This window comes from Promicromonospora sp. Marseille-Q5078 (assembly GCF_050315395.1).
Taxonomy (GTDB): domain Bacteria; phylum Actinomycetota; class Actinomycetes; order Actinomycetales; family Cellulomonadaceae; genus Isoptericola.
This window is the reverse complement of record NZ_JBNPQG010000001.1, coordinates 396176-451956: the sequence shown is the minus strand read 5'-3', so window position 1 is coordinate 451956 and position 55781 is coordinate 396176. Positions and strand designations below refer to the sequence as shown.

The 55781-nt window shown below is 75.2% G+C and carries 55 protein-coding genes (2 of these 55 running past the window's edge); 17 read left to right on the top strand and 38 right to left on the bottom strand.

From position 1 onward, the window contains the following. The 4 genes from ACQFYA_RS02095 to ACQFYA_RS02080 form a co-directional block, all read right to left on the bottom strand. On the bottom strand, positions 1–49 hold the start of the coding sequence (locus tag ACQFYA_RS02095; protein WP_499121123.1) for an MFS transporter. 1259 nt of this gene lie to the left of the window's left edge; only the first 49 of its 1308 coding nucleotides appear in the window; its start codon is at positions 47–49; its stop codon lies off the left edge, out of view. Between the two features lie 262 nt (positions 50–311). Continuing rightward, positions 312–2795 (bottom strand): hypothetical protein, encoded by a 2484-nt coding sequence (locus ACQFYA_RS02090; protein ID WP_499121121.1) that lies wholly within the window; start codon positions 2793–2795, stop codon positions 312–314. 83 nt (positions 2796–2878) lie between these two features. Continuing rightward, complete coding sequence (locus ACQFYA_RS02085) at positions 2879–4510, bottom strand: hypothetical protein (RefSeq protein ID WP_499121119.1); 1632 nt, start codon at positions 4508–4510, stop codon at positions 2879–2881. Between the two features lie 129 nt (positions 4511–4639). Then, positions 4640–5803, bottom strand: a complete 1164-nt coding sequence (locus ACQFYA_RS02080; RefSeq protein ID WP_499121116.1) for a VIT1/CCC1 transporter family protein — start codon at positions 5801–5803, stop codon at positions 4640–4642. A 184-nt stretch (positions 5804–5987) separates the two neighbouring features. On the opposite strand from ACQFYA_RS02080, the gene ACQFYA_RS02075 reads away from it, so the two are divergent. Both ACQFYA_RS02075 and ACQFYA_RS02070 read left to right on the top strand, forming a co-directional pair. Next, a complete protein-coding gene (locus tag ACQFYA_RS02075) occupies positions 5988–6602 on the top strand; it encodes a ribonuclease H family protein (RefSeq protein WP_499121113.1) in 615 nt (204 codons plus the stop codon). Then, a complete protein-coding gene (locus ACQFYA_RS02070) occupies positions 6595–7560 on the top strand; it encodes a DNA-3-methyladenine glycosylase family protein (RefSeq protein ID WP_499121110.1) in 966 nt (321 codons plus the stop codon). The genes ACQFYA_RS02075 and ACQFYA_RS02070 overlap by 8 nt, the downstream gene beginning before the upstream one ends. On the opposite strand, the gene ACQFYA_RS02065 is transcribed toward ACQFYA_RS02070, so the two are convergent. From ACQFYA_RS02065 to ACQFYA_RS02050, 4 genes are all read right to left on the bottom strand, one after another. Then, on the bottom strand, positions 7561–7743 hold the full coding sequence (locus ACQFYA_RS02065) for a hypothetical protein (RefSeq protein WP_499121108.1): 183 nt from the start codon (positions 7741–7743) through the stop codon (positions 7561–7563). A gap of 153 nt (positions 7744–7896) precedes the next feature. Then, entirely contained in the window at positions 7897–8556 is a 660-nt protein-coding gene (locus ACQFYA_RS02060; protein WP_499121106.1) for a DsbA family oxidoreductase, read from the bottom strand. Positions 8557–8623: 67 nt separating this feature from the next. Then, entirely contained in the window at positions 8624–10093 is a 1470-nt protein-coding gene (locus ACQFYA_RS02055) for a flotillin family protein (protein ID WP_499121103.1), read from the bottom strand. A 40-nt stretch (positions 10094–10133) separates the two neighbouring features. Then, positions 10134–10607, bottom strand: a complete 474-nt coding sequence (locus ACQFYA_RS02050) for an NfeD C-terminal domain-containing protein (protein ID WP_499121101.1) — start codon at positions 10605–10607, stop codon at positions 10134–10136. A gap of 191 nt (positions 10608–10798) precedes the next feature. Between ACQFYA_RS02050 and ACQFYA_RS02045 the strand changes: the two genes are divergently transcribed. Together ACQFYA_RS02045 and ACQFYA_RS02040 are read left to right on the top strand one after the other, a co-directional pair. After that, complete coding sequence (locus ACQFYA_RS02045) at positions 10799–11437, top strand: histidine phosphatase family protein (RefSeq protein ID WP_499121098.1); 639 nt, start codon at positions 10799–10801, stop codon at positions 11435–11437. Between the two features lie 58 nt (positions 11438–11495). Continuing rightward, positions 11496–12029, top strand: coding sequence for a PH domain-containing protein (locus tag ACQFYA_RS02040; protein WP_499121095.1), 534 nt, complete (start codon positions 11496–11498; stop codon positions 12027–12029). Positions 12030–12044: 15 nt separating this feature from the next. Here the strand turns inward: ACQFYA_RS02040 and ACQFYA_RS02035 are convergent, their stop codons facing one another. The 16 genes from ACQFYA_RS02035 to ACQFYA_RS01960 all read right to left on the bottom strand — a co-directional run bounded on the left by ACQFYA_RS02035 (position 12045) and on the right by ACQFYA_RS01960 (position 27763). Further along, positions 12045–13310: a metallophosphoesterase family protein gene (locus ACQFYA_RS02035; protein WP_499121093.1), complete on the bottom strand. Its 1266-nt coding sequence runs from the start codon at positions 13308–13310 to the stop codon at positions 12045–12047. Positions 13311–13435: 125 nt separating this feature from the next. After that, positions 13436–15124, bottom strand: coding sequence for an HNH endonuclease signature motif containing protein (locus ACQFYA_RS02030; RefSeq protein ID WP_499121090.1), 1689 nt, complete (start codon positions 15122–15124; stop codon positions 13436–13438). A 215-nt stretch (positions 15125–15339) separates the two neighbouring features. After that, on the bottom strand, positions 15340–15795 hold the full coding sequence (pcaC, locus tag ACQFYA_RS02025; protein WP_499121088.1) for a 4-carboxymuconolactone decarboxylase: 456 nt from the start codon (positions 15793–15795) through the stop codon (positions 15340–15342). Further along, positions 15792–16634, bottom strand: a complete 843-nt coding sequence (locus ACQFYA_RS02020; RefSeq protein WP_499121086.1) for an alpha/beta fold hydrolase — start codon at positions 16632–16634, stop codon at positions 15792–15794. Before ACQFYA_RS02020 ends, pcaC begins: the two co-directional genes overlap by 4 nt. Then, a complete protein-coding gene (locus tag ACQFYA_RS02015; RefSeq protein WP_499121083.1) occupies positions 16631–18133 on the bottom strand; it encodes a lyase family protein in 1503 nt (500 codons plus the stop codon). Before ACQFYA_RS02015 ends, ACQFYA_RS02020 begins: the two co-directional genes overlap by 4 nt. Beyond that, positions 18126–18878, bottom strand: a complete 753-nt coding sequence (pcaG, locus tag ACQFYA_RS02010) for a protocatechuate 3,4-dioxygenase subunit alpha (protein ID WP_499121080.1) — start codon at positions 18876–18878, stop codon at positions 18126–18128. Before pcaG ends, ACQFYA_RS02015 begins: the two co-directional genes overlap by 8 nt. Next, the gene (gene pcaH, locus ACQFYA_RS02005) at positions 18871–19641 is read right to left on the bottom strand and encodes a protocatechuate 3,4-dioxygenase subunit beta (protein WP_499121077.1); all 771 of its coding nucleotides are present in this window, start codon (positions 19639–19641) and stop codon (positions 18871–18873) included. The genes pcaG and pcaH overlap by 8 nt, the downstream gene beginning before the upstream one ends. Then, positions 19638–20870: a 4-hydroxybenzoate 3-monooxygenase gene (locus ACQFYA_RS02000; RefSeq protein ID WP_499121075.1), complete on the bottom strand. Its 1233-nt coding sequence runs from the start codon at positions 20868–20870 to the stop codon at positions 19638–19640. Before ACQFYA_RS02000 ends, pcaH begins: the two co-directional genes overlap by 4 nt. Then, the gene (locus ACQFYA_RS01995) at positions 20867–21574 is read right to left on the bottom strand and encodes a 3-oxoacid CoA-transferase subunit B (RefSeq protein WP_499121073.1); all 708 of its coding nucleotides are present in this window, start codon (positions 21572–21574) and stop codon (positions 20867–20869) included. Before ACQFYA_RS01995 ends, ACQFYA_RS02000 begins: the two co-directional genes overlap by 4 nt. Continuing rightward, complete coding sequence (locus ACQFYA_RS01990) at positions 21571–22260, bottom strand: 3-oxoacid CoA-transferase subunit A (RefSeq protein WP_499121071.1); 690 nt, start codon at positions 22258–22260, stop codon at positions 21571–21573. Before ACQFYA_RS01990 ends, ACQFYA_RS01995 begins: the two co-directional genes overlap by 4 nt. After that, positions 22257–23498 carry a thiolase family protein gene (locus ACQFYA_RS01985; RefSeq protein ID WP_499121070.1) on the bottom strand — a complete coding sequence of 414 codons (1242 nt, stop codon included), beginning with the start codon at positions 23496–23498 and terminating at the stop codon, positions 22257–22259. Before ACQFYA_RS01985 ends, ACQFYA_RS01990 begins: the two co-directional genes overlap by 4 nt. 20 nt (positions 23499–23518) lie before the next feature. Then, positions 23519–24316, bottom strand: coding sequence for an IclR family transcriptional regulator domain-containing protein (locus ACQFYA_RS01980; RefSeq protein WP_499121069.1), 798 nt, complete (start codon positions 24314–24316; stop codon positions 23519–23521). 4 nt (positions 24317–24320) lie between these two features. Further along, the gene (locus ACQFYA_RS01975; protein ID WP_499121067.1) at positions 24321–25127 is read right to left on the bottom strand and encodes an ABC transporter ATP-binding protein; all 807 of its coding nucleotides are present in this window, start codon (positions 25125–25127) and stop codon (positions 24321–24323) included. 10 nt (positions 25128–25137) lie between these two features. Next, positions 25138–25959, bottom strand: coding sequence for an ABC transporter permease (locus ACQFYA_RS01970; protein WP_499121065.1), 822 nt, complete (start codon positions 25957–25959; stop codon positions 25138–25140). Continuing rightward, complete coding sequence (locus tag ACQFYA_RS01965; protein ID WP_499121063.1) at positions 25956–26762, bottom strand: ABC transporter permease; 807 nt, start codon at positions 26760–26762, stop codon at positions 25956–25958. Before ACQFYA_RS01965 ends, ACQFYA_RS01970 begins: the two co-directional genes overlap by 4 nt. Then, a complete protein-coding gene (locus ACQFYA_RS01960) occupies positions 26759–27763 on the bottom strand; it encodes an ABC transporter substrate-binding protein (protein WP_499121061.1) in 1005 nt (334 codons plus the stop codon). Before ACQFYA_RS01960 ends, ACQFYA_RS01965 begins: the two co-directional genes overlap by 4 nt. A gap of 237 nt (positions 27764–28000) precedes the next feature. On the opposite strand from ACQFYA_RS01960, the gene ACQFYA_RS01955 reads away from it, so the two are divergent. Continuing rightward, a complete protein-coding gene (locus tag ACQFYA_RS01955) occupies positions 28001–29182 on the top strand; it encodes a hypothetical protein (RefSeq protein WP_499121059.1) in 1182 nt (393 codons plus the stop codon). On the opposite strand, the gene ACQFYA_RS01950 is transcribed toward ACQFYA_RS01955, so the two are convergent. Beyond that, on the bottom strand, positions 29136–29798 hold the full coding sequence (locus ACQFYA_RS01950) for an MOSC domain-containing protein (protein WP_499121056.1): 663 nt from the start codon (positions 29796–29798) through the stop codon (positions 29136–29138). The two genes, ACQFYA_RS01955 and ACQFYA_RS01950, sit on opposite strands and share 47 nt — an antisense overlap. A gap of 35 nt (positions 29799–29833) precedes the next feature. Between ACQFYA_RS01950 and ACQFYA_RS01945 the strand changes: the two genes are divergently transcribed. After that, complete coding sequence (locus ACQFYA_RS01945) at positions 29834–31117, top strand: NAD(P)/FAD-dependent oxidoreductase (RefSeq protein ID WP_499121054.1); 1284 nt, start codon at positions 29834–29836, stop codon at positions 31115–31117. Between the two features lie 78 nt (positions 31118–31195). Here ACQFYA_RS01945 and ACQFYA_RS01940 read toward each other — a convergent pair whose 3' ends face one another. From ACQFYA_RS01940 to ACQFYA_RS01925, 4 genes are all read right to left on the bottom strand, one after another. Beyond that, positions 31196–32617 carry an amino acid permease gene (locus tag ACQFYA_RS01940; protein ID WP_499121051.1) on the bottom strand — a complete coding sequence of 474 codons (1422 nt, stop codon included), beginning with the start codon at positions 32615–32617 and terminating at the stop codon, positions 31196–31198. Between the two features lie 148 nt (positions 32618–32765). After that, entirely contained in the window at positions 32766–34424 is a 1659-nt protein-coding gene (locus tag ACQFYA_RS01935; RefSeq protein WP_499121049.1) for an ABC transporter permease, read from the bottom strand. Next, the gene (locus ACQFYA_RS01930) at positions 34421–35374 is read right to left on the bottom strand and encodes an ABC transporter ATP-binding protein (RefSeq protein ID WP_499121047.1); all 954 of its coding nucleotides are present in this window, start codon (positions 35372–35374) and stop codon (positions 34421–34423) included. Before ACQFYA_RS01930 ends, ACQFYA_RS01935 begins: the two co-directional genes overlap by 4 nt. Positions 35375–35419: 45 nt before the next feature. Beyond that, positions 35420–36130 carry a TetR/AcrR family transcriptional regulator gene (locus ACQFYA_RS01925; RefSeq protein WP_499121044.1) on the bottom strand — a complete coding sequence of 237 codons (711 nt, stop codon included), beginning with the start codon at positions 36128–36130 and terminating at the stop codon, positions 35420–35422. 73 nt (positions 36131–36203) lie between these two features. Between ACQFYA_RS01925 and ACQFYA_RS01920 the strand changes: the two genes are divergently transcribed. Continuing rightward, entirely contained in the window at positions 36204–37463 is a 1260-nt protein-coding gene (locus ACQFYA_RS01920) for an APC family permease (RefSeq protein WP_499121041.1), read from the top strand. Here ACQFYA_RS01920 and ACQFYA_RS01915 read toward each other — a convergent pair. Both ACQFYA_RS01915 and ACQFYA_RS01910 read right to left on the bottom strand, forming a co-directional pair. Beyond that, complete coding sequence (locus ACQFYA_RS01915) at positions 37457–37789, bottom strand: hypothetical protein (RefSeq protein ID WP_499121039.1); 333 nt, start codon at positions 37787–37789, stop codon at positions 37457–37459. The genes ACQFYA_RS01920 and ACQFYA_RS01915 overlap by 7 nt on opposite strands. 52 nt (positions 37790–37841) lie before the next feature. Further along, positions 37842–39260, bottom strand: a complete 1419-nt coding sequence (locus tag ACQFYA_RS01910) for a class-II fumarase/aspartase family protein (RefSeq protein WP_499121037.1) — start codon at positions 39258–39260, stop codon at positions 37842–37844. 151 nt (positions 39261–39411) lie between these two features. Here ACQFYA_RS01910 and ACQFYA_RS01905 point away from each other — a divergent pair, with 151 nt between their 5' ends. From ACQFYA_RS01905 to ACQFYA_RS01890, 4 genes are all read left to right on the top strand, one after another. Then, positions 39412–39912, top strand: coding sequence for a VOC family protein (locus ACQFYA_RS01905; RefSeq protein WP_499121035.1), 501 nt, complete (start codon positions 39412–39414; stop codon positions 39910–39912). Further along, on the top strand, positions 39909–40670 hold the full coding sequence (locus ACQFYA_RS01900) for a VOC family protein (protein WP_499121032.1): 762 nt from the start codon (positions 39909–39911) through the stop codon (positions 40668–40670). Before ACQFYA_RS01905 ends, ACQFYA_RS01900 begins: the two co-directional genes overlap by 4 nt. A 134-nt stretch (positions 40671–40804) precedes the next feature. After that, the gene (locus ACQFYA_RS01895; protein ID WP_499121030.1) at positions 40805–42370 is read left to right on the top strand and encodes a DUF8769 domain-containing protein; all 1566 of its coding nucleotides are present in this window, start codon (positions 40805–40807) and stop codon (positions 42368–42370) included. Beyond that, positions 42367–44289, top strand: a complete 1923-nt coding sequence (locus ACQFYA_RS01890) for a heparinase II/III domain-containing protein (RefSeq protein ID WP_499121027.1) — start codon at positions 42367–42369, stop codon at positions 44287–44289. The genes ACQFYA_RS01895 and ACQFYA_RS01890 overlap by 4 nt, the downstream gene beginning before the upstream one ends. A gap of 20 nt (positions 44290–44309) precedes the next feature. Here ACQFYA_RS01890 and ACQFYA_RS01885 read toward each other — a convergent pair whose 3' ends face one another. Together ACQFYA_RS01885 and ACQFYA_RS01880 are read right to left on the bottom strand one after the other, a co-directional pair. Next, positions 44310–44975, bottom strand: a complete 666-nt coding sequence (locus ACQFYA_RS01885) for a nucleoside/nucleotide kinase family protein (protein ID WP_499121025.1) — start codon at positions 44973–44975, stop codon at positions 44310–44312. 101 nt (positions 44976–45076) lie between these two features. After that, positions 45077–45436 (bottom strand): TraR/DksA family transcriptional regulator, encoded by a 360-nt coding sequence (locus tag ACQFYA_RS01880; RefSeq protein ID WP_499121023.1) that lies wholly within the window; start codon positions 45434–45436, stop codon positions 45077–45079. 141 nt (positions 45437–45577) lie between these two features. Between ACQFYA_RS01880 and ACQFYA_RS01875 the strand changes: the two genes are divergently transcribed. Next, positions 45578–47239, top strand: a complete 1662-nt coding sequence (locus ACQFYA_RS01875) for a glycerophosphodiester phosphodiesterase (protein WP_499121020.1) — start codon at positions 45578–45580, stop codon at positions 47237–47239. 232 nt (positions 47240–47471) lie between these two features. Here ACQFYA_RS01875 and ACQFYA_RS01870 read toward each other — a convergent pair whose 3' ends face one another. After that, positions 47472–49007, bottom strand: a complete 1536-nt coding sequence (locus ACQFYA_RS01870; protein ID WP_499121018.1) for an amidohydrolase — start codon at positions 49005–49007, stop codon at positions 47472–47474. A 41-nt stretch (positions 49008–49048) separates the two neighbouring features. After that, positions 49049–49534: a heme-degrading domain-containing protein gene (locus ACQFYA_RS01865; protein WP_499121016.1), complete on the bottom strand. Its 486-nt coding sequence runs from the start codon at positions 49532–49534 to the stop codon at positions 49049–49051. A gap of 50 nt (positions 49535–49584) precedes the next feature. Here ACQFYA_RS01865 and ACQFYA_RS01860 point away from each other — a divergent pair, with 50 nt between their 5' ends. Then, positions 49585–50610: a hypothetical protein gene (locus tag ACQFYA_RS01860; protein WP_499121014.1), complete on the top strand. Its 1026-nt coding sequence runs from the start codon at positions 49585–49587 to the stop codon at positions 50608–50610. A gap of 39 nt (positions 50611–50649) precedes the next feature. Here the strand turns inward: ACQFYA_RS01860 and ACQFYA_RS01855 are convergent, their stop codons facing one another. Both ACQFYA_RS01855 and ACQFYA_RS01850 read right to left on the bottom strand, forming a co-directional pair. Next, positions 50650–51075, bottom strand: a complete 426-nt coding sequence (locus ACQFYA_RS01855; protein WP_499121012.1) for a hypothetical protein — start codon at positions 51073–51075, stop codon at positions 50650–50652. A gap of 28 nt (positions 51076–51103) precedes the next feature. Beyond that, the gene (locus ACQFYA_RS01850) at positions 51104–51862 is read right to left on the bottom strand and encodes a MerR family transcriptional regulator (protein WP_499121009.1); all 759 of its coding nucleotides are present in this window, start codon (positions 51860–51862) and stop codon (positions 51104–51106) included. Positions 51863–51974: 112 nt separating this feature from the next. On the opposite strand from ACQFYA_RS01850, the gene ACQFYA_RS01845 reads away from it, so the two are divergent. Continuing rightward, a complete protein-coding gene (locus tag ACQFYA_RS01845) occupies positions 51975–53357 on the top strand; it encodes a pyridine nucleotide-disulfide oxidoreductase (RefSeq protein ID WP_499121007.1) in 1383 nt (460 codons plus the stop codon). A gap of 25 nt (positions 53358–53382) precedes the next feature. On the opposite strand, the gene ACQFYA_RS01840 is transcribed toward ACQFYA_RS01845, so the two are convergent. Next, complete coding sequence (locus ACQFYA_RS01840) at positions 53383–54261, bottom strand: alpha/beta fold hydrolase (RefSeq protein ID WP_499121004.1); 879 nt, start codon at positions 54259–54261, stop codon at positions 53383–53385. A 252-nt stretch (positions 54262–54513) separates the two neighbouring features. Here ACQFYA_RS01840 and ACQFYA_RS01835 point away from each other — a divergent pair, with 252 nt between their 5' ends. From ACQFYA_RS01835 to ACQFYA_RS01825, 3 genes are all read left to right on the top strand, one after another. Then, on the top strand, positions 54514–55170 hold the full coding sequence (locus ACQFYA_RS01835; RefSeq protein ID WP_499121001.1) for a hypothetical protein: 657 nt from the start codon (positions 54514–54516) through the stop codon (positions 55168–55170). Positions 55171–55299: 129 nt separating this feature from the next. After that, positions 55300–55623, top strand: coding sequence for a DUF6317 family protein (locus ACQFYA_RS01830; protein ID WP_499120998.1), 324 nt, complete (start codon positions 55300–55302; stop codon positions 55621–55623). Beyond that, positions 55620–55781 carry the start of a hypothetical protein gene (locus ACQFYA_RS01825; protein WP_499120997.1) on the top strand. 2103 nt of this gene lie beyond the right edge of the window, so only the first 162 of its 2265 coding nucleotides appear in the window; the start codon lies at positions 55620–55622; its stop codon lies off the right edge, out of view. The genes ACQFYA_RS01830 and ACQFYA_RS01825 overlap by 4 nt, the downstream gene beginning before the upstream one ends.

The window sequence follows — 55781 nt, the reverse complement described above, 5'->3', positions numbered from 1 at the left end:
ACGCCGGGGAGACGCGCAACGGGGTGAGGTCGGCGATCAGGCGGGGCACGGTGACCCAGGGTAGGCGTGTTCCGCGGGCAACCTGTTCCGCGGGCGGCCCCGGGCGGGTCTGCCGACCGGGGCCGGTGATCGTCCGCCCGGGGCCGCCTCGCGTGCCCCCTCGTCGCCGACGTGTCGTGGGCGCGGCCCGGCCCCCTGCGCCGTGCCGCGCCCACGCGACCCCGGCCGGGGCGGCGCGGCCACGGGACACTCCCCAGTGATCCCCCGTGACCACGCCGCCCCGTCCGGAGCCGACGCCGGCTCCGGAGGGGTCAGCGGTGGTCGACCGCGCCGGCCGCCGTCCGACGGCGTGCCACCAGCACGGCGCCCGTCAGCATCAGCAGCAGCGCCAGACCCAGCAGCCGCACGTCCGCGCCGGTCGTCGCCAGCGCCGTCATGTCGGCAGAGCCCGTGCCCGACGCGGCGGACGCGCCGACCGACGAACCCGGCAGCGGTGCCATGCCGTCCGTGCCCGGAGCCGACTCGACCGGAGCCGACCCGATCAGGCCGCCCACCGGGGCGGTCGCGCCGTCGTCGGTGCCGTCACCGGAACCGTCGTCGCCCGTGCCGTCGTCACCGCCGTTGTCCCCGTCACCGGGGTCGGTCGGGTCCGTGGGATCCGTGGGATCCGTGGGGTCCGTGGGGTCCGTGGGGTCCGTCGGGTCCGTCGGGTCCGTCGGGTCGACCGCGGTGGCACCGTCCTCGAGGACGTCGTCCACCAGCCCGTCCTCCGCGAGGACGTCGTCGGTCACCGCGCCGAGGTCGCCCTCGAGCAGGTCGTTGGCCGTGTCGTTGACGTCCTCGACCACGTGCTCCACGAGCTCGTCGGTGACACCGTCCTGCGGCTCGTCGGCGCCGACGACGTCGTCCACCACGCCGTCCTCACCGACGATGCCGTCGACCGTGTCCTCGATCGTCGAGCCCGTACCCAGCGCGTCGTCCAGAGCACCCGTCGAGTCCACGACGTCGTTCAGCACGGGGTCCAGACCCTGGTCCTCCAGCACGTCGTCGATCAGACCCTCCTCAGCGGTCAGGTCGTCGACCACGCCCGGCAGATCACCGGCCGTCACCGAGTCCACCGTCGAGTCGACGTCGTCCACGACCGCCTCGACCAGACCGTCCGTCACACCGCTCTGCGGCTCGTCAGGTCCGACGACGTCGTCCACCACGCCGTCCTCACCGACGATGCCGTCGATCGCGTCCTCGATCGTCGAGCCCGTACCCAGCGCGTCGTCCAGAGCACCCGTCGAGTCCACGACGTCGTTCAGCACGGGGTCCAGACCCTGGTCCTCCAGCACGTCGTCGATCAGACCCTCCTCAGCGGTCAGGTCGTCGACCACGCCCGGCAGATCACCGGCCGTCACCGAGTCCACCGTCGAGTCGACGTCGTCCACGACCGCCTCGACCAGACCGTCCGTCACACCGCTCTGCGGCTCGTCAGGTCCGACGACGTCGTCCACCACGCCGTCCTCACCGACCAGACCGGCCACCGTGGACTGGAGCAGCGAGCGCGTGCCCAGCGCGTCGTCGACGCTGCCGGCCGTGTCGGTGAGCGCGCCGGTCAGCTCGTCCACCGTGCCGTCCAGATCCGGCAGCGCCCCGGCTTCGCCGGGCAGCATGACGGCTCCGTCGCCCTCGAACGCGTCGTCGACGAGCCCGTCCTCGGCGGCGAGGTCGTCCACCACGGCGTCGAGATCACCGGCGGTCACGCCGTCGAGCGTGGCGTCCACGTCGTCGAGCGCGTGCTCGACGACCTCGTCCGTGACACCGGCCTCCGGCTCGTCGGCGCCGAGGACGCCGTCGACGACACCGTCCTCACCGGCGAGGTCGCCGTCCGCGACGTCGACGACGCCGCCCACGGTGTCCTGCACGGTGGTGCCGCTGCCGAGCGCGTCGTCCACCGCGCGGGTGGCCGAGTCGACGGTCTCGTCGACCTGGTCGAGCGCCGCGTCGATGCCCTGGTCCTCCAGCACGTCGTCGACGGTCCCGTCCTCGCCGGTGACGTCGTCCACCACGCCGTCGACGTCCCCGTCGGCGAGGTGCCCCGCCGCCTTCTCGACGTCGTCGACCGCATGCTCGACGACCTGGTCCGTGACGCCGGACTCCGGCTCGTCGGCGCCGAGGACGTCGTCCACGACACCGTCCTCGCCCGTGACGCCGTCCACGGTGTCCTTGACGGCGGCACCGGTCCCGAGCGCCTCGTCGACGTCTCCTGCGGCGTCCGACACGGTGTCGGAGGCGCGGTCCACAGCCTCGTCGACCGCGCCGCCGGCGCCCCGGTCGTCGCCGCCGGACCCGCCGCCGCCCTGCGGGGCGGGCTCGTCCTCGATCGCGTCGTCGACGACGCCGTCGTCACCCGCGACGTCCTCGACGACCGCCTCGACGTCCCCGGACTGCAGGTCCTCGGCGGTCTGGCGGGCATCCTCGGCGACGGCGTCGACGAGGTCGTCGGTGGTGGTCGCGGACTCGTCGTCCGGGCCGGCGACGTCGTCCACGGTGCCGCCGTCCCCGACGACGGTGTCGACCACGTCCTCGATCCCCTCGGTGTCGACCTCGGGGAGGTCGACCGGGGTGTCGACGGACGCGTCGTTCGTCTCCTCGGAGACCTCGCTCAGATGGAGGTCGACCGAGGTGTCCTCACCGACGGTGACGTCGACGACGTCCCCGTCCGCGGCGTGGGCCATCCCGGCCCCGGCGACCACGAGGCCGCCCGCGACGAGCGCTGTGCGCAGCGCGCGTCGGGCATACGTATGCATGATCCGCTCCTGACTGACGTGGTGCGCGGGTGGCGGACGCCGCCCGCGGTCGCGGTCGCGCGAGATCGCGCGACGCGGCCACGTCAGGCAGGAGAGACGGGGATGTCGGAGGCGACCGCCGGGAGACGGTCGAGCTGCTCGGCCGTGCGGGCGATCCACGCCAGCGCGGTCACGTGTGCACGGCCCGCGAGGTCGGCGGCGGTGTCGCCCCCGGACGGCCCGCGGGAGGTCGAGGCAGAACCCGCACCCGCGGCGGACACCGACGGTGCCGTCGGCGCCGCGGGAGCAGGCTCCCGATCGTCCGGCGCGGCGGTCGCGGCGGTCGCGTCGTCAACGGCCGCGGCGACCGCGACGACGGTCGGAGCGGGAGTCCGGTCGGTCGCCGGAGCGGGCCGCTCGGTCGCCTCGTGTGCGGCGGCGGGCTCGACGGCGGCGACCTTCGCCGGGTTCTCGGGGACGGCGGCGGAGCCGTCCGCGGTCGCGGGCAGGTCCAGCGCGGGCGCCAGCGCGTCGACGGCGGGTGCCGTGACGTCGGCGACCGGCGCGGTGATCGGCGCGATCACGCCCCCGACGGGCTCGACGACGGGGGTCAGCGCGTCGATCACCGGCGCGGCGGTGCCGAGCACCGGCTCGACGACGGGCTCGAGGGCACCCGTCACGGGCGTCACCAGTCCGACGACGGGGTCCAGGACGGGGTCGAGCGTCGTCACGACCGGCGCGACGACGTCGCCCACGACGTCCGTGACGGGGGCCAGCGGCTCGGTGACCTCGTGGACCACGCCGCCGACGGGCTCGAGCACCGGGGACAGGGCCTTCGTCACGGGCGCCAGCGTCTCCGCCGTCGCACCCGTCACGGGCTCGAGCGCCTTGCCGGCCGGGGTCGTGACCCGCTCGACCGCGTGCGACACCGGGTCGACGACGGGCGCGAGCGGCCGGACGACCTCCTCGACGACCTTCCCCACCGGCTTCGTCACCGCACCCAGCGGGCGGGTGACGGCCTCGACCGTGGCCGCCACCGGCTCGAGCGCCGCCCCGACGGGCTCCGTCAGCGCCTCGAGGCCCGGCGCGTCGGCCCGCGCGCTCTCTTCGGACGGTGCGGCGGCCGGCTCGTCGGACGACTCGTCGGCGGCCCGCTTCTCGGAACCGACCGGCGGCTCCTCGGTGACACGTGCGCGCTCCGCGGGGCCGGCGCCCGCGCCGTCCCCCTCCTCGGCGTCCTCTGCCGGCTGCTGGTCCCGCTCGTCGTCGGCCGGCGCCGTGCGCCCCTCGTGCTCGGGCTCCGCCTGGTCCTCGTGCTTCGGCTCGGAGCGTTCGGCGGCCGCCTGGCCCGACAGCTCACGAGCCACCCGGTCGGCGGCCTCCTCGGCGGGCGCCACGACCTCGTCGTGCACCTTCTTCCGCAGCGGCTCGATTTTCTCCCGCACCGGCGCGACGGCCTTCTCGACGGCGTCGCGCACCGGATGGGACTCGCTCTCCGGGGACTGCGCGGGCTCCTCGGCGTCGTCCCGGCTGTGGTCCGTGTCGTGGTCCTGCGCGCCGACCGACCGGACCACGGACCCGCCGTCCCGGTCACCGCCGTCGTCGGCGGACGCGGAGCCCGCGATCGCGACGCTCAGCGCAGCGGCCCCGACCAGCCCGACGGCGGCACCGGTCACGCGCGCGAGCCAGTGCCGACGGCGTCCTGCCGCCCGCGCCCGGTCCACGCTGCGTGTCACTCGGCCCCCTTCGATGCCACGCGGAGCCACGGCCGATCATCCCGTGACCCACTTCACACTGTGACGCCAGAGCAACAGTTGCGCAACCACAACGGTCGTGGCGCCCGGCCCTCCGGGTGACGCGGGGAGTCAGGCCACCGAGGTCCCGAACAGCAGGCCGAGCGCGTAGGTCACGGCCGCCGCGCCGAAGCCGATGGCGAGCTGGCGCAGGGCACGCGTCCACGGCGACGTGCCCGAGAGCAGCCCGGTGATGGCACCCGTGACCAGCAGCGACAGCCCCACGAGCACGCCCGCCACGAGGATCGCCTGGCCGCCGGTGAGGCCGAGCAGGTAGGGCAGCACGGGGATCAACGCACCGGAGGCGAAGAAGCAGAAGCTCGAGATCGCGGCGCCCCACGCGGTGCCGAACACCTCGAGGTCGTCGCCCTGCTCGACCTGCTCGACGTCGGCGGGGCCGTCCGTCACGTCGTCCCCCGGTCGCTCCTCCCCCAGCCCCTCCGGCGCCAGCGTGCCCGTGGCGGCCAGCCCGGCGAGCACGCGGTCCGCGCGCCCCTGCGCCTCGTCGGCCGTCATCCCGCGCGCCCGGTAGACGAGGGCGAGCTCGTTGGCGTCGACGTCGAGGTGCGGCAACGCGGTCGCGCTCCTGGGGTCCGGGGTGGACGCCTCGAGCAGCTCCCGCTGCGAGCGCACCGAGATGAACTCCCCCGCGCCCATGGACAGCGCGCCCGCGAGGAGGCCGGCCAGGCCGGTGACGAGCACGGTCTGCGAGGAGACCCCCGAGGCGCCGATCCCCAGCACGAGGGCGAGGTTGGACACCAGGCCGTCGTTGGCGCCGAAGACGGCGGCGCGGAACGTGCCGGACATCCGGTTGCGCCCCCGGCTCGCGAGCGCCCGCACGACCTCCTCGTGGATCTGCTCGTCGGCCGCCATGGTGGCGGTCGCGTGCTCCTCGCGGTCGTACGTCGACCGGGCCTCGGCGCGCTGCGCGAGGGCGAGCACGAAGACGCCGCCGAACCGGCGGGCGAGGACGCCGAGCATGCGGGTGCGCAGGTCGCCGCGCAGCGGGTGCCCGACGTCCTCGCCGAGGAGGTCGAGCCAGTGCTGCTCGTGCCGCCTCTCGGCGTCGGCGAGCGCGAGGAGGATGGCGCGCTCCTCGCCGGTGCGCCGGCGGGCGAGGTCGCGGTAGGTCGCGGCCTCGGCACGCTCGTCGGCGAGATAGCGGCGCCACTTCCGGACGTCGGACGGGCGGCGGGGCGTTCGGCCGGGCGCGGGCATGGCTGTGCCGTCGTTCATGACGTCATGATCGCCGCTGGTACCCCGCCATGGGTTCCGGGTGGAGCCGCGCCCGCTTCCGGGGCCGGGAGCCGGAGTTTTCGGACGTCCGCACCCCGGCGGTGTGGACACGCACCCGAGTGTCACCGGGTCGGGGCACAATAGGTGGCGGTAACCAGGGGCTCGGACACTGGGAGACTCCGGCGTGATCATTGTCAGCACTGACGGCTCGTGCCTCCGCAACCCCGGGGGCGCGATCGGCTGGGCGTGGATCGCCCACGAGGGCGGACGCTTCGACTCCGGCGGCGCCGCGTCCGGCACCAACCAGGTCGCGGAGCTCACGGCGCTGCACCGTGCGATCGAGGCACACCCCGGGGCCGAGCCGCTCCTCATCGAGTCCGACTCCCAGTACGCGATCCGCTGCGCGTCCGAGTGGATCCACGGATGGAAGCGCAAGGGCTGGCGCACCGCCTCCGGAGAGCCGGTGAAGAACCTCGACCTGATCCAGGCCATCGACGCCGCGATCACCGGCCGGGAGGGCCCGGTCCGGTTCCGCTGGGTGCGGGGCCACGTGGGCAACCCGTTCAACGAGCGCGCCGACCAGCTCGCCGGGCTCGCGGCGCAGGACTGGGCCGCGGGGCGCGGGGGCGTCGACGAGCTGCTCCTCAGGGCCGACGAGGGCCAGGGCGTGACGACGAAGGGCGACGGCCCGTCCTCCGAGACGGCCGAGCGCGCCTCCCGGGACACCACCGGGTCCGTGAAGGAGACGGTCGGCGCCCGGGGCGACACCGGGTGGGAGCTCGGAACCCTCTTTGACTAGCCTCGACCTGACCCACCTCGGCGCCCCGGATGACGCCGTCGCCGCGCGCACCGACGTCACCGTCGAGCACTCCTCGGACCGACCCCTCGACCTCGGGCTCACCCTCGGCCCGCTGCGGCACGGCGCGTACGACCCGACGGTCCGCCGCACCCCCGACGGCGCCCTCTGGCGCACGACGCTGCGATCCTCCGGCCCGGTGACCCAGCGCCTCGTCGCCGCCGACGAGCGCACCGTGGTCGTGCAGCACTGGGGCCCGGGCTCCCGGGAGGCGGCCGACGACGTGCCCGCGCTTCTCGGCGAGGCCGACGACACGTCCACGTTCACGCCGCCGCCCCAGGCGCGTGACGCCGCGCGACGCGCCCCCGGGCTGCGGATGTGCCGCAGCGGGCGCGTGATGGAGGCGCTGGTGCCGGCGGTCCTCGAGCAGAAGGTGCAGGTCGTCACCGCGCACCGCGCGTGGCGGTGGCTCGTCACCCGGCACGGTTCCGCGGCGCCGGGCCCGGCGCCCGACGGGCTGCGGGTGGTGCCGTCCGCGCGAGAGTGGGCCGCCGTCCCGACGTGGGACTGGCACCGCGCCGGCGTCGACCCGCGTCGTGCGGCCACGGTGGTGCGCGTCGCCCGGGTCGCGGCGCGGCTGGAGCAGGCGAGCACCCTGCCCGGGGACGAGGCCCGCGCCCGGCTCGAGAAGGTGGCCGGCGTCGGGCGGTGGACGTCGGCCGAGGTGGCGCAGCGCGCGTTCGGCGACGCCGACGCCGTGTCCGTCGGCGACTTCCACCTCGCGGGCGCCGTCGGCTGGGCGCTCACGGGCGAGCGCACCGACGACGAGGGGATGCTGCGCCTCCTCGCGCCCCACGCCCCCCACCGGCACCGGGTGGTGCGGCTGCTGTTCCTCGACCGCAGGCCGCAGGCCCCGCGACGGGGCCCGCGGCTGTCGATCGCGGACTACCGCGCGTTCTGACTACTCCGGCAGGCTGCAGACGCCGTCGATGCAGACGGCGCCGTCGTCGCCCAGCAGCTGCAGGGGACGTTCGTCGCCGGCGCCGTGGTGGGGCGCCGCGGCCTCCGCCGCGCTGAGCGACACCAGCGTGGTGCGGCGCGGGTTGGCGATCGAACGGGACGAGTTCGCGGTGGCGTCGTTCATGATCCTCCTCCAGGGGGTCTCACAGCCGCGGTTCGGAGCCTGTTCGACTCCCCGTGGCGGGCCCGCGACGGTGCGGGGCGAGGCCTCGATTCTCGGTGATACTGCGTCTCACAGCCAGGGGTGGCGGTGTGAGATGCGCCTCGGTCGTCCGCCTCAGCTCTCGGCGAGCACCTGGTCGAGCACCTGGACGAAGACGTCCGGGTCCTGGGCGCCCGACACGCCGTAGCGGCCGCCGAGCACGAAGAACGGGACGCCGTTGATGCCGTACGCGCGGGCGCGCGCCATGTCGTCCGCGACCGCCTCGGCGAAGGTGCCGGCGTTCAGCGCGACGAGGACGGCGTCGCGCTCCAGGCCGACCTCGGCGGCGAGGTCCGCGAGGTCCTCGACACGACCCACGTGCTCGCCCTCGGTGAAGTACGCCCGGAGCAGGCGCTCCTTCATCTCCGACTGCTTGCCGAAGGCCTTGGCGATGTGCAGCAGCTCGTGCGCCTTGAGGGTCTTGGTGTGCCGCACCTGGTCCATCCGGTACGTGAGGCCCTCCGCCGCGGCGAGCGCGGTCACCTGGTCCTGCATCTGCTGGGCGGTCTCCAGCGGGATGCCCTTGTGGTCGGCCAGGAACTCCGTCGCCGTGCCCTCGAAATCGACGGGCGTGTCGGGCGAGAGCTCGAACGAGTGGTACTCGATGTCCACCTCGGGGGCGGCGCCGTCGCGCTCCGCGATCCGCTGCAGCGCGGACTCGAAGCGGCGCTTGCCGATGTAGCACCAGGGGCACGCGACGTCCGACCAGACGTCGATCTTGAGAGCAGTAGTCACGTACGCACGAACGCCCCGCCGCGGGAGGCGATTCCCGCGGCGGGGCGTGGCGTGCGTCGCACGCCGCTCAGTTGAGGGGCGCCGCCTCGTCCGCCTTGGTCGACAGCTGCCCGCCCGCGATGCCGGCGATGAGCTGGTGGATGTCCACCCCGGTGAGCTGCTTGACGACGCCCTGCCCCTCGCCGAGCACGGACGCGACCGTCTTCGTCACGGCCGACGCGCCGTCGGTGGAGACCACCGTCATGCCCTGGATCGAGCCGATCGGCTCGGCCGCGGCGCGCACGATCTCCGGGAGGCGCTCGATGAGCTCCTGCACCAGCGCCGCCTCGCCGTACTTCTTCAGCGCCTCGGCCTTGGCGTCCGTGGCGACGGCCTCCGCGCGCCCCTCGGCCTCGATCGCCGACGCGCGGGCGTCGCCCTCGGCCTTGACGCCCTCGGCCAGCGCGACCTGGCGGTCACGCTCCGCCTCGCCGGCGCGCCGCACCGCCGTTGCCGACGCCTCGGCGTCCTGGATGGCGGCCGTCTTGTTCGCCTCGGCGATGGTGGTGCGCTTGAACGCCTCGGCCTCGGTGGCCGCGTTCGCGGCGTCGCGGCGCGCGGTGGCCTCCTGGACCTCGGCGTACGCCTGGGCCTCGGCGGGCTTGCGGATCTCGATGTCGAGGCGCTCCTGCGTCACGCGGGCCTGCTCGGCCAGCGCCTCGCGCTCCTGCTGCGCCACGAGCCGGTCCTGCTCCGCCCGGGCGAGCTGGCCGGCGGCGTCCGCCTCGGCGTTCGCGCGGTCCGTGTCGGCCTTGATGACCGCCTTCTTGAGGTCGAGCGCCTTCTGCCGTTCGGCGATCTGCTCGGCCGCCTCGATGACGGCGAACTCGGACACCCGGCGCGCCTCGGCCTCGGAGACCTCCGCGACCTGCAGGGCGCGGGCGCCCTCGGCGCGACCGAGGTTGGACAGGTAGTCCGACCCGGGCGTGGAGATGTCGGAGATGTTGAGCAGGTCGACCTGCAGGCCCTGCTCGGCGAGGTCGGTCTTGGTGGACTCGACGACGCGGTCGGACAGGCCCTTGCGGTCGGAGATGATCTGCTCGATCGTCATGTCGCCGACGATGGAGCGCAGCGAGCCCTCGAGGGACTCCTTGATGATCTCGGTCAGCATCTCCTGCTGCGACAGGAAGCGCTGCGCCGCGCGGCGCACGCCCTCGTCGTCGCCGCGGACCTTGAAGTTGATCGACGCCTTGATCGCGATCTTGATGCGGTTCTTGTCGACACCCTCGACGGTGATGCCGATCTGGCGCTGCTCGAGCGAGATCGCGAAGCCCTGCTGCAGGATCGGCCAGACGAACGTGCGGCCGCCGATGACGACCCGCTGGCTCTGGGCGGCGGACTCCTTCTTGCCGGCGCCGCGGCCGACGATGACGAGGGCCTGGTTCGGCGGCACCCGGCGGATGCGCTGGGCGACGAAGATGCCCACCGCAAGGAACGCCACCACGAGGGCGAGCACCGCGATCGTGGTGATGAAGCTGCTATCGGTCGAGTCGAACATGGTGCGCGCCGGAGCGCGTCTCCTTCCGGTCGTGGGGAGGTCAGCGGGCGTGCTGGCCGGGAACCCCGACCCGCACGGTGGAGCCGGAGTGCTCGAGCACCACGACGCGGGACCCCGCGGCGATCGGCTCGTCGGAGCGGGCCAGGCGGCGCTCGAGCTCGCTCGGGACGTCGAGGGAGACCTCGCCCGACATCGGCGTCAGGTCCGTCATGGCGGTGCCGTGGGCCCCGACCAGAGAGATGGCGACGCCGTCGTCGCTCGACGCCAGCCGGCGCACGAGCATCTGCGCGAGAAGGATGGCCAGCACCCCCACCACCGCGGACGCCACGTAGGCGATCCAGGCGTCGAGGCCGTTGGCGACGACGATCGTGCCGACCGCGCCGAAGACCACGGCGCCGACGCCGAGCGACGTCCCGGACAGCGAACCGTCCCCGAGGTCGACCAGCTCGCCGACGAGGAGCGAGACCAGCAGCAGGACCATCCCTGCCGCGCCGATGAGGACGAAGACGAGCACGCGGTCTCCTGAGGTGAGGGCGACGAGTCGGGAGTCGAACCTGGTGATGAAGATGTGATGGTCGTGTGACGGCGGCGCCACTCTAGCGAACTCTGGGAGCCACCTGAACCGTCGTCCACAGGGTTATCCCGCGTGCCTGCCGATCCCTCTTCCGCGTGCTCGCCGCGCGTCCCTGCGCGATGCTCGGAGGCATGCCCCTCGTGCCGAGCAAGGACCCCCAGCTCGTGCTCCTGCGCCACGGCGAGACGCAGTGGAGCGCCAGCGGGCAGCACACCGGCCGCACCGACCTCCCCCTCACGCTGGCGGGCGAGGAGCAGGCCCGCACCGCCGGCCGCGCGCTGGGCGGCATCCCCTTCGCCACGGTGTTCGCCTCGCCGCTCGAGCGCGCCCGCCGCACGGCCGCGCTCGTCGGGTACCCCGACGCCGTCGTCGACCCCGACCTCGCGGAGTGGGACTACGGCCCCGTGGACGGGCGCACCAGCGCCGACGTGTCCGCCCTCGTGGGCCACGACTTCCAGATCTTCGACGACGGCGTGCGCGTGCTGCCGCCCGACACCGAGCACGGCGGCGGCCGCCCCGGGGAGCTGCTGGAGGACGTGGCCGCGCGCGCACGGCGCTTCGTCGAGCGCGCCGACGCCACCCTGCAGGCCGGCGGCAACGTGCTGGCCGTGGCGCACGGGCACCTGCTGCGCGTGCTCGCGACGGCATGGCTGGGGATCGACCCGCGGTTCGGGTCGCGTCTGGAGCTCGGCACCGCCGCGATCTGCCAGCTCGGCTACGGCCACGACCTGCGGACCATCGAGGGCTGGAACCTGCCGCCGCACGTCTGACCCGTGCCGCGGCACCGGGCCGGTCCCGCGCGGCGGCGCGTCTGGCACGATGTGCCGCATGACGCTGAACGACGACGACCTCATCGGCGGCGAGCACGTCGTCCTCGAGCTGCACGAGCACGCGAAGGCGGTCATCTGGCCGTTCCTGCTCCTCCTGGTCCTGCTCGTCGCCGCGGCGTTCTCGTTCGTCGTCCCGATGGACGACGTGGTCCGCTGGATCGTGCTCGGCCTGCTGCTCGTCGTCGCCGTGGTGTGGGTGCTCGTGCCGTGGCTGAGGTGGCGCACCACCTCGTGGACCGTCACCACCAAGCGCATCGCCATGCGCTCCGGGATCGTCACCCGCGTGGGCCGCGACATCCCGCTCTACCGGATCAACGACATCGCCCTCGAGAAGGACCTGCTGGACCGGATGCTCGGCTGCGGCACCCTGCAGGTCTCCGACGCCACCGAGAAGGCGGGGATGATGCTGCGCGACGTGCCGCGCGTCGACCGCGTGCAGGTGCAGCTGCAGGAGCTGCTGCACTCCGCCGACGACGGCTCGGACGACGGCGAGTGGCCCCCGTCCGAGCCGACGCGCGGGCGGCGTCGCTGACCCGGTGCCGCTGAGCTAGCTCTTCCCGCGAGGCAGCGGCAGCGGCTCCATCCACTGGTCGTCGGCCGTGAGGTCGATGCCGAACTCGGACGCGAACCGCATCGTCGTGTCGACCAGCACGCCGTCCACCGACTCGTCGAGCCGGTACACGCGCGCGCCCCGCAGCCGGTTCCGCTCCGCGCCGCTCAGCCCGTACGTGCCGAACCCGGTGTTGCCGGAGTAGCCCAGCCGCACCCCGTAGTAGTCGCCCGAGTACGTGTTCACGTGGTCGTGGCCGCAGAAGATGCCCTGGACGTCGCCCCGATGCTGGACGGCGGAGAACAGCCCCGAGTTGAACGGGCCGGGGCACTCCTCCTCGTTGCGCTCCCCCACGATGCCGTGACGCGCGACGCCACGCTCGTGGTCCGCCGCCGTACGGCCGTCCACCGAGCCGAACCACATGAAGCGGTACTCCCACAGCGGGATGTGGATGAACATGAGGGACGGGATCGCGCGGCGGTAGCGCTTCTCCAGCTCGACGGACGTGCGGAAGTACCAGTCCACCTGGTCCATCCGCACCCAGTCCCACGTCGGGTAGCCCGTGAGGTTCTGCCCCGCGATCGTGCTGGGGGCGTACCGGCCCGAGTCGAGCAGCCACACGTTGAAGGCGGGCCGGCCGTTCGTGCCGTCGATCAACAGGTGCGAGTTGCCCTGGCCGGTCACCCCCGTGGCCGTCGGGCCGTTCACGTTGTGGCGGTACGAGCGGTAGAACGCGAGCATCTGCTCCTCGTCCACGCCGCTGGTGGGCGTCGAGTCCTCGTCGTGGTTGCCGAACGTGATCGCCCAGGGGACCTGCCGCTCCTCCATCGGCTGGACCACGTTGTTCATGGCCTGCCGCATCTCGAGCGGAGTGTCGCAGCCGCCGGTGATGTTGTCCCCGTTGAGGATCACCAGGTCCGGGCGCTCGTCGTCCAGCACCGCGCGCATGAGCTCCAGCGTGCGGCGGTCGATCTTCTCGTCGTCCTGGGTGTCGTTGAACTGCACGATCGTGTACGTGCCGTCCTTGCGGAATCTCAGCTGGGGGGTGCGTCCGCCCGCGGCGGACGTCGCACCGCCGGCCGACGCCGCCGCCGACGGGGCCGCCGCGACGGCGGTGCCCGCCGCGCCCAGGCCGGTGAGGGTCATGAAGGTGCGGCGGCCGAGGCCGGACCGCTCGTCCGCGGTGGTCTGCTCGGTCGTCTGGTCGGTAGCCTGCTCGGTGCCGGTGGACACGTCGACGTGCTCGTTCCGTTGCTCGCTCATGCCCCGGAACGTAGGCGGCACGAGGGTCGCCCGACGGGCCGGGCGATGAACCCCCCATGGACAGATCCCGAACAGGGCGGGACGCGCGCTGCGCGCTTTCCGGAGGCGCGCTCAGGAGGGCGCGCTCAGAAGGGCGGTGGCCCGTCCCGGTGCCGGTCGCGGCTTGGGTCTCGGTCGCGATCTCGGGCGCGGTCTCGGTGCGGAGGCAGCGACGTGCGCGGGTCGTGCGACACCGGGTCGCGGGCGAACCGGTGGCCGGTCGGGGCGGTCCAGGTGGTGCGGCCCGTGGCCGGGTCCCGCGCGACCTGCCAGCCGCCGACCGTCTTGGCGCGGTGGTGGGTGCGGCACAGCGCGTGCAGGTTGGCACCGTGCGTCTGCGGGGCGTCGGCGGTCGGGTCGAACGGTGCGACGTGGTCGAGGTCCGAGGACGCGGCGGGCACCCGGCAGCCGGGGAACGCGCACGTGACGTCACGCGCGACGACCGCGGCCCGCAGCGCCGCGCCCGGCCGGTAGGTGCGGGACGACACGTCCGTCAGCACCCCGCTCGCCGGGTCGGTGAACAGCCGCTGCCAGACGGCGTCCGGGTCGGACGCGAGCGCCCGCGCCATCGCGGCCGGGATCGGGCCGTGGCCCGCGAGGATCGCCGGCAGGTCGTCCGAGCCCAGCAGGGTCGACGCCGCCACCGACACCCGGACACCTCCCCCGGCCCTGCGGCGGGGCGCAGCGCCGCCGGCCGCGGCAGCCTTCCCTGCGGTGTCGATCTGTCCGGTGACAAGGGCGATGAACGCGTCGGCGCGGCACTCGTCCAGCCGCCGCGCCTCCCCGGGAGCGCGGCGCAGCGCGAGGCCGACGTCGTCGATCGCGGCGAACGCGCGGGCGGCGTCGTCCGCGGGCAGGTAGGCGGTGAGGTAGGCCATCGCGTCGTCCACGGGCTCGAGCCGCACGAACCGTTCGGCCCGGGCCGCGCGGTACCGCTCGTCCGCCCCGTCCGGGTCCACCGCGATCTCCGCACGACGCATCCGCGCCCGGATCTGCGGTGCCGTGAGGCGCTCCGCGTCGGGCAGCACCTCGGCGACCGCCTCGCGGCGGAGGCGGTCGGGAAGGCGCCCGGCGTCGATCAGTGCCTCCGCCTTGCGCCGGTCGACGACACCGGAAGCCAGCGCGTCCGCCACCTCGGGCAGCCGCGACGTCCCGTGCGCGACCGTGACGAGCTGCGCCCCACCGTGCCGTGTCAGGCCGAGCCGTGCCGCGACCGCGTCGGCCACGAACTCGTGCCGCGACGACCCCCGCGTGCGCTCCAGCATCTCCGCGAGCACCCGCGCGGACCCTGCCTGCGCCCAGGCCGCGACCCGCTCCCACGCGGCCAGCACCTCCAGGATCGTGAAGTCGTCCAGCTTCGCCTCGTCCAGCGACGCCAGCGTGCTCGCCAGCTTCGGGCCCGGGCTCATGGCATCCAGCAGCGCCAGCAGGGGCCGGTCGTCGGGGCAGCCCGCATCTGCGTCGACCGGCTCGGCCGCAGCCCGGCCCCGGACACCGCCGGACACCCGGGCACGGCTGTCGGCACGACTGTCGCTGTCGACCACCGCGCCGCCGGGCGCCCAGTGCAGGTCGACAGCGCCGTCGTCGGAGTCGTCCGGACGACCCACGAGCGTGCCGGTGCCCGCCCGGACGCCAGCAGGTTCGTCGACCACCTCGACGGCCAGGTCGCCGGCGGCCAGCTGTCCGGCCCGGGCTCCGGGCCGGACCTTGACCGTGTCGATCTGGTCGCTGCCGAGAAGCCCGGCGATCGCGCGTTCGAGAACCGTCGCGCGCACCGTCGTGACGAACGGTGCGCGCGACGTGTACGGCTCCGGCGCGACCGGGGCACAGGCCGCGCCGGAGCCGGTTGCCCGAGAACGGCGGCGGCCGGGCAAGTGGGGGACCGCCCTCTCCCCGTCGTCTTCGAACATGTGTTCGAGAGTAGCGGGCGCGCGCACACCTCACAAGGGCAGATCAGGAGTCCGTGGACGGCGGCGACCGCGCCGTCCGCTCAGGCCAGACCGTCCTCGTGGAGCACCCGCTGCGCGACGGCGAACGCGCGGTTGGCGCTCGGGACGGAGCAGTAGATCGCGGTCTGGAGCAGGACCTCGCGGATCTCGTCCACGGTGAGCCCGTTGCGGACGGCCGCGCGCACGTGCATGGCGAGCTCCTCCCAGTGCCCGCCGGCGACCAGCGCGGTGAGCGTGATCATCGACCGGCTGCGGAGGTCGAGGCCCGGGCGCGTCCAGACCTCGCCCCACGCGTACCGCGCGACAAGGTCCTGGAAGTCGGCGGTGAACGCCGTCGTCCCCGCCTGCGCCCGGTCCACGTGATCGTCACCGAGCACCGCGCGGCGCACGGCCGTCCCGGACTCGCGCCGGCGTTCGTCGCCCGTGCGCCCGTCGCTCACACGCCCGTTGCCCACACGGCCGTCGCCGTGCCCGTCGTCGTGCCGTGCCGTCGTCATCTCCCTGCCTCCTCGGTCACCCGGTCCGTCGCCAGGTCGGTCACCAGGTCACGGACCAGCGCCGCGGTGCGACCCGGCCGCTCGGCGGGCGCGAGGTGCGCCGCGCCGTCGATCACGACGAGCCTCCCGCGCCGCACGCCGCGCGCCACCTCCGCGACGTCGTCCGGGGTGGTGGCCGGGTCGTCGGCACCGGCGACGGCGATCACCGGCGCGTCGACCCCGGCGAGCCGGTCACGCACGTCGAACCGCGACAGCGCCCCGCACACGGCGGCGTAGCCGAACCGGTCTGCGGTCTGCAGCGCGGTGAGCAGGCGCGTGCCCACGTCGGGGGCGCGCTCCAGGAACCCCGGCGCGAACCAGCGGCCCGCCGCGGCCGCGACCTGCGTGGGCGTGCCCGCCGCGGCGACCAGCGCGCCCCGCTCGCGCCACGGCCCGGGCTCGCCGAACCGCGCCGCCGTGCAGCACAGGAGCGCGCCGCGCACCCGCCCGGGCGCGTCGAGAAGCAGCTGCTGGCCGACGGCCGCGCCCACGGACACGCCCGCGTACCAGAACGGCGCGCCGGCGTCGCCGCGCTCCGCCTGCGCCCGGTCGACGAGCGCCAGCACCGCGGCCGCCAGGTCCGCCATGGTCAGGTCGTCCAGCGTGCCCGGCTCCACCGCGGGCGACGACCCGTGCCCGGGCAGGTCCCAGCCGACGACGTCGAGCTCGCCGTCCAGCAGCGGCACGACGTCGTGCCACACCGCCTCGACCGACGTGCCCAGCGACGGCCCCAGCACGAGCAGCGGCCGGGTCGCGTCACGCACCGCGAACGCGACCGCGCCGAGGTCGGGCGTCGTCATCGGTCGCCTCCCTCGGGGACGGCGGCGGGTGCCCGGTGCGCCGGGCCCGGACCCGTGCCCGCGTACCGCGCCAGCACCCGGTCGACGACGACCGCCGCCGCGCCGGTGTCCACCACGTCGTCCGCGCCGGCTCGCGCGCCGCCGGCCTCCTCGTCGTCCCCCGGGTCGCGCGCGCCCGGACCCGCGCCGAGGTGCTCACGAAGGTTCCGCGCGACGGCCGCCTCGTCGACCTCCAGGCCCTCGAGCAGCTCCGCGCCCGCGTGCGACGCCGCGACGGCGTGCCGCGCGAGCTGCTGCAGCGCGGGCCACTCGGCGTGCCACGCGCCGTCGGGCCGCTCGTCGACGGCCTGGCCCGCGGACGCGAGCACCTGCGCCGCCAGCGCGGGGGCCGCGAGCGCCGACCGGCGCACGAGCACGGACAGCACGGGGTTGCGCTTGTGCGCCATCGCCGACGACGCCCCGCGGCCGGGGGCGGCGGGCTCGCGCAGCTCCCCCACCTCGGCGCGCACGCCGACCAGGACGTCCACGGCGACCGTCCCCAGCGCGGCGCACGCCTCCGCGAGGGCGGCGGCCGCGCGGACCACCGGGAACCGGGTGACGTGCCAGGGCCCGGCCGTCACGGGCAGGCCCAGCTCGGCCGCCCAGGCGTCGACGGGGCGCAGCGCTGCCTCCGAGGTCGACGTGGTCTCGACAGGCTCGACCGACGGGGTCGCGCCGACGGGGCGCAGCGCTGCCTCCGAGGTCGACGTGGTCTCGACAGGCTCGACCGACGGGGCCGCGTCGACGGGGCGCAGCACTGCCTCCGAGGTCGACGTGGTCTCGACAGGCCCGACCGACGGGGGCGCGAGCGTCCCGGCCGCGCCGCCGAACGCGAGCGGCAGCGCGCGGGTCGCGTCGTCGAGCCGCGCCCGCGCCTCCGCGAGGGACTGCAGCCACCCGGCGCAGCGGGCGCCGAGCGTGATGGGCACCGCGGGCTGGGTGAGCGTGCGCCCGAGCGCGGGCAGGTCGCGGTACCGGCGCGCGAGGCCGGCCGCCGCGGCGGTGGCGCGCGCAAGGCCCGCGTCGGCCGCGCGACCGGCGTCGCGCAGCACGAGCACGAGCGCGGTGTCGAGCACGTCCTGCGACGTGAGCCCGGCGTGCACCGCGCCGACGACGTCGGCCACCGGCGTCCCGGCGGCCACGGCCGTCCCGCAGCCGGCCTCGACGGCGGTCCGCAGCCGGGCGAGCAGCGGGATCACGGGGTTGCCGCCCGCGGCCGCGTCGCGCGCCACCTCGGTCGCCAGCGCGAGCGCCGCCCCGTCGTCCCCCGCGAGCGCTACCACGGCCCGGTCCACGACGGACCCGACCGCCGCGGGCACGACGCCGCAGCGCACCTGGGCGCGCACCCACGCGGCCTCGGCGGCGAGCATCGCCCGCAGCACCGCGACGTCGTCGGTGACGGCGGCGGGCGACCCGCGGCCGAGGTCCGCGCCCGGGGTGAGGAGGCCGACGTCAGGCACGGCGGGCCCCCGGTCCTGCAGGCTCGCGGGTGTCGACAGGCTCAACCAGCGGGTCGGACGGCGGGCCGGCCGCCACGCCGCGGACGACGCCGTGCACGTGGTCGGACAGCTGCGGCGGCGGTGCGTGACCGGGCGTGCCCTGCCCGAGGTCGAGGAACACCGTCTCTCCCTCCCCGTGCAGCCGGACGTCGTGGCGCAGCGAGCCGTCGGGCTCGCGCGTCGCGACGAGCGTCGCACGACGCTCCGGCTCCAGCCCGGCGAGGAGCGGGTCGGCGGCGAGCGCCGCCGCCCTGTCCGGGTCGCCGTCGTCCGGCAGGTAGGAGCGCGTGAACAGCCGGTCGGTGAGGCCGCGGGCGAACACCGCGACGGCGATCACGGCGGCCTTCCCGGGCGCGGTCGGGCCGGGTTCGAGCGTGCGGAACCAGTACCTGCCCTCGCGGTCGGTCTCGGCGCGGCCCCAGCCGGTGAACGTGCCGTCGCGCTGGATCGAGCCCGGGCGCTGCAGGACGGCGCCCGAGGGGTCGGCGTGCCAGATCTCCAGCAGGGCGTCGGGCACGGGCCGGCCCGCGCCGTCGGACACCGTGCCGTGCAGGCGCACCGCGCCCGGGGTGCCGGGCTCGACCAGCTCGTTCCCCCGGTCGTACGGCAGCCCGAACGCGAAGAACGGGCCCACCGTCTGCCCGGGGGTGGGTCGCAGAGCGGGGGTGGCGGCGCCCGGCGCCGCGGGGCGCGTCGTGTCACTCATCGTCGTCCTCCGGCTCCGTCCAGGTGCGGCCCGATCCCGACAGCACGATGTCCCACCGGTAGCCCGTGGACCACTCGGGGGAGGTGAGCGCGTGGTCGTAGACGGCGACGAGCCGGTCGCGGGCCTGCGGGTCGCGGATCGACTGGTAGATGGGGTCGAGGGCGAACAGCGGGTCGCCGGGGAAGTACATCTGCGTCACGGTGCGCTGCGTGAAGTCCGTGCCGAAGAGGGAGAAGTGGATGTGCGCGGGGCGCCAGGCGTTCACGTGGTTCTTCCACGGGTACGGGCCGGGTTTGATGGTGGTGAACCGGTACCAGCCGTCGTCGTCGGTGAGGGCGCGGCCGACCCCGGTGAAGTTCGGGTCGATCGGGGCCGGGTGCTGGTCGCGCTTGTGGATGTACCGGCCTCCCGCGTTCGCCTGCCACACCTCGACGAGCTGGCCCCGCACGGGGCGCCCGGCGCCGTCGAGCACACGGCCCGCCACCACGATGCGCTCGCCGATCGGCTCGCCGCCGTGCTGGACGGTGAGGTCCGCCTCGAGCGGGCCGATGTCGCGCTCGCCGAAGACGGGCGAGAGCAGCTCGATCGTCTCCGGGTCGGCGTGCCGCAGGTCCTTGGTGGGGTGGCGCAGCAGGGAGCTGCGGTACGGCGCGAAGTCGCGCACCGGGCCGGTCTCCTCCGGCGCGCCCTCGGACAGCGCGTCGCGGTATGCCTGGTGGCTGGCCCGGATCTCGGTGGACAGGTCCGTCTGGCTCTCGGTCACTTCGCTCCTTCCGTGATGATCGGCCCCCAGCCGGTGTAGCCCTCGGCGAGGAACCTGCGCCCGCTCTCCGACGCGACGAGCATGCGCAGCTCGGCGACCCGGCGGCGGGCCTCGAAGCCCGACTCGGCCGGGTGCGAGTGCAGCATCCGGCTCATCCAGGCCGAGAAGTGCTGCGCCCGCCACACGCGCTCCGACACGCGCCGGCCGTACTCGTCGAGCAGGTCGTCGGCGGCGCTTCCCGGTCCGCCCCGAGCGAACCAGGTGGTCAGCACGTCGTGCAGCACGACGACGTCCCCGAGCGCCAGGTTGAGCCCCTTGGCGCCCGTGGGGGGAACGGTGTGCGCGGCGTCGCCGGCGAGCAGCATGCGGCCGTGCCGCACGGGCTCGAGGACCGACGACCGGAAGCGCAGCACCGACCGCTCGGTGACCGGCCCCTCGACGAGGCGGAATCCGTCCGCCCCGGCGACGCGCCGCTGGAGCTCGTGCCAGATGCGCGCGTCGTCCCAGCCGGCGGGGTCCTCGTCGGGGTCGCACTGGAAGTACATCCGCTGGTGGGTCTCGGTGCGCTGGCTGATGAGCGCGAACCCGTGCTCCGAGGCCGTGTACACGAGCTCGGCGGCGCTGCGCGGCGCCTCGACGATGACGCCGAACCAGGCGTACGGGTACTCGTGCACGTAGTGCCGCCGCAGGTCCTCGGGCAGCGTGTGCCGGCAGGTCGAGCGCGAGCCGTCGGCGCCGACGAGCACGTCGCAGCGCAGCTCGTGCTCCCCGCCGTCGGCGTCGGTCCAGCGCACGCCCGGGGTGTCGGTGCGGAGGTCGAGCACCTCGGTGACGGCGGCCTGCCAGCGCACGTCCGCGCCGTTCTCCGCGGCGCGGTCCGCGAGGTCGGTGAACACCTCCGTCTGCGGGTACAGCCACACCGCGCTGCCGGTGAGGCCGTGCAGGTCGACGCGGTGGCTCTCGCCGTCGAACCGCAGCGTGATGCCGTCGTGCCGGTCGCCCTCGCGCAGCACGCGGTCCATGCCGGCGTCCACGAGCGTGGACACCGAGCCGGCCTCGAGGATGCCCGCGCGGGTGGTGCGGTAGATCTCGTCGCGGGTGCGGGACTCCAGGACGACGTGCTCGACGCCCGCGTCGTGCAGCAGGTGCGACAGCAGCAGCCCCGCCGGGCCGCCGCCCACGATGGCGACCTGCGTGCGCTCGACCCTCGTCGTCGCCGGGCCCGTCACTCGGCGCCGCCCAGGGTCAGGCCGAGCAGGTCCTCGAGCTCCGCGTGCCCCACGCCGAAGCGCTCGACCACCGACGCGCCGTCCGGACCCACGTCGAGCACCGCCCGGTCGGCGTAGACCCGCGACACGCAACCGACGCCGGTGAGCGGCAGCGTGCACCCCTCGACGACCTTGGGCGACCCGTCCTTGGCCAGCAGGGTCATCATCACGACCGTGCGCCGGGCGCCCACCGCGAGGTCCATCGCGCCGCCGACGGCCGGGACCGCGTCGGGCGCGCCCGTCGACCAGTTCGCCAGGTCGCCGCCCACCGACACCTGGAACGCGCCCAGCACGCACACGTCGATGTGGCCGCCGCGCATCATCGCGAACGAGTCGGCCTGGTGGAAGTACGACGCCCCCGGCAGCTCCGTGACCGGCACCTTGCCCGCGTTGATCAGCTCGGGGTCCACGTCCTCGGGCGCCGGGGCGGGGCCCATGCCGAGCATGCCGTTCTCCGTGTGCAGCGTGATGCCGGAGCCCGCCGGGAGGTGGTCGCCCACGAGCGTCGGCAGGCCGATGCCGAGGTTGACGTACGAGCCCGGCGCGATGTCGGCGGCGACCCGCGCCGCGAGCTGCTGCCTGGTCAGGGGCCCCGCCGCCGTTCCCGAGGTGCCCGTCGTCCCCGAGGTGCGCGACGTGCCCGACGTCCCCGTACGGTCGGTCATGCGCTCACCCCCGCGACGGCGGTCGTGCTGTCCAGGGCCACGACGGCCGCCACGTAGATGCCGGGCGTCACGACGGCCTCCGGGTCGAGGGCGCCCGCCGGCACGACCTCGCGCACCTGGGCCGCCGTGCGCTCCGCGGCCGTGGCCATCACCGGCCCGAAGTTGCGCGCCGTGCGGCGGTAGACGAGGTTGCCGGCCGTGTCCGCGCGGTGCGCCTTGACCAGCGCGACGTCGGCCCGCAGCGGCGTCTCCAGCACCATCGGCACGCCGTCGAGCACCCGCGTCTCCTTGCCCTCGGCGAGCGGCGTGCCGTATCCGGTGGGCGTGAAGAACGCCCCGATCCCCGCCCCCGCGGCACGGATGCGCTCGGCGAGGTTGCCCTGCGGCACGAGCTCCAGCTCGATGCGGCCGGCGCGGTACGCGGCGTCGAAGTGCCACGAGTCCACCTGCCGCGGGAACGAGCAGACGATGCGGCGCACCCGGCCGTCGCGCACCAGCCGCGCGAGGGCGTCGTCGCCGTTGCCCGCGTTGTTCGACACGACGACGAGGTCGGAGGCGCCCGAGGCGAGCAGCGCCTCGATGAGCTCGACCGGCTGGCCGGCCGGACCGAACCCGCCGATCATCACGGTGGCGCCGTCCGGCACGTCCCCCAGCGCCTCCTGCGCAGTCTCCGCGACGCGCGTCATCGCACCTCCCCGCCGGACCCCGGGCCGACGTTCTCCAGCACCAGCGCCGTGCCCTGCCCGACGCCGATGCACAGCGCCGCGACGCCCCACCGCGCGCCCGAGGCCTGCAGCCGCCGCGCCAGCGTGCCCAGCACCCGCGTGCCCGACGCGCCCAGCGGGTGGCCGAGGGCGACCGCGCCGCCCCAGCCGTTGAGGATCCCTGCGTCGAGGACCCCGGCCCCGGTGCCGAGGTCGTCGTCCAGCCCCCACGCGTCGGCGCACACCAGCGACTGGGCGGCGAACGCCTCGTTGAGCTCGACCGCGCCGACGTCGTCCCACCCGATCCCGGAGCGCTCCAGCGCCCGGTTCACCGCCTCCACGGGCGCGGCGCCGAAGTACTGCGGCTCGCCCGCGACCGTCGCCCGGCCGGCGATGCGGGCGAGCGGCTCCAGTCCCGTGAGCCCCGCCGCCCGCGCCGACCCGATCAGCGCCGCCGACGCGCCGTCCGACAGCGGCGAGGCGTTGCCCGCGGTGACCGTGCCGTCGTCGCGGAACGCCGGTGCCAGCGCCGCCAGCCTCTCGAGGGACGTGTCGGGGCGGATCGTCTCGTCGCGGCGCAGGTCGGTGCCCGGCACCGGGGCGACCAGGTCGTCGTAGTACCCGGCGTCCCAGGCCGCCGCCGCGAGGTGATGGCTCCGCAGCGCGAAGGCGTCCTGGCGCTCGCGGCTGATGCCGTGCTTCGCGCGCAGCCGCTCGGTGGCCTCCCCCAGCGACACCGTCCAGTCCGCCTCCATCCGCGGGTTGACGAGCCGCCAGCCGAGCGTCGTCGACACGAGCGCCGCGTCCCCCGCGGGGAACGGCCGCGCCGGCTTGGGCAGCACCCACGGCGCCCGCGACATGGACTCGACGCCGCCCGCGACGACGACGTCGGCGTCCCCGGTCTCGACGGCCCGCGCCGCCTGCACCGCGGCCTCCAGCGACGAGCCGCACAGCCGGTTCACGGTGGCGCCCGGCACGCTCAGCGGCAGGCCCGCGAGCAGGACGGCCATGCGCGCGACGTCGCGGTTCTCCTCGCCCGCGCCGTTCGCGTTGCCCAGGACGACGTCGTCGATCGCCGCCGGGTCGAGGCCCGGGGCGCGGCGCACCTGCTCGCCCACGACGAACGCGGCCAGGTCGTCCGGGCGCACCCCCGCGAGCGCGCCGCCGTACCGGCCGAACGGCGTCCGCACGGCGTCGTACAGGTACGCGTCCCCTGTCATCGGAGCTGCCGTCGGAGCTGTCATCGGAGCCTCATCAGGTCGTCCTCGATGCGCTTCGCCGCGGCCAGCAGCGGCGGCACGATGTCGTCGCGGATCTCGGCCACGTCGCCGCGCCGCACCGGGGCCGACACGTTGACGGCGGCGACGACGGCTCCCCGCGCGTCGAGCACGGGCGCGGCGACGGAGCGCAGGCCCTCCTCGAGCTCCTGGTCCACGAGCGCCCAGCCCTGCTCGCGCGCCCGGTCGAGCTCGGCCCGCAGCGCGTCCGTCGTCGTGACGGTGTGCTCGGTGAGCGCGGGCAGCTCCGCGGCGTCCAGGAACGCGGCGCGCTCGTCGTCCGGCACGTGCGCCAGGATCGCGCGGCCCATCGACGTCGCGAACGCCGGGAAGCGGGTGCCGACCCGGATCGCCGCCGACATGATCCGGCGCGTCGCGACGCGCGCCACGTAGACGATGTCCGCGCCGTCGAGCACCGCCACCGACGACGACTCCCCCACCTCCTCGGACAGCTGCTCCAGGTGCGGCGCCGCGACCTCGGGCAGCGTGAGGCTGGACAGGTACGCGTAGCCGAGGTCGAGCACGGCGGGCCGCAGCGCGAACTCGCGGCCGTCCGAGCGCACGTACCCCAGGTCGACCAGCGTGTGCAGGAACCGCCGCGCGGACGCGCGGCTCAGCCCCGTGACGCGGGCGACCTCGCTCAGCGTGAGGGACGGCCGGTCCGCGCCGAACGCGCGGATCACCGCCAGCCCGCGGTCGAGCGACTGGACGAACTCCCCGGACCGGGGCGCCCGGTCCTCCACCGTCTCCGTGTCGTCCATGGCGTCAGCCTGCATGGGTCAGCCGTGCGTCGGCGAGCGAGCGCACGCCCTGCTTCGCCTGCTGCACGAGCTCGTAGACGTGGGTGCGCAGCCGCGCGAACTCGGGGGCGCCGCGGGTGTCGAGCTGGTCGCGCTCGGCCCCCAGCCCGACGCGCACGTCCTCGAGGATCACGGTCGGCCGCGCGGAGAGCACGAGCACGCGCTCGCCGAGGTAGATGGCCTCGTCGATGTCGTGGGTGACGAAGACGACGGTCACCCCCAGCCGCTTCCACAGCGCGCGGACGAGGTCCTCGAGCTCGAAGCGGGTCTGGGCGTCGACGGCGGCGAACGGCTCGTCCATGAGCAGCACCTGCGGCTCGTACGCCACCGCCCGCGCGATCGCCACGCGCTGCTGCATGCCGCCGGAGAGCTGCCACGGGTAGGAGCGGCCGACGTCGGCCAGGCCCACCGCCTCCAGCGCCTCGCCGACGAGCCGCGCCCGCTCCGCGCGGGCCACGCCCTTCTCCTTGAGCGGCAGCTCGACGTTCTGCGTCACCGTCATCCACGGGAACAGCGAGCGCCCGTACTCCTGCAGCACGACCGCCATGCCCGGCGGCGGGCCGGTGACGGGCGTTCCGGCGAGGGCGACGTCGCCCGACGTCGCGGGCAGCAGGCCGGCGAGGCACCGCAGCAGCGTCGTCTTGCCCGCCCCGGACGGACCGACGACGCACACGAGCTCGCCGTCGGCGACCTGGAACGACAGGTCCGCGATCGCCTCGACGGGCTCTCCGCGGCCCGTGTAGACCTTGCGGAGTCCTCGGACCTCGAGCATCGCAGTCAATCTAGGCACCTCCACGCTGGGACCGCAGGTACCCGTGGTACCAGGCGAGGACCGCGTCGGTCGCGATCCGGAAGACGAACGACAGGAGCACCCCGAGCAGGCCGAGCATGATGACGCCGCTCCACATCTCGGGGATGGCGAAGCTGCGCTGGAACTGCACCACCGAGAACCCGAGGCCGTCGCGGGCCGCGAACATCTCGCTGATCACCATGAGGATGATCGCGATCGACAGCGCCTGCCGGGCGCCGGTGACGATCTGCGGGCCCGCCCCCGGCAGCATGAGCCGCCGCACCCGGCCCCACCGGCCGAGCCGGAACGCGCGCGCCGTGTCCGTGAGCACCGGGTCCAGGCCGCGCACCCCCTCGACGGTGTTGAGCAGGACGGGCCACAGCGCGCCGGTCGCGATGACGAACACCCGCATCGACGTGCCGACGCCGAGGAACAGCATCAGCACCGGGACCATCACGGGCGGCGGGATGGCGCGGAAGAACTCCAGCACGGGCTCGGCGAACTCCCGCAGCGGCCGCACCGCACCGATGAGCACGCCGAGCGCGACCCCGACGACCAGGGCCACGGCGTACCCCACGAGCAGGCGGCCCAGGCTCGGCACGATGTCCTGCACGAACCGGGTGTCGGCGAACGTGTCGCCCGAGAACCACGTGGGCCCGAACGTCGCGAGGATCTCCGACAGCGGCGGGTTGTACGGCGACACGCTGTCCGCCGACGCGACCCACCACGCGGCGAGGAGCACGAGCGGCAGCCCGACGGCGTAGAGGACGGACTTCACGACGCTGCGGGCCGTGGCCGTCCGGGCGGTGCTCATGCCGCGACCTCCCCGCGCACGGAGGGGTGCCAGAACAGGGCGCGGTGCTCCAGCGCCCGGGCCAGCAGGTTGACCGCGACGCCGAGCAGCCCGGTGACGACGACCAGCGCGTACATCGACGGCACCGCCCCGGACTCGCGCGCGACGGCGAGCAGCTTGCCGATGCCCGGCGTGCCGATGAGCATCTCGCCCGTCACCGTGAGGATGAGCGCCACCGCGGCGCCCAGGCGCAGCCCGGTCATGACGTACGGCAGCGCGGTCGGCCACACGAGGGTGCGCACGCGGGCGAGCACGGAGAACCGGTACGACCGGGCGGTGTCGCTCGCCACCGGGTCCACGTCCTGCACGCCCGCGAGCACCTGCACCAGCACCTGCCAGAACGACGCGTACACCACCAGCAGCAGCGTGGCCTGCACGCCCGTGCCCCACAGCAGCACCGCGATCGGGATGAGCGCCACCGACGGCACCGGTCGCAGGAACTCGATCGTCGACGCCGTGGCCGCGCGCAGGAACGGCACCATGCCGATGACCACGCCCAGCACGACGCCCGCCACCACGGAGATCGCCAGGCCGGCGATCCACGTGACGAGCGTGTCCCCGAGGGCCACCCAGAACTCCGGCGTCTGCACCCGCTCCACCAGCGCGGCGAGGATCTGGGTCGTCGGCGGCAGGAAGTCCGGGTTCACGAGGCCCGACGAGGGCACCACCTGCAGCACGACGAGCAGCGTCGCCACGCCCGCGGCGCCGAGCCAGGCGGCCCGGTGGGCGAGCGGGCGGGCGGGTGCAGGGCGGGCGACCGTCATGGCATCAGCGCCGAGACGTCGACGGGCTCGTCGAACATGCCGTACTGCAGGCCGAGGTCGGCGAGCCGCTGGACCTGCGCCTCGTCGAGCTCGGCGGTGAAGCGCGGCATGACCATGGCGTCCTTCACGGCCGGGTCGATCTCGGTGTACGAGTCGAGGACGGCGCGCGTCTCGTCGGGGTTCTCCTCCGCGTACGTCAGGGACTTCTCGAGCGCGGCGGTGAACGCGTCCACAGTCTCCGGGTCGTCGGCGACCTGCTGCTCCGACGTGAAGTAGGCGGCGATGAGCAGGTTCGGGTCCGTCTCGGCGAAGTTCCACGCGACGGGCTCGGCCCCGGCCTGCAGCGCGCGGGTGAGGTGCGGCTCGAGGATCCAGGCGGCGTCGACCTGGCCGCTCTCGACGGCGGCCGGCATGTCCGGGAAGCCCATCTCGACGAACTCGACGGCGGACGGGTCGCCGCCCGCGTCGTCCACGACCTTGCGGACCGTGGTGTCGCCGATGTTGTTGAGGGTGTTGACGGCGACCGTCCGGCCGGCCAGGTCGGCGGCGTCCTCGATGCCCGAGTCCGGCATCGCGACGACGGCCGCGAAGTCCTTGCCGGCCTCCCCGGTGGTGAGGTTCCCCGGGGCCACGACCTTCAGCGGCAGGCCCTGCTGCGACGCGAGCAGGAGCGACGTGACGTTGCTGAACCCGAACTGGTACTCGCCGCTGGCCACGGCGGGCACGATGGCGGCGCCGCCCTGCGCGAGCTCGAGGGTGACGTCGAGGCCCTCGTCCTCGAAGAACCCCTCCTGGACGCCCAGGTAGATCGGCGCGACGTCCACGATCGGGATGACGCCCACGGTGACGGGCGTGAGCCCGCCCTCCCCCGATGCCGCGGGGTCGGGCTCGCCCGACGAGCCGCTGCACGCGGCCAGGGCGAGGGCGGACGCCGCGGCGACGACGGCGGGGACGGTGCGGCGCGGGACGTTCTTCCCCGGCACCTGGTTCTTCCCGAGCACGGTGTTCTCCCTTGAACGGTCCGGACCGGAGCGAACCAGTGTGGTCCGTTCTCCGAACGAGTGTGCTGAGAGTGAACATAGCGTCGGCCGCCCCGGTGGTCAACGGTCGGCGACGACGGCTGCCACGACGCAGGTTCCCGTGCGCGGGGGACGCGGTTCCCCCGTACGGGGGAAGCCCCGGCCACCCCGCCGGCGCGAGCGTGGGAGCACACCCACCCACCGACCGGAGGCAGCACGATGACCAGCACGTCCGTCCCCAGAGAGCTCCCCCGCGGCGACCTCCCGGCGCCCGACGCCGGCCCACGCGACCGGGAGGCCTCACCGCTCGAACGCCGGATCGCCGGTGCCGCGCTCGTCACGTCCGCCGCGACGGCGGCCCTGCTCGGGTTCTTCGCCGCGCGGCCCGACGTCGACCCGTTCCGCGAGAGCGGGAACTCGCTCGGGCACACGCTCCTGCCCGGCCTGCCGCTCGCCTGGCTGCTGCTCGCGGTCGCGCTGTTCGGCACCGCGACGGCCGCGGTCGTGCTGGCCACCCGGCACCAGCCGGGGCGGGCCGGCGCGTCGGTCGCCGTCGTCGAGGTGCTCGCGTTCGGGCTCCTCGCGCAGGGCACGGGCACGCTCAGCGGCGCCGGCTACCTCGTCTCGCTGGCCGTGCCGCTGCTCGCCGTGTGGGCGGGCGTGCAGGTGTACCGCAACCGGCCCGTATGGCGGCTGCCCGTCGCGGCGGCGGGCGCGCTCGCCGTCGTCGGGATCGTGGCGACCCGCGACGACCTCGCCCTCTGGCTCGGGGGCGTCGCGAGCGGCTTCGCCCGCGAGCGCTGGAGCCTGCTCGGCGTGCTGCTCCCCCTGGCGACGGCGGTGGCATGGGCGGGGCTGGCCGCGGCGCGCGCCTGGCGGCGCGGGACGCTGCGGCGCGCCAGCGCGTGGGTGACCCGTCACCGCCGGCTGTTCACGATCGTGGCTGCCCTCGGCCCGCTCCCGTACGCCCTGGCCCGCCTCACGTGGCTCACGCCGTGGCCGCAGCTGTCGATCGACGGCGAGCTGCCTCTCGCGATGCGGTTCCAGGGCATGGCGCTGGGATCGGCGGCCTGGCTCGGCGTCGTCCTCACGCTCGGCCTGATCCTGCCGTGGGGCGAGCGCCTGCCGCGCTGGTTCGGCCGCCGCGCCGGCCGACCGGTGCCGCCGGCCGCCGCGATCGTGCCCGGCGGGATCGTCGCCGTCATGCTGTGCGGGGCGGCGGTCCCGATGCTGCTCCTGATGGGATGGGCCGGCGCCGTGTTCTTTCCCGCCTGGTTCTGGGGACCGGCGCTCACCCTCGCCGTCTGGGGCTATGCGGGGCACCGGTACGGCGTCGGCTCCGGGTCGGCACCGCTCAGCGAGCGAGGGCCTGCTCGGCCCGCTCCCGCATCTCGTCGCTGAGCCGCAGCTCGCCGCCGTCGTGGGCCACGACCAGGGCCTTCGCGACGTCGGCGAGCTCGGGCGCGCCGTCGAGCCGGTTGAACGCCCCGAACCAGTCCGCGAGCGTCACGCCGTGCGCGGGCCGGCGCACCACCTCGATCTCGTCGCCGGCGCCCAGGTCGCCGTTCTCGACGACGCGGAGGTAGGCGCCGGTCCGGTTCGCCTGCGTGAACCGGCGCACCCAGCGCGGCGGCGAGCCGAGGCGGCGGGCGAACGTCTGGCACGGCGTGCGCGGCTGCGTCACCTCGAGGAGAACCATGCCCACGCGCCAGCGCTCGCCGACCACGGCGCGGCTCACCTCGAGGCCGCGGGTGCGCAGGTTCTCGCCGAACAGCCCCGGCGTGACCTCGTAGCCCAGCTCCGCGCCCCACGCGTCGGCGTCCTCCTGGGAGTACGCGTAGACCGCCTGGTCGAGGCCGCCGTGGTTGGCGCGGTCCGCCTGCACGTCGGCGTACAGCCCGTACGGGCGCGCCTTCACGCGGCCGGCGACGGGGCGCTTGTCGATGGCGGTGACGCCGACGGTCCCGGCGTCGGGCAGGAGGGCGAGGACGCGGCAGACGGCGAGGAGCTCGGGCACGGCAGCATCATCTCAGGTCACCTACCGTGGACCCCGTGAGCGAACGCACCGAGAACCTTCCCCATGTCGTCGTCGTCGGAGGAGGGTTCGGCGGTCTCGCCGTGGTGAAGGCGCTCGCGAAAGCCCCCGTCCGCGTCACCCTGGTCGAGCGGCGCGTGTACAACACGTTCCAGCCGCTGCTGTACCAGGTCGCCACCGGGGGGCTGAACGCGGGCGACGTCACCTACTGGCTGCGCGGGCTGCGGCTGAAGCAGAAGAACCTGCGGGTGCTGCACGAGCACCTGGTCGGCATCGACCACGACGCCCGCACCATCCGCCTCGCCAACGACGAGCAGATCTCCTTCGACCACCTCGTCCTCGCCAACGGCGTCACCGTGAACTTCTTCGACACCCCGGGCGCCAAGGAGAACGCGCTCGGGATGTACTCCCGCTCGCAGGCGCTCCGGATCCGCGACCAGCTCTTCATCCGGCTGGAGCGCTCGGCGTTCACCCCCGGGTCGGACGACGGCCTGCGCGTGGTCGTCGTGGGCGGCGGCGCCACCGGCGTCGAGGTCGCGGGCGCGCTCGCCGAGCTGCGCACCGCCGGGCTCGCGCCCGCCTTCCCCGAGATCCACGGCGACGCGTTCGAGATCACCGTCGTCCAGCGCGGCACGGACCTGCTCAAGTCGTTCCACCCGAGCCTGCGCGAGTACGCGGCGCACGAGCTCAAGCATCGCGGGGTCCGGCTGCACCTGGGGGCGGGCGTCGCGGAGGTGCGGCCGGACGCCGTCGTCCTCACCGACGGCACCAGCATCCGCGCCGACCTCACGGTGTGGTCCGCCGGCGTGGGCCCGCACCCCGAGGTGGACGACTGGGACCTGCCCCGCCGGCGCGGCGGGCGCATCGCCGTGGGCGCGGACCTGCAGGTCGAGGGGCGTCCCGGGGTCTTCGCGGTCGGCGACATCGCCGAGTCGCCCGACTGGCTGCCGCAGCTGGCCCAGCCGGCCATCCAGGGCGGCCAGCAGGTGGCCCGCAACATCCTCGCGCTCCTCGAGGGACGGGCCACCGAGCCGCTGAGCTACCACGACAAGGGCACGATGGCGGTCATCGGACGTCGCGCCGCGATCGCCGAGATCACCCTGCCCGTGACGTCCAAGAAGCTCCGGCTCACCGCCGGGCTCGCCTGGATCGTGTGGCTGTTCGTGCACATCATGTCGCTCGTCGGGCCGCGCAACCGCGTCACGACGCTCGCCGGGCTGGTGACCCGGTACGGATTCCCGTTCCACCGCCGGCCGATCCCGATCGTCGGCGACGTGCCCACGATCCGGCCCTCGAAGTAGCCCGCTGGTCGAGCCTGTCGAAACCCGGTGCCGGGTTTCGACAGGCTCAACCAGCGAAGGAGCTCGAGGTCGACAGGCTCAACCGGCGATGGACCGGGCGCGCACCCGGCGCGTGACGGCGTAGACCGCGAGGATCACCACGACCAGCCCGCCGGTCGCGGCGAGCTGGGCGCGCGCCGCGGGGTCGGACAGCATGAGCCCGGCGAGCGCGACCAGCGCCACGAGCGTGACCCAGGTGAGGTACGGGTAGCCCCACATGCGCAGCCGCATCGGCTCGCCGGCGCGGGCTGCGTCGGCCTCGAGGCGGGGGCGCAGGCGCAGCTGGGACACGGTGATGAGCAGCCACACGACGAACAGCGCGGAGCCGACGGCGTTGAGCAGGATCGTGAGGATCTGGGCCGGCAGCAGCCAGTTGAGGCCCACCGCGACGACGCCGAAGAACACGGACACGAGCACCGCCACCCACGGCACCTCGCGGCGGGACACCCGCGTGGTGGCGGCGGGCGCGTCGTCGCGCTGGCCGAGGGAGAAGAGCATGCGCGACGTGCCGTAGACGTTCGCGTTGAACGCGCTGAGCAACGCCAGCACGACGACGACCTCCATGAGCCGCGCCGCGCCGTCGAACCCGGCCATCTGCAGCACGGACACGAACGGCGACGCGAGCGCCGGGGCGTCGTCCCAGGCGATCAGCGCGACGATGATCGCCACCGAGCCCACGTAGAACAGCAGGATGCGCCACACGATGGTGCGGGTGGCGCGGGCGACGGCCGTGCGCGGGTCGCGCGCCTCGGCGGCGGCGATCGCCACGATCTCGATGCCGCCGAACGCGAAGACGACGGTGAGCAGGCCCGCCGCGATGCCGGCCCACCCGGCGGGCGCGAAGCCGCCGTGCTCGGCCCAGTGGCCCAGCACGCTGCCCGACACCGGGATCACGCCGACCACGATCAGCACGCCCACCACGAGGAAGGCCAGGATCGCGGTCACCTTGATGGCGGCGAACCAGAACTCCGACTCGCCGAACTGCCGCACGCCCACGAGGTTGATGCCGCCCAGCAGCACCACGACCACGGCCGCCACGGCCCACTGCGGCACGTCGGGCCACCAGCCGCTGACGATCCCCGCGACGCCGGTCACCTCGACGCCCAGCACCATGATGAGCGTGAACCAGTACAGCCAGCCCAGCAGGAACCCGGCCCAGCGGCCGAGCGCTGCCTCCGCGTAGACGGAGAACGAGCCCGACGCGGGCAGCGCCGACGCCATCTCCGCGAGCATCCGCATCACCATGACGACGAGCGCGCCCGCGATGGCGTAGCTGACGAGGACGGCGGGGCCGGCGGTCGCGACGCCGACGCCCGCGCCCAGGAACAGGCCCGCGCCGATCGCGGAGCCGAGCCCCATCATCGTGAGGTGGCGGGTGCGCAGGCCGTGCGCGAGCTGGGCGTCGTGGCCCGTGCCGGGCTGCTCGCTCGCCGTCGTACCGGGATCCGTGGGGGTGCTCACGGCCGACCACGCTAACCCGCCGCGCCGAGTTGTCAGGGCCAGGACCGTGAATACCCGCGCGTGACCCTGACAACTCGCGAGCTCCGGCACGTGTCAGGGCCAGGACCACGAGAACGCGATCCTGGCCCTGACAACTCCCGGGCGAGCGCTACTTCGTCGCGATGTCCCGGCGGCGGAAGCCGGCGAAGGCGAGCACGAACAGCACCAGCGCGACGGCGCACAGCCCGCCCACGTGCACCCAGTCGACGTCGGCGGTGAACGAGTCCGGCACCCACCAGAAGGGCGAGACCTGGCGTGCCCAGTCCGGCAGACCGAACAGGTCGGCGAACATCTCGACCACCAGGGTGTAGCCGAATACGAGCCACACGAGCGCGGTGGCCCGCGGCACCCACGCGTACAGCGCGGCCGCCAGGCCCACGAGCACGAGCAGCGCCGGCAGGTAGAGCAGCCCGGCCTCGGCGATCGCGCCGAACGACGGTTCGTGGACCCCGGATGCCGCAGCGCCCGCGGCAAGCGCCACGACGCCGGTGAGCATCACGACCACCGTGCCGATCGAGCTGATCACGACCGTCGCGCCGAGCCAGCGGGACCGGGAGACGGGCGTCGCGAGGACGTACTCGGCCCGCCCGGCCTCCTCCTCCGCCTTCGCACGCAGCGTCGCGACCAGGCCGAACGCCGCCGCACCGAGAGCCGCGTAGAGCACGATGATGCCGAGGAACGCCTTCTCCAGGTCGCCCTCGCCCAGCAGCGCGGAGTACACGGGGTTCTCCTGCAGGGTCTCGGTCATCGAGGGGATCTGGGCGATGACCGTACCCGTCGCGAGCCACATGACGCCGAGGCCGAGCGCCGTCCACAGCAGGCTCATGCGCTGCTGCCCCCACACGACGGCGGCGGGCGAGCGGAGGCCGGCCCGGGCGTCGGCGGGACCGCGCCGATCGGGGATCAGGCCGCCGCCGAAGTCGCGGCGGGACGCGAGCGCCGAGGCGACGACCAGCAGCAGGACGATCGCGATCACGCCGATCGCGGCCGGCCACCACCGCAGGTCCACGTAGGAGCGCATCTGCTGCGCCCACGCGATCGGGCTCAGCCACGAGACCCAGCTGCCGTGCGGCTCCTGCATGTCGCCGATCGTGCGCAGCGTGAACGCCGCGCCCAGCACCGCCATCGAGAGCCCGGTGGCGCCCCGCGAGTGCTCCGTCACCTGCGCGGCGACCAGCGCGACGGCGCCGAACGTCATCGCGCTGACGGCGATCCCGAGCGTCATGGCAAGCGAGTCGACCGCCTCGAGGTCGTTGGCGACGAGCACGCCGGTGGACAGCAGCGCGATGACCAGGTTGACCGCCAGGACGACGATCGCCGTCGCGACGACCGCCGCGTGCCGGCCGACGACGGCGGCGCGCACCAGCTCCGCCCGGCTCGACTCCTCCTCGGCGCGGGTGTGCCGCACCACCTGCAGGATGCTCATCACGGCCAGCGCGAGCACGACCCACAGCACCAGCTCGTTCGCGACGGCCGCTCCCACCGTGTAGTCGTCGGTGCCGTACCCGGGCCCGGTCATCGCGACCATCGCCGGGGACTGGACCAGGGTGGCGCGTGCCTGCAGGCCGGCCGGGTCGTCGGCCATGAGCACGTACTCCGGCAGCGCGCCGAGGTACAGCAGCGGGATGGCGAGCGACCACACGAGCAGCCGCACCCGGTCGCGGCGCAGGATGAAGCGCACCAGGCTCCAGGTGCCCGTGAGCGTGGTGCCGCCTCCGCGCACGGGCTCGGCAGCGCGCAGCGGAGGGGCGGCGGTGACGGCGCTCATCGGGCACCCGCTTCGATCTGCACGCCGTCCTCGGCGAGCTCGTCGCCGTAGTGCCGCATGAACAGCTCCTCCAGCGACGGCGGCTGCGCGGTGAAGGCGTGCACGCCGAGGGCGCTGATCGCGGGCAGCACGCGCCCCATCTCCGCGTTGTCGACGTCGAACGTCACGCGGGTCCCCTCGGCGTTCTCCGTCGTGGCCAGGTCGTGCACGCCGGCCATCGTGGCGATCGCGGACGGGTCGCCGTCGACGACGGCGGTGACGCTGGAGCGGGTCAGGTGGCGCAGGTCGTCGAGGGTGCCGGACTCCACGGCGCGGCCGTCACGGATGATCGTCACGGTGTCGCAGACCTTCTCGACCTCGCTGAGGATGTGGCTCGACAGCAGCACCGACGTGCCCGCGGCCTTCGCCTCGCGCACGTGCTCGGTGAACACGGCCTCCATGAGCGGGTCGAGGCCGGAGGTCGGCTCGTCGAGCACGAGCAGGTCGACCTGGGAGACGAACGCCGCGACCAGCGCGACCTTCTGCCGGTTGCCCTTGGAGTACGTGCGCGCCTTCTTGGTGGGGTCGAGCTCGAACCGCTCCAGCAGCTCGGCCTTGCGCTTCTTGTCGGGCCTGCCGCGCAGGCGGGCGAGGTAGTCGATGGCCTCGCCGCCGGTGAGGTTGGGCCACAGGCTCACGTCGCCGGGCACGTACGCGAGGCGCCGGTGCAGCGCGACGGCGTCGCGCCAGGGGTCGCCGCCGAGCAGCCGGGCGCTGCCGGAGTCGGAGCGCAGCAGGCCGAGCAGCACGCGGATGGTGGTGGACTTCCCGGCGCCGTTCGGGCCGAGGAAGCCGGCGACCTGGCCGTGGGACACGGTCAGGTCAAGCCCGTCGAGCGCCTGGACGGCGCCGAAGGACTTGCGCAGGTCATGGATCTCGATCGCGGGCGTGCCCGTGGTGCTGTCGGTCATGGGGTCCTCGTTCTCGTGGAGACGTGTGTGGGGTGGTGCGCGAGGTCAGGCGGCAGAGCCGTCCGTGTCCTCGCCGGCCTCCCCAGGCGGGTCCGGCACGTACAGGAGGTAGTCGTCGAGCATGCGTCGCGTGGTGAGGAAGCCCTCGGTGAAGAGCTCGAGCATCGGGAGGTAGAGGTCGTCCATGAAGGCGCGGAGCGCGGCGTTCAGGTCCTCCGGGTCGTCCGGCGGGTTCATCGTGACGGACAGCAGCAGGGAGCCCAGCGACGAGTAGACGAGGTAGCGCACCCTCGCGCGCTCGTCCCGGCTCGGCCGCACGATCCCCTGCTCGACGGACTCCGCCGTGTACTGCTCCGCGTCCGCGATCATGTGCTCGACGAAGGCCTTGCCCACGGCTCCGCCCGCCTGCAGCGACCGCAGTACATATCCGACCAGCGGGGCCATCCCGTCTGCCTGCGCGAGCACCTCGAGCAGCTGCCCGCCGGTCGCCTTGCCCATGTTCGCCCGCTTGGACTCGGCGATCCAGGCAAGCACGTGCTGGTCGCACGCGGCATGCAGCCCGTCCTTGGAGCCGAAGTGGTGGATGACGAGCGCCGGGCTGACGCCGGCGTCCGTCGCGATGGCACGGACCGACGCGCCGAAGCCGGAGCGCGCGAAGCGCAGCACCGCGGCGTCGATGATCCGTGCGCGGGCGCTCCCGTCCGGCGGCGTGGACGGCACACCGGGAGCTTCGGCACCGGGCTTGGCTGAACGCATGTTCACCAGACTAAACACGCGTTCAGCCGCGGTGCAAGACCCCGGTCGAGCGAAGCCACGGCAGGATCGGACCGTGACCGAGCTCGCCCGCCGCCTCAGCACCACCGACGCCGTCGTCGTCGGCCTGTCCGCGATGATCGGCGCCGGCGTGTTCGCCGCGTTCTCGCCCGCGGCGGCCGCCGTGCTGCCCGCCGGGACCGGAGCCGCGCTGCTGCTCGCCCTCGCGCTCGCCGCCGTCGTGGCCTATGGCAACGCGACGGCGTCGGCCCAGCTCGCCGCGCAGTACCCGGCCTCGGGCGGCACGTACGTCTACGGGCGCGAGCGCCTCGGGGCCTGGTGGGGCTACCTCGCCGGCTGGGGGTTCGTGGTCGGCAAGACGGCGAGCTGCGCGGCGATGGCGCTGACCTTCGCCGCCTACGCCGCCCCGCCCGGCGCGGAGCGGCCCGTCGCGGCGCTCGCCGTCGTCGCGCTCGCCGCCGTGAGCTACCGCGGCGTGACCCGGACGACGCGGCTCGCGCGCTGGATCGTGGCGCTCGTGCTGCTCTCGCTCGCGGTGTGGACGGCGGTCGCGTGGGGCACGCGCACGATGCCGGCCACCCTGCCCGGCGACGGCGCCGGGGACGTGTTCCTGGGCGGGCCGGCCGGCTGGTACGGGGTGCTGCAGGCGGCGGGCCTGCTGTTCTTCGCGTTCGCGGGGTACGCGCGCGTCGCGACGCTCGGCGAGGAGGTGCGCGACCCCGCCCGCACCATCCCGCGCGCGATCGTCGGCGCGCTGGGCGGCGCCGTCGTCGTGTACGCCGTCGTCGCGGTGACGCTGCTGGCGACTCTCGGGCTGCCCGGCGTGGCCGCCACGGCGACGCCGCTCGCGGAGGCGGTGGCAGGATTCCCGTGGGCGGGCGCGGTGGTGCGCGTGGGCGCCGCCGCCGCGTCGCTCGGGGCACTGCTCGCCCTCCTCGCGGGGGTGGGCCGCACCACCCTCGCCATGGCCCGCGAGGGCGACCTCCCGCGGGCCCTCGGCGCCGTGCACCCCCGGTTCCGGGTGCCGCACCGGGCCGAGGTGACCGTCGCCGTCGTCGTCGTCGTGCTGGTGCTGGCCGTGGACCTGCGCGGCGCGATCGGGTTCTCGTCGTTCGGCGTGCTCGTCTACTACGCCGTGGCGAACCTCGCCGCGTGGACCCAGACCGGCTCGCACCGGCGATACCCGCGGGCCTTGCAGGCCGTCGGGCTCGTGGGGTGCGTCGCTCTGTGCGCCACGCTGCCGGTCGCCGCCGTGCTCGGCGGCGTCGGAGTGCTCGCCGTCGGCCTGGTCGTCCGCCTGCTCCGCCGTCAGTGACGCGCCCGGCGGGCACCGAGCGGCCCGCCGAAGACGAGCGAGATGCCGAGGACGAACCCGACGTCGTACCAGTTGCCGTCGTTGTGCACCTCGTAGACCGACACCGAGTCGGTGAACAGCGAGACCACGAACGTGATCGGCAGGATCATCCCCTGCCACAGGCCCCACCAGAAGCCGTAGGGCCCCTCGCCGGCGGCGGTCGGCGTGTCGATGCCGGGGTTCGGCCCGGCCGCGCAGGCGCCGAGCAGCACGAGGGCGGCGACCACGACGACCGTCGTCGTCATGCCGCGGGTCCACCGCCGGTCCGCCCGGAGCCGCCCGTCCATGCGTCCCACGATGACACCGGCCGCGACGTCGCGCGCGGCCGGCGGGGCGTTCTCACCCCCGCGTCGGACGCTGGCTGCCGATCGCGACGGGGATGCGCTCGGGCAGCGCCTCCAGCCGGTCGGCGACGCCGTCCGCGCAGGCGGCCAGCTCGCGCGCGATCTCGACGCTGAGGCCGAGGTAGCCGGCCGGGTCGAGCAGCGCGCGCAGCTCGTCGTCGTCGAACGCCTCGCTCACCACCGGGTCCCCGTGCAGCAGCTCGAGGAACGGCCGCCCGTCGGACGCGGCCGCCTGCGCGACGGTGAACACGACGTCGTGCGCGCGCTGCCGGCCGATCTTCTCCCCCAGGGCGAGCATGAGCGACTCCGAGCCGATCATGCCCTCGGAGAGCCGGATGTTCGCCCGCATCCGCTCCGGGTCGAGCTCCAGCCCGTCCATGATGACCTCCAGCCGGGCCAGCATGTCGCCCGCGAGCACGGCGGCCGACGCCGAGACGTCCTCCAGCAGGGCCGTCATCGCGCCGTTGGCCTCCTGGTCGTGCAGCATCGACTCCAGCGCCGGACCGGCGAGGGCGCGCAGCTCGGCCGACATCGTCTGCATGTCGAGGGCGAGCTGCGGGTTGCGCTTGTGCGGCATGGTCGAGCTGCCGACCGTGCCCTCCGGCACCGGCTCGAACGCCTCCGCGAACTCCGGCTGCATCAGCGTGTAGACGTCCCGTCCGATCTTGCCGATCGTGCCCGCGAGCTGCGCCAGCACGAGGACGAGCTCCACGATGCCGTCGTTCACCGCCCGCGACGGCACCCGCATCGGGTGCAGCCCCAGCCGCCGCGCCACCCCCGCCTCGATCGCGCGGCCCGAGCCGCCGAACGACGCGAACGTGCCCGCCGCGCCGCCCATGAGCACGCAGAACAGCCGCTCGTCGAGCCGCTCCAGCCGGTCGGCGTGCGCCGCGAGCTGGTCGATCCACACCGCGACCTTGAACCCGAAGGTCACCGGCACCGCGTGCTGGCTGTGCGTGCGGCCCGCCATCGGCAGGGCGGCGGACGACTCCGCGAGACGGGCGGCCGAGCGCAGCACGCGGCCGAGCTGGCGCAGGACGGCGCGGTGCGCGTCGCGCAGCACCAGCACGTCCGCGGTCTGCGTGATGTTCTGCGTCGTGGCGCCCCAGTGCACCCAGCCGCCGTGCTTGGAACCGACGGCGCGCGCGAACTCCTCGATGAGCGGCACCAGGGGGTGGCTCGCCTCCGCCGTCGCGGCGAGCACGCGCTTCACGTCGAGCTTCTCGATCCGCGCCGTGAGCGCGATGGCGCGAGCGGACTCGGCCGGGATCAGCCCGGCGTCGGCCTCCGCGAGCGCCAGCGCGGCCTCGACGTCGAGCCGCGCCTGCCAGCGGTTCTCGCGCGTGAACAGCCGCGCGATCCCCGGGTCCGGCACCCGGCCCTCGGTGAAGCGTCCGAACGGTGCCACGATCATGGGCTGCTCCCCGGGTGTGGTCTCGACAGGTGCGACGGCGGTGGGCAGCATCTTCGTCGCTCGGCGCGGACGACGACAGCCCTGTCCACCGCCGGCCGTCGCCGGTCCCCGCGCGGGGGCGGGTGTCGGCGGGGCACGGCAGTCTGGAGGCATGGCTCTGGACGGCACGGCCCGCGACGAGGTGTTCCCCATCGTCAACTGCCGCGACCTGGCGACGGCGCGGGCGTTCTACGTCCGCGCCTTCGGTGCGGTGCAGGCCTACCAGTTCCCGCCCGACGGCGAGCCCGTGTACGTGACGCTGCGCATCGGCTCCGGCCGGGTGGCCCTCGGCGTCGGCACGGGGCCGGCGCTGTACGGCGAGATCCCGCTGCCGGCCACCGGGCACGCGGTGGACGTCTGCCTGTACGTGCCGGACCTGGACGCCGTCGTCGCGGCGGCGCCCGGCGCCGGCGGCACGGTGGTCGTGCCGCCGGCGGACATGCCCTGGGGCGAGCGGGTCGCCTACCTCGGCGACCCCGACGGCACCATGCTGCTGGTGATCCAGAGCGTCCCGACCGGGGGCGTACCGACTGGAGAAGGACCGACGGGAGAAGGACCGACCGGAGAAGGGCCGACCGGAGAAGGACCGACCGGAGAAGGAGAGGCACCGTGAGCGAGACCCCTGGCGAGGTCCGGCGCGAGGACGGGACGCCGCGCGTCGCGGCCCTGGACGTGGTGGTCTTCGACGCGCCCGACCCGCAGCGCTCGGCGGACTTCTGGCAGGCGCTGACGGGCGCCGAGGTCGAGCCGCAGGGGTACGGCGAGGACTGGATCACCCTGAGCACGCCGGACGGCTGGTCGCTCGCGTTCCAGCCCGCCCCGGACCTGGTGCCGCCGGTCTGGCCGGGGCAGGAGCACCCCCAGCAGCTGCACCTGGACCTGCGGGTGCCGGACGTCGCGGCCGAGGTGCGGCGCGCCGTCGGCCTCGGGGCCACCGTGCTGCGCGAGAACCCCGAGTGGACCACGCTGGCCGACCCGGCCGGCCATCCGTTCGACCTGTGCCACGCCCCCGACAACGACGGGCCGACGGTCATGGGCGTCACGTTCGACGTGCCCGACGCGTCCGCCGCGGCGGCGTTCTGGTCGCGGGTGCTCGGCGACCCGGTGGTGTACGACGCCGAGGGGATGGCGATGCTCGGCGGCGAGCGGTCGGTGCTGTTCCAGCAGGTGGAGGGCTACACCGCCCCGCGCTGGCCGGACCCGGCGCACCCACAGCAGCTGCACCTCGACCTCGCGATCGGCCCGCAGAGCCTGGACGACGCCGAGGCGGCGGCCCTCGCCGTCGGCGCCGTGCGGCTGCCCGGGGGCGAGGACACGTTCCGCGTGTTCGCCGACCCCGCCGGCCACCCGTTCTGCCTCTGCCGCTCCTGAGGGACGACGCGCCGGGCACGCGCATTCCCTCCCGGCGCCGGCGTCCCTAGGGTGGTCGCCGCGCGGGCGCCGTCGCCCGCGCCCGACACCGCAAGCGACCGCCGCCCGGCGGGGACGACGAGGTACCAGCGACGATGCGACCCGACCGGCTCACTCGCCATGCTCGCGAGCTGACCGCCCTCTCCCTCGACTGGATGGACGGGCGGTGGGACCCCGACGCGGGCCTGCTCCGCGCCCCCGAGCCCGTCGGGGGCGAGCACGCCCCGACGGGCCACCTGGTCCGCGAGACCGTCTGGTACGTGCTGGGCCTGCTGATGCGCGACGCCCCCGCCCGGGACGGCGCCGAGGCGGACGCCGACCGGGCCCGGCACGCCCTCGGGCGGGTGCTGGACCACCAGCTCGACGCGCCGCGCGAGCGGTTCCACGGCACGTGGCTGCGCAGCCCGCACGAGGCCCGCCCCACCGCCGCCTCCGTGGAGTGGCGCGACTTCGACCCGAACTGGCGGGAGTTCATCGGGACCACGCTGGTGGTCGTCGCGACGGAGTTCCCCGAGGCGCTGGCCGGCGGGCTCCGCGAGCGGGTCCACGCCGCGCTGCGCCGGGCCGTCGAGGGGACGCTCGCGCGGGGCGTCGACCCCCGGTACACGAACATCGCCCTGATGACCGCGTTCCTGCTGCAGGACGCCGCCGCCCGGCTCGACGAGCCCGCCTGGGACGAGCCGGCGCTGCGCCTGGCCGAGCAGGTGCTCGCCCGCTTCCGCACCGACGGGACGTTCGACGAGTACTGCTCGCCGACGTACTACGGCATCGACCTGGCAGCGCTGGCGCTCTGGCGCCGGTACGCGCGCCTGCCCCTGCTGCGCGACGGCGGCGCGGAGATGGAGGCCGGGCTGTGGCGGGACACCGCCCGGCACTACCACGCGGGCCTGCGGAACCTCGCCGGACCGTACGACCGCAGTTACGGCATGAACCTGCGCCGCTACGCGTCCGGCGTCGGGCTGTGGATCGGTGCGGCCGTGGGCGCCGGACGGGCCCCGTTCCCGGCGACCGACCGGCCGTTCGTCCACGCGTGGGACCTCGCCCTCGCGCCGCTCGTCGCGGTGCTGGGCGCCCGGGTGCCCGACGACGCGCTGCCGCACCTGGTGCGGTTCCGCGGGGAGCGGCAGGAGGAGCAGGTGATCGCCCGGGACCCCCTGCGCACCGCCACCTGGTGGGTGGGCGAGCGTTTGCTGGTCGGGTCCGAGGACGTGGGCGGCGAGCGCGGCCACCTGGGCGACCAGTTCCACCCCGCCACCGTGCACTGGCAGGTCGGCGAGCAGGGGCAGGTCGGTGACGACGACACCGCCGACGTCGGCTGGGCACGGCTCGTGAGCGACCTGGCGATCGACGCGCGCGCGGACGGGCCGTCGCTGCACCTGACCTGCGCGCGCCACGACGGCGGCGACCTCGCCCTCGCCTTCCAGGTCCGGGCGCCGGGCGCCACCGCGGACGGGTTCGCCGCGGACCGCTGGCGCGTGCCCGGCCTCGACGCCGCGGTCGAGACCGACGCCGCGCTGGTCGCCGTCGAGCCCGACGGCGACGGCACGGCCCCCGACGACGACACCTGGTGGCTGCGCTACGTCGCCCACGACACCCCGCCGGGCCGGGCGGTGCGCGTCCGGATCGACCTGCGCGCCGAGGGTCGGGAGGCCCGCCGATGACCCCCCGCCCGGTCGTCCCCGACTGGCCCGCCGTGCGCCGACGCACCCACGACGCCCCGTGGGCCGCGGCCGTGCTGGACGCCGTCCGCGTGGACCACGACCACTGGCGCACCCGCCTCGCCGTGCCACCGCCGGGCAGCGACTCGGCGTGGACCCACCACTACTTCTGCGGCGACGACGGCGCGCCCCTGCTGTTCGACCCGGACAGCCCCCGGCGACACGTCTGCACCGCCTGCGGGCGCGTGTACGCGGGCGAGCCGTGGGACGGCGCGTGGCGCGCCCGGATGCACGGCATGGCCGCGGCCCAGGCGCAGCGGGCGGCGCTGCTGGCCCGGCTGTCGGACGACCCGGCCGAGGCGCGGGCGGCCGCCGACGGGCTGGGTGAGATCCTCACGACCTATGCCCGCGACTACTCCTCCTACGCCCCGCACGGCGTCAACGTCGGCACCGGCCGCGTGCAGCCGCAGAACCTCGACGAGGCGATCTGGGCGATCGGGCTGCTGCGCGCGGCCCGGTGGGCCGGCGACGCGCTGAGCCCCGCGGCCGACGCGGCCGCGACCCGGCTGGCGGGCGAGGTGGCCGACCTCCTGCGCCCGCAGCTCGGCATGATCCACAACATCCACTGCTGGCTCGTCGCGGCCCTCGCCGAGTGCGCCGTCCGCACCGGCGACGCCGCCCTCCTGGCCGAGTGCCGCGACGGGGAGTTCGGCGCCGAGGCCCAGGTCCGCGAGGGCTTCGGCGCCGAGGGCCTCTGGTTCGAGGTCAACGCGCACTACCACTACTACGCGGCCAGCGCCCTGCTCTCGTACGCCGAGGCCACCGGGGCGGAGGGCCTGTCCGACGACGCCGCCGGCCGGCTGTCGCGGGCGATCGCCGCGCCCCCGATGCTCGCCTACGACGACGACCGCATCCCCGCCTACGGCGACGGCTGGCCCGACTGCTTCGTCGGCACCTTCGCGCAGCAGGCGGAGGCCGCGTCCGCGCTGCTGCCCGCGCACCCCGTCGCCGTCGCGCCGTACTACGCCCGCCCCCGCACCGAGCCGGCGCAGCTCTGGTTCGCCAACCAGCACACCCACGGGCCGTCGCAGCCCCTCACCGGCCGGGGCAGCGTCGCCGCGCTCGTGTTCGGCCCGGACGACGTCGCGGCGGTGCCCGCGCCGGAGCGCCGGTCGTTCGTGTGGCCGCACGCCGGCATCGGCGTGCTGCGCTCGGACGACGTGCGCCTCGCGATGCGGTTCGGCCCGCCGTCCGGCTGGCACGACCACCACGACACGCTCGCCGTCGACGTCGGCACCGCCGCCGGCTGGACGAGCCTCGACCTCGGCACCAGCGGGTACGGCGCCGAGATCACCGAGTGGATGCGGTCGCCCGTGGCGCACGACCTGGTGATCCTCGACGGCCTGCGCCAGCCCGACCTCACGGGCCGGCTCGTGGGGGCCGACGACCGGCGGCTCGTCGCGGAGGCGTCGTGGGGCCCCGGCACCGTGCGCCGCGCGCTCGCGCTCGAGCCGGGCGGGTGGGCCGACGTCGTCACCGTGACCGCCGCCGCGGGGACCACCGTCGAGTGGGCGTTCCACGGCGACGGGCGCCTCGTGGCCGGGGCCGGTACCGGCGAGCCGGTCGCCCTGCCCCACCGCACCGCGTCCGGCGAGGACCTCGGCCACCGCTGGCTGCGCGAGGTCCGCCGCGTCGCTCCCGGAGCCGACGACGCGGCCGGTGTGCACGGTGTCGTGCGCCTGCGGTGGGACGCGCCCGGGTCGCCGACCCTCCGCCTGCCGGTCGCCGCCGGTGGCACGGTCGTCGTCGGGGTCGCCGACGCGAACCCCACCGGCCTGCCGCTCGGCGTGGTCCTGGTGCGCGCCGTCGTGCCGCCCGCCGGGACGCTGGAGCTCGCCGCGTCGTTCGCGCTCGGGGGCTGACTCAGGGCTGGCGCCGGGGCTCAGCCCGGCAGCAGCAGCGCGGGCCGGTCGGGGTGGTCGACGCGGACGACGACGTCGGCCCGCCGCTCGGGCTGCGCCTCACGGCGGTAGCGCCCGTAGGCCGCGAGCGTCCACGCGTCGTCGAGCGGGGTGTTCCGCGTCTCGGTGGCGGGCCGCAGGGCGAGGTGCACGACGAGGTCGACGTCGAGCCCGCGGCCCGTCGCGAGCGACCCGTCCAGCACGACGACGGTGTCGGGCGCGGCGTCGACGTACGCGGCGCGCGTGGCGCGGTCGGTGGCCAGGTCGCGCAGCGACGGCAGCCAGCGCCCGCGCGCGACCACGCCGGTCAGCACCTCGCGGTTCAGCCCGCCGACGTCGATCCACTCCTCCAGCAGCGCGTCCGGGTCGCGGCGGCCGCGCTCCAGGCGGAGCGACGCCGGCCGCAGGAAGTCGCGCACCCGCACGCGCGCCACCGGGCGGCCCGCCGCCCGCAGCGGATCGACCAGCGCGTCGGCGAGGTCCTCCGGCCGGGTCGAGGGGTGCCCGTCGACCAGCACGCGGACCGGCCGCTCGCCGACGCCCTCGACGGCCTGGCCAACGTCTCCGCCGACCTCGCCCGCGCGGGCGAGCACTCGTCCCACGACGTGCTCGACCACGCCGTCCGGGGTCAGGGGCTCGACACGCACGCCGACATGCTGCCACCCCCGCCTTCCAGCACGCGATCTCTCGCGTCATCCGGGGCGATGACGCGAGAGATCGCGTGCTGGAAGGGCGCGCCGGTCCGCGGTCAGCCCGCGTGCTCGACGCAGCGGGTGGCGGCGGGCCGCGCCTCCAGCCGCGCGTCGGGGATGGGCCGGCCGCACACCTCGCACACGCCGTAGGTCCCGTCGGCCACGCGGCCCAGCGCCGCGAGCAGCTGGTCGTGCTCCCGCTCGGCCTCGCCTGCGAGCGCCGCCGCCTGCTGCCGCTCCCAGGCGAGGGTCGCGCCCTCCGGGTCGTGCTCGTCGTCGGCGTTGGAGTCGCGCGCGGACTCGACGATCCCCTCGACCGTGCGGCGCTGCGCGGCGAGCCGCGCCTCCACGTCGGCGAGCCGCGCCCGCAGCCGCGCGGCCCTCGGGTCCGCGGCGCCGTCCGTCCGGTCGGTCATCCGGGCAGTCTCGCACCGGCACCGGATGTTCGTCCGGACGTCACCGACATGCCACCTGCCCGGCCCCCGACCGGCCATCCGGCCTTCCTAGCGTCCCCGGCGACCCGTGCCACACGAGCCAGGACCCGCCAGGAGGACCCCATGACGTCACGACGCCGCACCCTGCTCGCACCCCCGGGGACGCGCACCGTCTCCGCCACGCTCGCCTTCGCCATCGCCGCCGGGGTGTCGGCGGCGTCGTTCGCCGCGACCGCCGTCGCGCCGCCGATCGCGACGGCGGCGCCGCTGCCCGCGGCGCCGGACGACGTCGCGTACGCGCAGGACTTCGACGACGTCGCCGACGGCGCGCTGCCCGACGGCTGGCGTACCGCCGCCGGCGGCTGGTCCGTGCAGGACGGCCGCCTGGTGGGCGAGCCCGCCACGATCGGGCGCGTCACGTTCGGCCCGCACCTGGAGAACTACCGACTCGAGGCGACGGTCCGCTTCGACGCCGTGAACAACGCCGCCCGCTGGCTCGCGCCGGTCCTCGACATCGACCCGGACGGGTCCGCGCCCTGGTGGCAGGCCGCCATGCGGTCGACGACGACGGCGACCAACGGCCTCGAGATCGCCGAGCGCACGGCGGGGAACGCGTGGAACGTGCCGTTCACGGCGGCCGCGCCGTCGGCCGCCGGCGTCGGGAAGGACGTGCACGTCGCGGTCGAGGTGCAGGGCAACCACGCCACCTGGGTCTACGACGGGAAGGAGGTGCTCGAAGGTCGCATCGGCCGCACGGACGACGGCGTGCTCGGGTTCTCCGCCGACGGCGCACGCGTGAGCATCGACGACGTCGTGGTCACGGAGCTCGAGCCGCGGCCGGTCGTGAACGAGCCGGGCGACCTGCCCGTCACCGCGGCGCACCGCGGCTACTCGTCGGTCAACCCGGAGAACACGCTGGCCGCGTACGCCGCGGCGATGAAGGCCGGCGCGGAGTACGTCGAGATCGACGTGCACACCACCGCCGACGACGTCCCCGTCGTCATCCACGACCAGACCGTGGACCGCACCACCGACGGCACCGGCGACATCGAGTTCCTGCAGTCGTCGTACGTCGGCTCGATCGATGCCGGCTCGTGGTTCAGCCCCGCGTTCACCGACGAGCGGGTGCCGACGTTCGCGCAGGTGCTCGACCTCATGGGCACCGGCAGCTCCGACCTGCTGCTCGAGATCAAGGGTCCCGAGACCCGCGAGGAGGTGAACCGGACCGTCGACATGATCCTCGACGCCGGGCTGGAGGACCGCGTGGTGCTGCAGTCGTTCGACGAGGACGCCCTGCGCTACGCCTACGACCGCGCGCCGCAGATCCCGCTCGGCCTGCTCCGCAGCACCCTCGACGCCGACCCGGTGGCGAAGGCGCAGGAGCTGCACGCCGCGTACTACAACCCGTCCGGGTCGGCGCTCGCCACGCGGCCGTCCGTCGTCGAGGACCTCAACGCCGCGGGCGTCGCCGTGTTCGTGTGGACGGTCGACTCCGCCGCCGACTGGTCCACGTACTCCGACCTCGGCGTCGAGGGCATGATCACCAACCGGCCGGGCGCCTTCATCGGGTGGAAGTCCGCGCAGGAGCAGGCCGACCCCGAGCCTGCCCCCGGACTGCTGTCCCGGCTCGCCGCGCTCGACCTGTCGACCGGCCAGGCGCAGCAGCTGTTCTCCGCCCTCGCGCGCGAGGACTGGGACCGGCTGGAGCGCGTCGTGGGCAAGCACGTGGACGACGCCGAGCAGCGCGACGCCCTGCTCGAGGAGATCGCCGAGCTGCGCGGCTGACCCGCGTCGGTTGAGCCTGTCGACGCCACAGCCCCGCCGGTTGAGCCTGTCGAAACCACAGCCGGGTTTCGACAAGCTCAACCAGCGACAAGCCGGGTTTCGACAGGCTCAACCAGCGACAAGCCGGGTTTCGACAGGCTCAACCACCGACAAGCGGGGTTTCGACAGGCTCAACCAGCGACAAGCCGGGTTTCGACAGGCTCAACCACCGACAAGCGGGGTTTCGACAGGCTCAACCACCGAGCGCGTGGTGCGTCCACCGGCCGGCGACGATCGTGCCGGCGACGTGCGTGGCGCGCAGGGCGTCGGCGAGGGTGCCGGCGTCCTCGTCGTCCGGCCGGGTGGCGAGCGGGTCGGCGTCGAGCAGGGCCAGGTCCGCGGGACCGCCGACGGCGAGGCCGAGGGGGCGCCCGTCCACCGACGCCTCGAGGGCGGCGCGTGCGTCGATCCGCTGCTCGGGGTGCCAGGGCTCCCGGCCGTCGCGCGAGCGCGTGACGGCCGCCGCGAGCGCGGTCCACGGGTCGAGCGGCGCGACGGGCGCGTCCGAGCCGAGGGACAGCGGCACGCCCGCCGCCCGCAGCTCGGCCAGCGGGAAGGCGCGGTCCGTGCGGCCGGGCCAGAGCTCCTCGGCGACGTCGCGGTCGTCCATCGCGTGCTCCGGCTGCACGCTCGCGGTGACGCCGAGCGCGGCGAACCGCGCCACGTCGTCGCGGCGCAGCAGCTGGGCGTGCTCCACCGAGCCGCGCGCGCCGGAGGCCTCGAAGGCGTCCAGGGCGAGGGAGTTGGCGCGGTCGCCGATGGCGTGGATCGCGCACCGCAGCCCGGCCGCGTGCGCACGGGCCATGAGCGGGGCGAGCTGGTCGGTCGCGATGTTGAGGATGCCGTGCGCGTCCGGCCCGGCCACCCCCGCGTAGGCGTCGAAGCAGTACGCCGTGAGCGTGTTGAGCGACCCGTCGCTGATCACCTTCAGCGGCCCCTGCGTCACGAGGTCGGACCCGTCGCCGACGGCGAGCGGGTCGCCGTGCCGCAGCCCGGCGTCGAGCACGGCGCCCAGGTGCTGCTCCCACACCGCCGCGCGCACGCGCAGGCCGTCCCAGCCGCCCGCGACGCGCCGGCGCCACGCGGTGAGGTTGTCCGCCACCTCGTAGTCGACGACGCCGACGACGCCGCGCTGGGCGGCGGCGCGCGCCGCGTCGACCACGAGCGCGTCGGCCACGGCGTCGTCCACGGTGACGATGCGCGGGCTGGCCGGCATCCACTCCTCCTCGCGCAGCAGCCCGGTCGGGTGGTGCGCGATGCCGAGGAAGCGCAGGCCCGCCGACGACGCCCACGCGCTGTGCAGGTCGCCGGAGAGCAGCACCACGGGGACCTCGCCCGCGACGGCGTCGAGCACCGCGGCCGTCGGGTCGTCCGGCCAGGTGGCCCAGCGGAACCCGTAGCCCACGAGCGGCTGCCCGTCGGGCGGGGGCGCGGCCAGGTCGAGGCGGTCGCGCACCAGGGCAGCGGCGTGCGCGGCGCTGGTCGCCGCGGACACGTCGAGCCGCTGGCGCACCATCGCCCACTGCGTGAGGTGCGTGTGCGCGTCCCAGAGGCCCGGGACCACGGTGCGGCCGTCGAGGTCCACCCGCTCCGGCGCGGCGGACGGCGGCACCGGAGCCGGCCCGCCCGGCGGGGTCACGGCGGCGACGCGACCGCCGTCGAGCAGCACGTCGACGGGCTCGTCGGGGCGACCCGCGAGGCGGGCGTTCGTCAGGAGCAGCGCGGGCACGGGGCCACCGTAGACGTCGCGGGCGGGAGCGGCCGCGCCGGTCAGGCCCCGCCGGCCGCGTGCACGCGCAGCGCCTCGACGACCAGCGCGTGGTCGTCGGCCTGCGCCAGGCCGGAGACGGTGACGACGCCGACGATCCCCACCCCGTCGACACGGACGGGGAACGCGCCGCCGTGCGCGGCGTACTCCTGCAGCGACAGCTGGTGCTTGGCGTGGAAGTCCTGGCCCTTGGCCCGCGCCTGGAGCCCGACGAGGAACGACGACGCCCCGAACCGCTCCACGACGCGCACCTTGCGCGCCACCCACGTGTCGTTGTCCGGCGTCGTGCCCTCGCGTGCCGCGTGGAACACCTGCTGCGGGCCCTTGCGCACGTCGACCGTCACGGCCAGGCCCCGCTCCGTGGCGAGCTCGACCAGCAGGCAGCCGAGCTGCCACGCGTCGTCGTGCGTGAACCGCCGCAGCACGAGCTCGCGCTCCTGCTCCTCGACCTCGGCGACCAGGGCGGCGACGTCCTCGGTGTTCCCCATGGGCCCAGCGTCCCACGCGCACCGGCCCGCGTGCCGGTACCGTCGCCCGCGTGACCCGACTGGTGCTCGTCCACGGCCGCGACCTCGACGGACACGACCCGGACGCCCTCGAGGAGCAGTGGCTCGGGGCGCTGCGGGCCGGGCTCGCCGCCGCGGGATCGTCGTACCGCCCGTCCGACGGCGACGCGTCGTTCGTCTACTACGGCGACGCGCTGGAGCATCTGGTGCGGGGCGGCACCGGGGCCGCGCCTCCCGTGACCGTGGACGCGCTGGGTGTGGACGCGCTGGGTGTGGACGCGCTGAGTGTGGACGCGCTGAGTGTGGACGCGCTGGGCACCGACGTGCTCCCCGGGCTGCCGGGCGACGAGCTGCGGTTCGTGCTCGCCGTCGCGCGCGACGTCCTGACCTCGGCCGGGGCCGACGACGACGTGAGCCCGCCGCCCGCCTCGCCCGAGGGCGCGGCCGGGGACGCGCTCGTCGCCGCGCTGGTCGCGGCCCTCGCGTGGGTGGACCGGTCCATGCCCGGCGTCAGCGGCGCGGTGCTGCTCAGCCTCGCCCGCGACGTCTACGCCTACCTCCACGACGACGCCGTGCGCCGGGTGCTCGACGACGGGCTGGCGTCCGCGCTGGACGACGGGCCGGCCGTCGTCGTCGCGCACTCGCTCGGCAGCGTCGTCGCGTACTCGGCTCTGTCGACCGCCCTGTCGGCAGGGCTGTCGGCAGGGACGACGCGCGCGGGTGGCGACGTGCCCCTGCTGCTCACCCTCGGCTCGCCGCTGGGGATCCGGGCCGTCCGGGACGCCGTGCGGTCGCGGGTCCCACTGGCCTTCCCCGCGGGGGTGGGACGCTGGGTCAACGTGCGCGACCCGGGCGACCTGCTCGCCCTGACCGACCTCACGCCGGAGACCTTCCCGCTCCCCGCAGGGTCGCGCCCTGTCGAGAACTTGAGGGTGGACAACCGGGCGCCGTGGAACCACGCGGCCGCGGCCCGCCTGGACGACGGCACGTGGGCGGGTTACCTGGCGGTCCCGTCGGTGGCCGCCGTCGTCGGCGAGGGCGTCGGCACGGCGACGTAGTGGTTGCTGCTCGTGCGCGCGTCGGACGAGCAGAATCCGCTACGTCGTGCGGTCGCGCCAGCCGGGGAGCACGCGCTCCAGTGCGGCGACGAGCTCGATGGAGCTGCCGTCCTTGCCGCCCGCGCCGAGCACGAGCGGCGGGCGCTGCGGCTCGACACGGGCGCCGCGCACCCGGTCGACCAGCGTGAGCGGGGCGGTGAGCACGTAGAACGTGCCGTCGGCCGTCATCCCGGCGGTGCGGTCCTGGCGCAGGTACCAGCCGCGGAGCGTCGTGCGGGCCGTCCCGCGGCCGCCGTACCCCTTGACCTGCAGGGGCTCGGGCTCCAGACCGGCGTCCGCCGCCGCGCGGGCGAAGTCGCGCAGCAGCGCCTCCGCCTGCGCGTGCTCGGCATCCTGCCTCGCGTGCAGGCGCTCCGCCTGCACGCGTGCCGCCTCCGTGCGCTGCGCCGCCCAGTCGTCGCTCACCGAGGCATCCTCCCACCCTCGTGAGCCGTCAGAGCTCGCGCTCCGCGTAGGCGACGAGGGCGTCGCGCACGAACGTCGCGCCCTCGGTGCCGCCGTAGTTCTTCGCGAACCGCGGGTCGGCCACGTACATCTCGGCGAGGCCGACGACGTACTCCCTCGTGGGCCGGCCCTGCTCCGACCCCGGTGTGCCGGGGATCGAGCCGAGCCACTCGGCGTGCCGGGCGGCGAGCGCCTGCGCCTCCTCCGAGGCCGGGTCGACGCCGCGTGCAGCGGCCTCGCCCCACGCGTCCCCGAGCGCCTTCGTCCGTGCCTGCCACGCCTTCTGCCCCGCGGTCCCGAGACCGCGCCACCACGCGTCGCTCGTCGCGTACGCGTCGGCGCCCCATCGCTCGGTCACCTCCTCCTCGTGCTGCGTGTGGTCGAAGCCGTCCAGCATCTCCTCGGCCATGAGCCGTTCTCCCTTCTCGATCGCGGTCACGGTCCGCTCCACGGACGCGACCTGCCGCGCCAGGCGGTCCTGCTCGGCGCGCAGCTGGCCGAGGTGGCGGCGCAGCGCGCCGGCCTCGTCCGCCTCCTCGTCGAGCACCCTGCCGATGTCGGTCAGCGGCAGGCCCAGGTCGCGCAGCAGCAGGATGCGCTGCAGGCGCCGGAGGGCGGCGTCGTCGTAGCGGCGCAGCCCTCCCGTCCCGGTGCCGGACGGCGGCAGCAGGCCGATCTGGTCGTAGTGACGCAGGGTGCGGCTGCTGACGCCGGCGAGCCGGGCGACGTCCTGGATGGAGCGGGTCATGGTTCGACGGTAGAGGTTGACGCTGCGTCAACCGCAACCCCGTTCGCGGAGGCACCCGAGATCACCCCCTCGGCACGTTGACCCGCCCCGGTCCCGGTGGGTGACTGGAGGTATGGCCCGCTCGGTCGACACCGACTACCTGGTCGTCGGCGCCGGGGCGGCCGGGATGGCGTTCGTCGACGCGCTCGTCGACCACGACCCGACCGCGCACGCGACGCTCGTCGACCGTCGCCCGGCGCCCGGCGGGCACTGGCTGGACGCGTACCCGTTCGTGCGCCTGCACCAGGCGTCGCAGCTGTACGGGGTCGCCTCGACGCGGCTCGGCGGCGGGCAGGTGCAAGCGTCCGGGCCCGAGCAGGGCCTGCACGAGCGCGCGACCCGGACGCAGCTGTGCGACTACTACGCGAGCGTCCTCGCCGAGCGCCTCGTGCCGAGCGGCCGGGTGGAGCTCCTCGGCGGGCACGAGTACCGGGACGGCCAGGTCGTCGACCTCGCGACCGGGCGGGAGGTCGAGGTCCGCGTGCGGCGGCGGGTCGTCGACGCCCGGTACCTCGCGCCGTCGATCCCCGCGCTGTCCCCGCCGCCCTTCGAGGTGGACGACGGGAGCGTCGTCGTCCCGGCCGGCGCCCTGCCCGAGGCCGTGGACGCGGACAGGTACGTGGTCGTCGGATCCGGGAAGACGGCGACGGACGCGATCGTGTGGCTGCTCGGGCGCGACGTCGACCCCGACGCGATCTGCTGGGTGCGCCCCCGCGACCCGTGGATGCTCGACCGCGCCCGCATCCAGCCCGACCCGGCGATCTTCCTCGGCATGGCCGCGGAGCTCATGGCCGCGGCCACGGACGCCTCCTCCGTCGACGAGCTGTTCCGGCGCCTCGAGGACGTCGGGGTCATGGTGCGCGTGGACCGCACGGTCACCCCGACCATGGCCCGCGCCCCCACCCTCGGGCGGTGGGAGCTCGAGCTCCTGCGGACCGTCACCGACGTGGTGCGGCTGGGCCATCTGCAGCGCGTCGCGCCAGGGCGGCTCACGCTGCGCGACGGCGAGGTGACCGTGCCGCCGGGCACCGTCGTCGTGCACTGCGCCGCCTACGGGCTGCACCTGCGGCCCGCGGTCCCCGTCTGGGGCGAGCGGATCACTCTGCAGGCGGTGCGGGCAGCCTTCCCGTGCTTCGGCGCCGCGCTCATCGGCTACGTCGAGGGCACACGGCACGACCGGTCCGACGACGAGAAGAACCGGCTGTGCGCGCCGACGCCGTACTGGAACTCGCCGGCGAGCTGGGCGGCGATGCAGGCGCGCGGGGCGCGGTCCGCGGCCGCGTTCATGGCCGAGCCCGACGTCGGCGCCTGGGCGCACTCCGTGCTGCTCAACCCGGCGCGGGTGCCGCCCGAGGAGGCGGCGCGCCCCGAGGTCCGCGACGCCGTGGGCCGCTACCTGGAGCACGCCGCCGCGGGGATCGCCGGGCTGGAGCGGGTCGGCGGCACGACGGGCTGAACCCACCGGCCGCCCGCGGAAGGCCTCAGCCGGCCAGCACGTCGCGCAGCCGTGCCGCGAACGCCGCCGGGTCGTTGTCCGGCGACCAGTCGCTGGCCTCGAACCCGCCGTGGTCGCCCGGGAACACGACGGTCTCGACGCCGAGCGCCGCGGCCAGCGCCTCGCCGCCGCGGCGCGGCATCGTCCCCGGGCCGGCCTCGCCGACGGCCGGCACCAGCCGCACGGTGGTGCGGCGCAGGGCGTCGAGATCGGGCTCGAACCACGGCAGCGACCGCATGTTGCCGCCGAGCAGCAGGTCGCCCCGCGAGCCGTCGTCCTCGGTGGGCAGGCCGAACGCCGCCGGGTCGGGGGCGGGCTGCGACAGGTAGTCCTCGGTGAGCGGCGCGTCCTGCATGGAGACCTGGATGAACTTCGCCATCGCGGGGCCGAACCCCTCGCGCCGGTACGTCTCCGTGATGTCCTGCGTGACCTTGCGCTGCACGTCGCGGTCCTCGAGCAGCGCCCACAGCGGCGGCTCGTGCGCCACGACCGTGCCCAGCTCGTCGGGGTGCGCGACGATCCACGGGAGCACGTTGACTGCGCCGCCGCTGGAGGCGAAGACGTCGACCGGGCCGTCGCCGATCTCCGGCCGGGCGGCCTCGACCACGCGGTGGAAGTCGTCGGCGTGGAGCTCCACGGACACCTCTCCGTCCGCGGCGAGCGTGCTCCGCTCCGTCCCGCGCGGGTCGTAGGCGAGCACGGTCCGGTCGCCGAGGTGCTCGACCAGCTGCCCGAAGCCCGACGCCGCCATGGGCGAGCCGAGCACGAACAGCGGGGGCAGTCCGCCCGGCGCGGCGGGCCGGTGCACGTCGTAGGCGAGGACGGCGCCGGGCACGTCCAGGGTGTGGGTGGTGAGCTCGCTCATCGTCGGGCCTCCGTGGCCGGTGGGTGATCCGTGCGGGTGGTTCATCGTCTGCTGAGGGAACGACGGACCACCAGCCCGGAAATCATCGGTCTGGACCGGTCACGACGCCGGCGCGCGATCCCGCGCCTGGGAGCCCGCCCCCAGGCACCCGTCGTCCACAACCTGCGCCGTGGGCGGCCCGCCGCCGACCGCGCCGGACGAGGCTCGACGTCGGACGCCCGCTCGGGGCGCCCCCGACCGAAGGAGCCCCGCATGCCCGTCGCGACGCTGCCCCCGCACACACCGTCGGCGCCGCCCGACCCGCCGCCGCCCGCCGCCCGCTTCACCCCGCCCGACCTGGTCGACCTGCGCACGGCCTGGACCCGCGAGCGCGACCTCGCCACGGGCCCCGGGAGCCGCCACGACGGTGGCGGGGAGTGCCGCGGACGCCACGGATGGCTGCTCGACGACGGGCTCGACCTGCTGCTCGAGCCGGCGCTCGGCCCGAACGCCGCGCCGGGGTACTACGCGTTCACGGCGCTCGACGAGCGCAGCGCCTCCGGGCTGCTGGCGCGGCTCGACGAGGGCGAGCTCGCGTCGGAACGGCAGAACCTGGGCCCCACGCTGGGGGCGGTGCTGCGGGCCGTCGTGCGCCACCCGGACCGCGTGCGCGCGCAGGGATACGTCATCGGGCCGCTGCGCTGCGACGAACGGATCAGTGTCACCGGGGTGCTGCTGCGCACCGACCGCCCGCTCCGCATCGACCGCCGGCACGGGCCGGGGTGCGAGTGCACCGACGTCGTGCGGATCCTCGCGGACCTGGGCGTCGACGACATGCACGCGCCGCCGGACGAGATCACGCCGTGGTGGGGGTTCGGGCCTGCCCCCGACCCCGAGCACGAGCACTGGTACCGCGTCTGGTGGGACTGACCCGTCCCGTCCGGACGGCCACCGGGAGACTGTGGATAACTCCGGCCGGCCCGCCCCCGGCGTCGTTACCGTCGTGCCCGCGCCACGGCGCCACGGACGGACACCGACGACGGACCAGGACAGGACGGGATGACCCAGCTCGACCTCGACACGACGACCCTCGCGGCGGCGGGCGCGGGCCTGCGCGGCGGCGCCGGCGCGCTCGCCGGCGCCCGTGGCCACGGCCTGACGGCGGGAGCGGCGCTCGCCGCGACCGGCGACGCCGGGCTGTCCGCGGCTCTCGGCGAGCTCTCCGCCGCCTGGCGCTCCACCCACGAGTCGCTCGTGGGCTCGCTGGGGGCGCTCGGCTCCGGGCTCGCGCAGGCGGCGGAGGTCTTCGACGGCGCGGAGCGCGCGACCACGCGGGACGTGGTCGCGCTGCTCGCCGGCGCCGGGGCGGAGGGCGACGCATGATTCTCGACGTCGAGCTCGCCCCGCTGACCGGCAGCCCGGCGGCGCTCGGGGACGCCGCCGCCGACGCGACGCGTGCGGCCGCGCGGCTCGCCGACGCCCGCACGCAGCTGCTCCGGGTGCGGGCCACGCTCGACGGTCAGCGCAGCACCGCCGTCGAC

Excerpts from the sequence above, each read along its gene's own strand:
- ACQFYA_RS02090 (WP_499121121.1), bottom strand. The coding sequence starts at position 2,795 with ATGCATACGTATGCCCGACGCGCGCTGCGCACAGCGCTCGTCGCGGGC.
- ACQFYA_RS02080 (WP_499121116.1), bottom strand. The coding sequence starts at position 5,803 with ATGAACGACGGCACAGCCATGCCCGCGCCCGGCCGAACGCCCCGCCGC.
- ACQFYA_RS02065 (WP_499121108.1), bottom strand. The coding sequence starts at position 7,743 with ATGAACGACGCCACCGCGAACTCGTCCCGTTCGATCGCCAACCCGCGC.
- ACQFYA_RS02055 (WP_499121103.1), bottom strand. The coding sequence starts at position 10,093 with ATGTTCGACTCGACCGATAGCAGCTTCATCACCACGATCGCGGTGCTC.
- ACQFYA_RS02045 (WP_499121098.1), top strand. The coding sequence starts at position 10,799 with ATGCCCCTCGTGCCGAGCAAGGACCCCCAGCTCGTGCTCCTGCGCCAC.
- ACQFYA_RS02040 (WP_499121095.1), top strand. The coding sequence starts at position 11,496 with ATGACGCTGAACGACGACGACCTCATCGGCGGCGAGCACGTCGTCCTC.
- ACQFYA_RS02035 (WP_499121093.1), bottom strand. The coding sequence starts at position 13,310 with ATGAGCGAGCAACGGAACGAGCACGTCGACGTGTCCACCGGCACCGAG.
- pcaC (WP_499121088.1), bottom strand. The coding sequence starts at position 15,795 with ATGACGACGGCACGGCACGACGACGGGCACGGCGACGGCCGTGTGGGC.
- ACQFYA_RS02020 (WP_499121086.1), bottom strand. The coding sequence starts at position 16,634 with ATGACGACGCCCGACCTCGGCGCGGTCGCGTTCGCGGTGCGTGACGCG.
- pcaG (WP_499121080.1), bottom strand. The coding sequence starts at position 18,878 with ATGAGTGACACGACGCGCCCCGCGGCGCCGGGCGCCGCCACCCCCGCT.
- ACQFYA_RS01995 (WP_499121073.1), bottom strand. The coding sequence starts at position 21,574 with ATGACCGACCGTACGGGGACGTCGGGCACGTCGCGCACCTCGGGGACG.
- ACQFYA_RS01990 (WP_499121071.1), bottom strand. The coding sequence starts at position 22,260 with ATGACGCGCGTCGCGGAGACTGCGCAGGAGGCGCTGGGGGACGTGCCG.
- ACQFYA_RS01985 (WP_499121070.1), bottom strand. The coding sequence starts at position 23,498 with ATGACAGGGGACGCGTACCTGTACGACGCCGTGCGGACGCCGTTCGGC.
- ACQFYA_RS01980 (WP_499121069.1), bottom strand. The coding sequence starts at position 24,316 with ATGGACGACACGGAGACGGTGGAGGACCGGGCGCCCCGGTCCGGGGAG.
- ACQFYA_RS01975 (WP_499121067.1), bottom strand. The coding sequence starts at position 25,127 with ATGCTCGAGGTCCGAGGACTCCGCAAGGTCTACACGGGCCGCGGAGAG.
- ACQFYA_RS01970 (WP_499121065.1), bottom strand. The coding sequence starts at position 25,959 with ATGAGCACCGCCCGGACGGCCACGGCCCGCAGCGTCGTGAAGTCCGTC.
- ACQFYA_RS01965 (WP_499121063.1), bottom strand. The coding sequence starts at position 26,762 with ATGACGGTCGCCCGCCCTGCACCCGCCCGCCCGCTCGCCCACCGGGCC.
- ACQFYA_RS01955 (WP_499121059.1), top strand. The coding sequence starts at position 28,001 with ATGACCAGCACGTCCGTCCCCAGAGAGCTCCCCCGCGGCGACCTCCCG.
- ACQFYA_RS01935 (WP_499121049.1), bottom strand. The coding sequence starts at position 34,424 with ATGAGCGCCGTCACCGCCGCCCCTCCGCTGCGCGCTGCCGAGCCCGTG.
- ACQFYA_RS01930 (WP_499121047.1), bottom strand. The coding sequence starts at position 35,374 with ATGACCGACAGCACCACGGGCACGCCCGCGATCGAGATCCATGACCTG.
- ACQFYA_RS01925 (WP_499121044.1), bottom strand. The coding sequence starts at position 36,130 with ATGCGTTCAGCCAAGCCCGGTGCCGAAGCTCCCGGTGTGCCGTCCACG.
- ACQFYA_RS01915 (WP_499121039.1), bottom strand. The coding sequence starts at position 37,789 with ATGGACGGGCGGCTCCGGGCGGACCGGCGGTGGACCCGCGGCATGACG.
- ACQFYA_RS01910 (WP_499121037.1), bottom strand. The coding sequence starts at position 39,260 with ATGATCGTGGCACCGTTCGGACGCTTCACCGAGGGCCGGGTGCCGGAC.
- ACQFYA_RS01905 (WP_499121035.1), top strand. The coding sequence starts at position 39,412 with ATGGCTCTGGACGGCACGGCCCGCGACGAGGTGTTCCCCATCGTCAAC.
- ACQFYA_RS01895 (WP_499121030.1), top strand. The coding sequence starts at position 40,805 with ATGCGACCCGACCGGCTCACTCGCCATGCTCGCGAGCTGACCGCCCTC.
- ACQFYA_RS01890 (WP_499121027.1), top strand. The coding sequence starts at position 42,367 with ATGACCCCCCGCCCGGTCGTCCCCGACTGGCCCGCCGTGCGCCGACGC.
- ACQFYA_RS01880 (WP_499121023.1), bottom strand. The coding sequence starts at position 45,436 with ATGACCGACCGGACGGACGGCGCCGCGGACCCGAGGGCCGCGCGGCTG.
- ACQFYA_RS01875 (WP_499121020.1), top strand. The coding sequence starts at position 45,578 with ATGACGTCACGACGCCGCACCCTGCTCGCACCCCCGGGGACGCGCACC.
- ACQFYA_RS01865 (WP_499121016.1), bottom strand. The coding sequence starts at position 49,534 with ATGGGGAACACCGAGGACGTCGCCGCCCTGGTCGCCGAGGTCGAGGAG.
- ACQFYA_RS01850 (WP_499121009.1), bottom strand. The coding sequence starts at position 51,862 with ATGACCCGCTCCATCCAGGACGTCGCCCGGCTCGCCGGCGTCAGCAGC.
- ACQFYA_RS01845 (WP_499121007.1), top strand. The coding sequence starts at position 51,975 with ATGGCCCGCTCGGTCGACACCGACTACCTGGTCGTCGGCGCCGGGGCG.
- ACQFYA_RS01840 (WP_499121004.1), bottom strand. The coding sequence starts at position 54,261 with ATGAGCGAGCTCACCACCCACACCCTGGACGTGCCCGGCGCCGTCCTC.
- ACQFYA_RS01835 (WP_499121001.1), top strand. The coding sequence starts at position 54,514 with ATGCCCGTCGCGACGCTGCCCCCGCACACACCGTCGGCGCCGCCCGAC.
- ACQFYA_RS01830 (WP_499120998.1), top strand. The coding sequence starts at position 55,300 with ATGACCCAGCTCGACCTCGACACGACGACCCTCGCGGCGGCGGGCGCG.